Raw genomic sequence first — 56,054 nt, 5'->3', positions numbered from 1 at the left:
TCAAACGCCAGCTGCAACGAATAACCCCCGGTGGCCGGCATGTGGTCATCGGGATCCCTTTCCTCTGGCTGTTCCTGTTCTTCATGCTGCCGTTCTTCATCGTCTTGAAGATCAGCTTTGCCGAAGCCGACGTGGCGATCCCGCCATACACCGAGATCTACACCTTCGTTGAACAGAAACTGCAGTTGGTGCTGAACCTGGCCAACTACGGAATGCTGGGCGATGACGAGTTGTACATCGCGGCGTACCTGGGCTCGCTGAAGATGGCGTTTTTTAGCACCCTCCTCTGCCTGCTGATCGGCTACCCGATGGCCTACGCCATTGCCAGCGCGCGCAAGGAAATCCAGACGGTGCTGGTGCTGCTGATCATGATGCCGACCTGGACTGCGATCCTGATCCGCGTCTACGCGTGGATGGGCATCCTCAGCAACAACGGCTTGCTCAACGGCTTCCTGATGTCCATGGGGTTGATCAACGAACCGCTGCAGATCCTCAACACCAACATCGCGGTGTATATCGGCGTGGTCTATTCGTACCTGCCGTTCATGATCCTGCCGCTGTACGCCAACCTGGTGAAGCACGACCAAAGCCTGCTGGAGGCCGCATCGGACCTGGGTTCGAGCACCTTCAACAGCTTCTGGAAAATCACCGTGCCGCTGTCCAAGAACGGCATCATCGCCGGCTGCATGCTGGTGTTTATCCCGGTGGTGGGCGAGTTCGTGATCCCGGAACTGCTGGGCGGTCCGGAAACCCTGATGATCGGTAAAGTGTTGTGGCAAGAATTCTTCAACAACCGTGACTGGCCGGTGGCGTCTGCCCTGGCGGTGGTGATGCTGGCGATCCTGATCGTGCCGATCATCCTGTTCAACCGCAGCCAAGCCAAAGAGATGGAGGGCAAGATATGAAGCGCGTCAGTTTCTCAAGCTTCATGCTGGTGGCGGGGTTGCTGTTCATTTACCTGCCGATGCTGATCCTGGTGATCTACTCGTTCAACGAATCCAAACTGGTGACGGTGTGGGGCGGTTGGTCGATCAAGTGGTACGTCGGCCTGTTGGACAACACCCAGTTGATGGGCTCGGTCGGTCGCTCCCTGGAAATCGCCTGCTACACCGCGATTGCCGCAGTGGCGCTGGGTACGTTGGCGGCGTTTGTGCTGACGCGTATCAGCCAGTTCAAGGGCCGCACGCTGTTTGGCGGCCTGGTGACGGCACCGCTGGTGATGCCGGAAGTGATCACCGGCCTGTCGCTGTTGCTGCTGTTCGTGGCCATGGCGCAGATGATCGGTTGGCCCCAGGAACGTGGCCTGGTGACCATCTGGATCGCCCACACCACGTTCTGTTCGGCGTATGTGGCGGTGGTGGTGTCGGCGCGTTTGCGTGAGCTGGACCTGTCGATTGAAGAAGCCGCGATGGACCTGGGTGCGCGACCGTGGAAGGTGTTCTTCCTGATCACCATCCCGATGATCGCGCCGTCGCTGGCGGCGGGCGGCATGATGTCGTTTGCGCTGTCCCTGGATGACCTGGTGTTGGCCAGCTTTGTGTCGGGGCCGGGTTCGACCACCTTGCCAATGGAAGTGTTCTCGGCGGTACGTCTGGGGGTTAAACCCGAGATCAATGCCGTGGCCAGCTTGATTCTGCTGGCGGTGTCGATCGTGACCTTCCTGGTGTGGTTCTTCAGCCGCCGCGCTGAAGAGATGCGCAAGAAAGCGATCCAGCAGGCGATTGAAGAAGCGGCTGCGGATGGCTGGGAAAAGCCGGCGGATTCGCGTCGCGCACCGGCACCGGTCTAACTGACGGAACCGGCTCAAAAAATGTGGGAGCTGGCTTGCCTGCGATAGCGGTGTGACAGTCGACTGATGTGTTGACTGATACACCGCTATCGCAGGCAAGCCAGCTCCCACAGTGTTTTGTGGTGTTTATAAGGCTGTGTTTTAGGCCACCCAAGGTGATTTACGAATCACCTCGACAAAGTTCATCGGCTTGAACCCAGGCTCCTGATCCACCAGCACATCGGTCTTCACGTTGCCAAACGTGGTCTGCGGACGATGGCGCAAGCCGTCGGCAAACGCGCAGATGATGCACTCCTTGAACCCTTCACCCCGTGGATGCGCATGCACCACTGCTTCGCGCTGCACGCTGGTAAACGCCGCGTACTCCATCCCCAGCACGTCCATTTCCACGCCAGCGGTCACCAGCGCCACAGTCGGCCGCAAATGCTTGGGCACCCCCGGCGTGGTGTGCAGGGCGATGGACAACCACACCTGTTCGATGTCGTCATCGCTCAGCCCGTAAGGCTTGAGGAAATCCGCTGCCGCGTTGGCGCCGTCCACTTCAAAGCGTTCGTCGTCACTGCGGTGACCTTCCACCAGGCCCAGGTCGTGGAACATCGCGCCGACGTACAGCAACTCCGGGTTATAGGCCAACTGCTGGCGCTCGCCGCTCAACGCACCGAACAGGAACACCCGGCGGGAGTGGTGGTACAGCAGGTCGGATTCGATGTCGCGGATGTATTCGGTGGTGGCCTTGGCCAGGGCGCTGTCCGGGATCTTGATGCCGGCGATGGTGGTGCTCATGGTCGTTATCCTCAAGAAAGCGCCGGGTTGGCGCCGATGAGTCCAGTCTGGTCGCGCGCCCGCGAAGGGGCCATCACGGCGAGGGTGCGATCCCGGCCAATGTGCCGCGATATCGCGCCAAGGCTATGCGCGATCAAATGTAGGAGCTGGCTTGCCTGCGATAGCATCACCTCGGTATACCTGATGGACCGCGTCGCCTGTATCGCAGGCAAGCCAGCTCCCACAGGGGTTTTGCATTTATTCAGTTGGAAAAAGGTATTTCTATCCATGGGCAAAACCGTTGCCATCCTGATCTTCCCCGGCGTCCAGTCACTGGACGTGACCGGGCCCCTGGATGTGTTCTGCGAGGCCAACCGTTTTCTGCCGCCCGAGGCGCATTACCAGTTGGAGGTGATTGGCCTGGGCCACGGCAACATGGCCTGTTCCAACGGCTTGTCGTTGCAGGCGCATCGGCATTTCAGCGAAGCCGTCGAGCCTTACGATTTGCTGTTGATGGCCGGCGGGCCGCAGCTGCCCTTCGAGGATTTCGGCCCGGTGTTCAATCAATGGCTGCGTGACGCCAGCGCGCGAGCCAAACGTTTCGGCTCCATTTGCAACGGCGCCTTCATGCTCGCCCGCGCGGGTCTGCTGGACGGGCGCACCGTCACCACCCACTGGGGCGACGCCGCCGACTTGGCCAGTTTGTGCCCATCCGCCCAGGTCGAAGCCGACCGCCTCTACGTGCAAGACGGCAACCTCTACACCTCGGCCGGGGTGACGGCGGGCATCGACCTGTCGCTGTACCTGCTCGCCCAGGACCACGGGCCGGAAGTCGCCCTCAGCGTGGCCAAGCGCCTGGTGGTGTTCACCCAGCGTTCAGGCGGGCAGTCGCAGTTCAGCCCGTTTCTGACACCCCACGCGGAATCCACCTCGGCGGTGGCGCTGGTGCAGCTCTACGTATTGGCCAACCTGACGGGAGACCTGACCATCGCTGATCTGGCCAAGGCTGCCAACATGAGTGCACGCAACTTCTCGCGGGTATTCGCCCGGGAAGCGCAGATCACCCCGGCGGAGTTCGTCGAGCGGGCGCGGGTGGATGCGGCGCGGGTGATGCTGGAAAGCACCCACGCGCCGCTCAAGACCGTGGCGTACCAGTGCGGCTTTCGCGACGCCCAGCACATGCGAGGCGTGTTCAACCGCCGTCTGGGCGTGACGCCGCAACAATTCCGGCTTAACTTTGCGGCGCCGGTTTGAGCGTGTCATAGGCTTCCAGGGCACGCAGCGAGTAGATATACGCTGCGCCGGCGTTGAGCGAGATCGCGGTGGCCAGGGTCGCGGCCACTTCTTCGCGGGTGGCGCCGGCCTTGATCGCCGCGTCGGCATGCACGCCGATGCAACCGTCGCAGCGCGTAGTGATGGCCACGGCGATGGAAATCAGCTCACGGGTCTTGGCATCGAGGACGTTGTTTTCCTCGGCGGCTTCCCCCAGCGCCATGTAGGCTTTGACCATCTTCGGGTTGCTCTTGCCCAGTGCGCCAAAGGCTTTCTTCACGGTAGGCAGCAAGTCGGACCAGTTATTGAACATTGTGTTAACTCCTGAACGGGTTGGGTGTGAAGCCAGTGTGCGCGGTTCAGGTTTGGCGCTTTTGTTCGATCCACTCACCTTTTTGACCGATGCTCGCAAATGAACTCCATCGACACCCTGATCGCGTTGGCCAACCTGCGGGGCAGCCTGGACCTGCGTTGCCAGTTCCAGGGCGCCTGGGCCATGGACCACGAGCCCGAGCCGCTGGGCGTGGCGCCGTATCACATTGTGCTGGCGGGCACCTGTCGCGCCGAATTGTCCGGTGGGCAGCAGGTGACGCTGGAGGAGGGCGACATCCTGTTGATGCCCGGTGGCGCGACGCACCTGGTGCGCAGCCAGGGTGCGCGAGTAAAACCGCTGGCGCAGACCGTGATCGAAGGCGGCTTGCTGCCGATCCATCGCCTGGGCGGTGAGCAGCCGGACGTGGACATGCTCTGCGGCAGCTTTCGCTACAACCGCCAGTCGTTGCTGTTCGGTGCGTTGCCGGAGTACCTGGTGGTGTCCAGCCGGCAGTGGCAGGCTGATGGGCAGTTGGCCGCATTGATCGCACTGCTGCGCAGCGAGGCGGACGGGCAACGGTTGGGCGCGCGGTTTTTCATTGATGCGCTGTCGTCGGCGTTGTTCACCTTGATCCTGCGGGCGTGGCTGACGCAGCAAGCGCCGGTGGTCGGCACCTTTGCCTTGTTGACCGACAAACGCCTGGGCAAGGCCTGGCAGGCGATGCTGGCGGATCCGGGCCATGAGTGGACCATCGACAGCCTGGCCAGCGCCGCGTCGATGTCCCGGGCGACGTTCATGCGTGGGTTTGTCAAAGTGGCGGGCGTGTCGCCGTGGGTGTTGCTGACGCAGTTGCGCATGGAGTTGGCGTTTAACCTGCTGCATCAGTCGCGGCTGAGCCTGACGGATATTGCCGCCCAGGCGGGGTATCAGTCCCAGGCGGCGTTCAGCAAGAAATTCAAGGAGACCTACGGAGAGGCGCCGGGGCGAATGCGAGCACGGTAGACGCAACAACGCAGATCAAAATGTGGGAGCGGGCTTGCTCGCGAATGCGGAGTGTCAGTCACCAGATGTATTGACTGATCCACCGCATTCGCGAGCAAGCCCGCTCCCACATTGGGTCTTCTGTTTCTTCAGTTATTGCGGTGTCCGGGCCGGCAACAACTTGAGGGTACTGCGGGTATTCGCCGTCACTTCCTCATCATTGAAATGCGCCTGCTCATACCCGCCCTCGATATACGTCTCTGCCTGGTCGGAGTAGTGCTTGTCGAACGGCACGCCACTCTGTCCAACCGGGTTGATGGTCAGTGCATGGGCGGCATCGGCGAAATCAATCAGGCGCCGGGTCGACGGTCCGTAGGTCACTGGCCACGGCGCCGGGCCGATCTGTGCGGATAGGTTGTTGGGCACTTCATGGGTGCCGGGCGCAGCAAAGGGACCGACGTTGACGATCTTGTCCAACGGCTTCTGCGAGCCCAGCGGATGGCCGTGGGTCAGGGTGTGGGCCTTGCCCCATTGCCACTGCGACGGGTCGTCACCGAAGGTCGCCTTGAGGTGTTGCAGGCTGTTGTCCCACGCGAGCTTGACGGTGTCGGCGCGGTGGCCATTCCACCAGGGCGAATCCGCTGAAGCGGTCAGGCGTGGCAAGGCTGCGTCCACTACCCGGGTGGAGAGCAAGGTCTTGAACATTGCATCGCCCAGTTTTGGGTGGAACGCGGCGTCAGTGAGGTTGAACAGGAACTGGTTGAACAGCGTGGCACTGGTGGACTCCAGCGGGTAATCGCCTTTCCAGGTTGCCAATTGTTCCACCAGCTTCAACTGCGCCGGGTCCTTGACCACTTCACGCAGCACCGGCAACAGCGGTGCCAGCAGCCGTGGGCCGTAGGCGGTGGTGGTGCCGAGCTGCAAGGCCTGGCTGTTGTCCACGTCCCATTTCACGCTGTTATCGCTCAGTTGCGCGTTCAACTGCTGGCCACGGTCGGCCAGGTTGTAATAACCGGGAATCGGCATGCCGGTGGGGGACGCGGGCTGGGCATTGGCGGACACCACATAACCGCGGGCCGGGTTTTCTTCCTGGGGGTTGGCGCTGAACGGGTAGAAACCGAGCTTGTCCGCCTGGGCGGTACTGCCGTCGAGGATAAAGCCCGGGTTGACCCCGGCCGGGCGGATCGGCAGTTGCGCCGCCGCCCACCAGCCGATATCGCCCTTGGCATTGGCCCACACGATATTCAAGCCTGGCGCCTGGACCTTGGCCGCCGCTGCGCGGGCCTTGGCCAGCGTGTCGGCACGGTTGAGCTGGTAGAAGCCGTCGAGGATCGGGTTCTCGGTGTTGAGGAACGCCCACCACATGGCAATCGGCGTGTTGCCGGCATTCTCGCCGAGTACGTCATTGATGATCGGGCCGTGGGGCGAGGTGCGCAGGGTCAGGGTTACCGGGTCCTGGCCCTTGACCGCGATCTGTTGCTCGCTGCTGGTCATGTCCACCCACTTGTCGTGGTACCAGACCTGGTTGGGGTTGTCCGGGTTGACCTTCTCGGCGATCAGGTCGAGGTCATCGTTCTGGAACATGGTCAGGCTCCAGCCGAAATCCTTGTTGTGGCCCAGGAACGCCACTGGCACCAGCGCGTTGTGATAACCGTACAGCTCGAAGCCCGGCGCCGACAGCTGCGCCTCGTACCACACCGACGGCACCGAGAAGCGGATATGCGGGTCACCCGCCAGCAACGGTTTGCCGCTCTTGGTGCGGCTGCCGCTGATGGCCCAGGCGTTGCTGCCTTCGAACTGCGGCAGGCCGTTGTCGGCCATGGCCTGTTCGCTCAACTGGGCGATGGCGCCCAAATCCTTCCAGTCACCGGCCGCGAGGTTCAGCGCGCCCTTGGGCTGCCAGTCGAGGTCGAAGACCTTCAGGTAATCGCTGCCCAGTTGATCGCGTACATACGTCAGAAAGGGTTCGGTGCGAAAGGCGGCGGCAAAGCTGTAGGCCAGGTAGCCGGCGACGCTGATGGTGTCTTCGGCGGTGAACCGGCGCTTGGGGATGCCCAGTACGTCGAACTCCATGGGGCTGGCGTGGCTGTCCTGATACTGGTTGACCCCGTCCAGGTAGGCTTGCAGGGCCTTCCAGGACGCAGACTCATGGTCCATGTGTTCGACGTAGCTCAAGGCACGCTCGCGAATACGCAGGCTGCGGAACAGTTTGTCGGTTTCCAGCAACTTGGGCCCCAGCACCTCGGCCAGCTCGCCACGAGACAGGCGCCGCATGATCTCCATCTGGAACAGCCGGTCCTGGGCATGTACATAGCCGAGGGCGCGGTACAGGTCGGTCTCGTTCTCGGCGCGGATATGCGGCACGCCACGGTCGTCGTAGCGCACGGTGACCGAACCTTGCAGATGGGCCAGCTCCACCGTGCCCTGGCGAGTCGGCTGCTTGCTGTACACGTACCAGCCAGCGCCAACCATCAGGGCTACGAGCAGGATCGCCAGCGCGGTCAGGATGCGTTTCATGGGTTGTCCCTTATTAGTCGGTCACCGTGAAGATTCGGGCAGTTTAGTGGGTTTAGCGAGCGGTGAGGAATAGGCTGTCGGGTTCGTGTTCCCTGAACCTCACCTGCATGAAGTCGGGGTTATGAAGTTGGACGCGGGTGGCCGGGTTATTATGTTTACTCTGTTACATGAAACCCGCCGCGCCGTGATCAACCAGGCCATCCGGGCGCGCCTTTGCTATCACTTTCGGAATGCAATTTATGACAGATCCCAGCCGTGCACAGGTGCCTTATGCCTGTTGCATGGAAACGCCATCGCTGATCAGCAATTTTTTGCGATACCCGCCGGTGGGCTTCGACGCCCAGCTGTCAGCACAGGGACTGCCGTACTTTTTCACCCGGTTCGACCTGCAAACCACCGCCGACGACGAGCTGCGCAGCCGCCTGCGCCGTTGGCCGGGGTACCGTCTGTGGCAGTCATGGCTGCATATCGACACCTGCTTTGTCGGCACCACGGTCAGCGAATACTCCCCGTTTCCGCTGAGCGTACCGCCACAGGACATGGCGCAATGGCTGCAACAGGAGTGTGCACCGCAACGCAAACTCACCATCGTCAAAGACGTGCCGCTGGATTCTCCACTGCTCAGTGTCGAGGACAATCGTTACGCACACGCGTTAATCGAGGCTTGCACCCAGCGCGGATTCATCAATGTAGAGGGCCAGGCGCTGGCCTATGTGCCCATCGACTTCACCTCGATTGACGAGTATCTGTCGCGGCTGTCCCATAGCCGGCGCCGCAATATCCGCCGCAAATTGCGCAGCCGCGATGAGCTGCGCATTGAGATACTCGACACCGGCGATGTGCGGTTCAGCGATGAGCAATGGCAGCAGGAACTGTATCGGCTGTACAAGGCGGTGTACGCACAGAGCGAAATCCACTTCGATTTGCTCACGCCCGAATTCTTCATCCAGTTGCTCACCGATGCTGACAGCGGCGGCCATGTGTTCTGCTACTGGGACGAGGACGAGTTGGTCGGCTATAACCTGTGCTACCAGCAAGACGGCAAGTTGCTCGACAAGTACATCGGCCTGAACTACCCGCTGGCGCTGGAGCACAACCTGTACTTCGTCAGCTGGTTTGTGAATCTGGAGTTCGCCCTGGAAAAGGGCCTGCAGTTTTATGTCGCGGGCTGGACCGACCCACAGGTCAAATCCAGCCTCGGCGCCAGGTTCACCTTTACCCGCCACCTGGTGTGGGTGCGCAACCCGCTGTTGCGCAAGGTGTTGAACCGCTTCCGTCACCACTTTGAAAGCGACATGCAATGGCAGCAGGAGCACACCTCATGAGCCAGGCCCGACCCGCGTTGATCCTCGATTTCGATGGCGCCGTGAATAACATTCCCGGCGCCATCACCCTGCCGTTGCAGGCCTGGCAGGAGAAGATCCGGTTCGGTTGCCGCTGGGCACAGTTCAAGGAGCTGGAGAACGCCCTGCAAGCGCAGATGCCCAATGACTACGGCTGTGTGTTTACCGGCAGCGGTGACTATCACCACCTCAGCCAGTTGTTGTTGAACCGTCTTCCCACCCAGCAAAAGATCCAGCTGATCATTTGCGACAACCACCCGGACAACATGCGCTATCCGTTTGGTATCCATTGTGGGTCCTGGGTTTACTGGGCCAGCCGTTTGCCGCAGGTCGAGCATGTGCATGTGCTGGGCATTGGCTCGCCGGACATTTCCCTCAAGCACGCCTGGGAGAATCACTGGTCACCGCTGGTGAAACGCAAGCTGACCTACTGGAACACCAACGTCGATACCCGCTGGTTGAACTGGATCGGCGCAGGCCGCAGCAACCGTGGATTCACCAGCGCGGACGAGTTGATGGGGACGTTCCTGGCGCAGCTCGACCCTTCGCTGCCGGTGTATCTCTCCATCGACAAAGACGTGCTGAGCCCGGAGGTGGTGAATACCAACTGGGACCAGGGCGAGTTTCTGGAGCAGCATTTGAATGCGCTGATCGATGCCTGCCAGGGCAGCATTATCGGCGCGGACATTACCGGCGATGTCTCGGCTTATCACTACCAGAGCAAGTTCAAGCGTTGGCTGAGTGCGTCGGATGGCCAGGAAGAGCTGCCGGAGAATCAGGTGGTGATCTGGCAACAGCAGCAGAATGAGTTGAACGCGCGCTTGTTGACCCGTATCGATCAAGGCTGGGCTAACGTTTAAGAATGCGCCGTAGATGATCCAGCACTTGCTCGAACAGTTCGTCCGTCAGCCAGTGGCTGTTGCTGATCGACAGCGTTTGGGCGGCGAAGCTTTGCGCGCGGGGGATATCGGCGCCTGGCTGTAACAGCGGGGTGAGTGCCGGGTAGCCCGGCAAGACGTGGATAAACAGGCGGGTGACGCCGAGGCCCGCCGTCCACAGTTGCGCCATCGCGGTATCGCGGGTTTGGGCGCTGGGCATCACCACCATCAGGAAGGGCCAGGTGCCTTGCTGGCCTGGGCTGTCGGTCAATACCGAAACACCGGGCAAGCTGCTCAGCTGCGCCACGCGGCGCAAGGCCCGCAGGCGGCCTTGCTGCAAATGCTCGGGCAAGCGTGCCAATGCGGCAGCGCCGACCTTCTGGCGATAGCCGCCCAATCGGTGCAACGGAATATCGTTGACGGAAAAATCATCGCCGACTGCCGCCACTTCATCGCCCCGCGCCAACGCCGCCCGCAGCGGCTTGCCGTACACGTACTTCAGCCCGCGGGGCTGATACGCCGCGGCATAGCCCCACAGCTCGGCGCTGCGTTGCACTTCCCAGCGCAGGCTGAAGGGCAAGTCCTGACGGCATTGCTGGTGCAACGCCTGATGCAGAGCCGGATCCTGGCTGAACAACACACCGCCTTCAGCCGTCGTCAGGCCTTTGCCCAGCGCCATGCTGAAAAAGCCGATGTCGCCTTTGAGCCCGACGCTTTTTCCGTCATCCAGCGCGCCCATGGCTTGGGCGGCGTCTTCGATGACCGCCACGCCGAAAGGCTCGGCAATGCGCGTGGCGGCATCCACATCCGCTACGCGCCCGGCCAGGTGGGTGACGACGATCGCCAGGGTGTTTTCGTTGCACCGCTGCGCCAGCTGTTGCTCGTCCAGGTCGATGCTGCCGGGCTTTAAATCGCACGGCACCACGCGTAATGGCGGGCAATGATGGGCGGCCAGGGCCACCAGCGGACAGGTATAGGCCGGCACGATAAGCTCGGTGCGCCCAGGGCTACGTTGCTGCAACACCCGCAGCGCCATGATCAGGGCGGCCGTGCCGGAACAGGGCAGGGCCGGCAACGGGATGTCGAGCTGTTGGGCCAGGTCGCGGGCCAGGTCGCCCGAGCGGTTGAACAAATCCTGCCAGCGCAGGGGAAGGCCCGCCGTCGGCGGAATCTCCCGCTGGCTGACAACGGGCGTCATGACGCCAGCGTCTGCGAGGGCTCGGCCTCGACGGTCTTGCTCTCTTTGTCTTCACTGCGCGCCAGGCACAGGATGCCGGCAATAATCAGCGCACCACCGACGATTTTTGGCAGGGTCAGGGTGTCGTTGAACAGCCACACGGAGATCAACGTCACGCTGATCAGCTCCAGGTGGGAGGCCGCGAACGCGGGGCCTACCGGCGCGTATTTCAACAACGTCATCCAGGTAAAAAATGCACCGATGTAGCCAACGAAGGCCCCGTAGATCCAGGGCGCACCAAACACGCGTATCAGCCACGCGGCGTCCATTGTCAGCGGTTCGGCATGAATCGAGGCGAACTTAAAGCTGACCTGCGCCAAGGTATCGAAAATGATCAGCGACAGAAAACCCAGGATATAAAACCGTTTCATTACTCAAACCCCACGACGGTCACGCCACAGGCGATCAGCATGATGCCGATCAACCGCCATTTGCTCAGGCTTTCCTTGAACAGGAAACGGCCCGCAATCATGATCACGACAATGTTGATGGAGCCTAGCATCACCCCGACCGACAACGGCACCAGTGTCAGGAAGGCCAGCCACAGCACGAATTCGAAGACATAGCAGATGATGCCCAGCCAGATCCACGGACGCTTGAGCATATGGCGCCAGTGGGCCATGCCGTCATGCTCGGCGCTGGCTGAAGCGGCGGCTTTAAACGCCAACTGGCCGGACGTATCGACGATAACGTTGAGTATCCAGAGGATGATGGTTAATTGGCTCATGTGTTCCCGTGTCGTCTGCTGGTACGGCTAGCTGCTTACGATACAGGAGCATGCCGATACAGTTGTTCGAGTTTGTCGAACGAACAGCGTCTGTTCAGCTTGGCGCGCCCGGCTCAGGGTGCAGGCGCGGCCCCGTTCCACTCGCAGTAACAGCCTACCGCCAGGGTGTGGGTCGCATTGACCTCGCGCCCGCCTTCGAGGGCTTGCAGGATGGGTTCGATAAAGCTGTTGCTGGAGTTACACGTCAGCCCTTCGCTGTAGGGCCCGAAATACGCCAGCTTGCCGCTGCGGTCCCAGATGCCCACGGCAGGGCTGGCAGGCAGGTGCTGGGCGCCTGGCACGGCCTTGAGGGCCTTCATCGCGCCGAGGGTGGCGGGTAATTGGCCGTGGCTGCCGGCTTTCTGCAGGGAATAGAACTCCACGCCCTGGGGGGCGTACTGCTCGATCAGTTCGCTGAGGTGCTGTTGGTTGCCGACATTGCACGGGCAGGCCGGGTCCCAGAAGTGCACCAGGCGGATCGGACCCGGGCCGGCAAGTTCGGCGGGCAGGCTCAGGCTGTCACCGGAAAACACTGCCGTATGCTCACTGAACGCCCGCAGGTAACGGCCCTGGAACCAGTCATACGCCGCCCATAACACCCCGGCGCAAATGATCACGATCAGGCTGGCGAAGAGGGTGGTGCGGTAGGGCTGTCGCATTTGGATCGATCCTCGGAGGTCGCGTAGCTTGCCATGCTTGCCCTGACAGATGAATATCGCGACTCGATATTCATCTGTTCAATGCGTTGAAGCCACAGTCTGGAAGTTCTTATGCCCGTTACGTTTGACCCTGATCATCTACGCGAAAGCTTGCGGCCCCTGGTGGACGCGCAGCCGCTTTCTGCCGAGGCCCGGGTCTACCAGCGCTTCTATGGCCTGGACCTGCCCGCCCGCAAGGTGCCCGCAGCGAGCCGCCTGGGGCGGTTTGCGGTGGATGGGTTCGAGGTGGTCTGCCAGGTGTGGTGGCCGCCCGTTCCGGTGGCGACGATGTTCCTGTTTCATGGCTTCTACGACCATATGGGCCTGTACCGCAATGCCGTGGATTGGGCGCTGGACCAGGGCTTTGTGGTGATTGCCTGCGACTTGCCGGGCCATGGTTTGTCCAGCGGCGAGCGGGCCAGCATCGATGACTTTGCGGTGTACCAGGACGTGGTGCAGGCGCTGTTTGAGCAGGCCAAAACGTTGCAGCTGCCGCAGCCGTGGCACCTGTTCGGGCAAAGTACCGGCGGCGCAATTGTGGTGGACCACCTGCTTAACCATGGCGTCGACAGCCCGGCCCAGGGCAAGACCTTTTTGCTCTCACCGCTGGTGCGTCCCCGCGCCTGGGGCTGGTCGCAGCTCAGTTATTACTTGCTCAGGCCGTTCGTCAAAGGCATCGCCCGGCGTTTCAGCGATAACACCAACGACCCGCAGTTCAAGCCGTTCCTGGAGGCCGACCCGTTGCAGCCACGGCAGTTGCCCACCGCCTGGGTGGGCGCGTTGGCGCGTTGGATCAAGCGCATTGAAGCCGCGCCACGCAGTACGCGGCGGCCGGTGATTGTGCAGGGCGAGGAAGACATGACGGTGGACTGGCAGCACAACCTGAAGGTGCTGCGCAGCAAGTTCGACCAGCCGGAGATCTTGATGCTGCCGCGCGGCAGGCATCATTTGGCGAATGAGATTCCGGAGATTCGGCAGGTGTACTTCAAGTTTCTAAGTGATCACCTGGCCTGAGATCGTTCCCACGCTCCGCGTGGGAACGCCTCCGAGGACGCTCCGCGTCCCGTGACGCAGAGCGTCACCAGCTGCGCTCCCACGCGGAGCGTGGGAGCGATCAATCGGTGTCAGGGTGCCAGGCTTGAAGTGCTTTGGCCGACCGCCAGCCCGGCCCGGATCGCCGCCAGTGCCGCCTTGTAGTACGCCTTGCCCTCCGGCGACTCGGCGAACGTCGCGAACTCTTCCAGCTCCGGGTCAGACAGATCCCGGTAGACGTACAACAACGTGTTGTTCAAATCATTGCCAATCTGCTGCATCAGGCGCTCACGCTGGCCGTTCAGCATGCCTTGCGCCTGGCCGCCGCCCAACAGGCCGGGGATCATCTGGCTCAAGCTGTCGGCGGCCACACCGGCAATCGCCAGGCTGACTTCAGCCCCGGCTTCCCGCGCAGGCAGCGCCTGGGCCAGGTGGCCAATGATCAGGCTGCGGGTGGCGTCGGCCTCCATATGCGGCAAGCCCTGGGCATTCTTCGCCAGTTGATCCCGGCGGGTGGCCAGCAACTCGGCGGCGACAACCTTGCGGCCAAGGGGCGATTGGAAGAAGGCCAGCGCGGGCTTCGGGTCCGCCAGGTTCTTGCGCAGTTGGGCCTCGGCGCGCTGGTCTACCGACTGCGGCGCGAAGCGTTTATTGCTGTTGTCCACCAGCGCTTGATATACCGCCGGCGGCAAGCTGTTGCGGTAGCGTTGCTGGGCGGCACTGAGGGCGTCATTAAAATGCGCGCGCTGGTCTGCCCAGCCGGCGACCTTGTACAACTGGTCATGGCTGTCTGCCCAGGCGGGCAAAACGCAGAGCATCAGCAAGGAAAAAAACAAACGACGCATAGGGACTCCTGTCAGTCGGCCACTATTGTCCGTGTCGGGCGTAGGATTTGTCGAGAAATCCTATCGGTCTCCTGACTAAAGTGTATTCAGACGCTCGGCGGCTCTGTCGGATTCACAGGCGTATGGATACTATGCGCGCCATGCCCATACCCTCCGATCACCCGCTGCTGTTACGCATTGTCGATGACCTGGCCGCACAAGGCTGGTCGCAGCAGAATATCTTCCTGCCCGAGGCTCTGACCCTCGAACTGGCGGCTGAGTGCCATAAACGCGCCGCCGAAGGCGAATTGGCGCCCGCCGCCGTCGGACGCGGGCCGTCCCAGGAGATTCGCGAGGGCATTCGGGGGGACCATATCCAGTGGCTGGAACCGGGTGAAGTAGTCGCCTGCGACACTTACCTCGAGCTGATGGACAGCCTGCGTGTGGCGATGAACCGGGGCCTGTTCCTCGGCCTGGAAGACTTCGAAAGCCACTTCGCGATGTACCCGCCGGGGGCGTTTTACCTCAAGCATGTGGACCGTTTTCGCGATGACGACCGGCGCATGGTGTCGGCGGTGATCTACTTGAACAACGCCTGGCTGCCGGAGCATGGTGGCCAGTTGCGCATGTACCTCAAGGGCGACGTCGAATACGATGTGGTGCCCATCGGCGGTTGCCTGGTGGTGTTCCTGTCGGGGGAGATCCCCCATGAAGTCCTGCCCGCCACCCGCGAACGCCTGTCCCTTACCGGCTGGTTTCGCCGGCGGGGTAACGAGCCGTTCTGATGATGCAAAAGATTCTGGTCAGCCGCTGCCTGCTGGGGCACCGGGTACGCTACGACGGAGGCGCCAGTGGGCCTTTCGATCAATTGGCCGCGTGGCAGGCCGAAGGCCGGGTGGTTGCCGTGTGCCCGGAAGTGGCGGGTGGCTTGCCGACGCCACGGCCGTCTGCCGAAATCCCGGGCGGGCAGGGGGTTGATGTATGGGAAGGCCGTGCCCAGGTGCTGACGGCCCAAGGGGAAGACTTCAGCGAAGCCTTCCTCGATGGCGCCCGCCAAGCGTTGGCGTTGGTGCAGCGTCACAACATCCGGGTCGCCGTGCTCAAGGCCAACAGCCCGTCTTGCGGCAATCTGCTGACCTATGATGGCACCTTCACCGGCGTAAAGGTCACCGGCGAAGGCGTGACGGCGGCATTGCTCAAACGCCATGGGGTGCTGGTGTTCAGTGAGCTGGAGTTGCCCGAAGCGGCAGCGGCCCTGGCAAAACTCTCCAGCCCGACATAGATCAAAATGTGGGAGCGGGCTTGCTCGCGAAAGCGCGGTGTCAGTCACCGGATGCTCAAGCTGACCCACCGCATTCGCGAGCAAGCCCGCTCCCACATTGACCGAGTCGTTTACTCGGCCTTTTTGACCGGCTTGCTCGCATCCATCCCGAACCACTTCTCCGACAACGCCGTCAGCCGGCCATCGGCCTTAATCCGTTGCAGGGCCTTGTCCAGGCTGGCCTTGAACGCCGGGTTACCCTTCTGGAACGGAATCGCCAGGCTCAGCGTAGGGCCGACGTCTGCGCCTTCCTTCACCGGCAACTGACTGTCGCGAATCGCGTAGGGAATCAGCAACCGGTCACTGATGGCGGCATCAATCTGTTGGTCAGCGACGTCCTTGATCGGCTGCCTGGCATCGGCATAGCTGCGCAAATCAACGCCCTCGGCGGTGCGCGCCTGCTCCACAAACTGACTGCCCTGGGCCACGCCCAGCGCCTTGCCCTTGAGCGCCGCGAAGCTGCCCAGCGGGCGTTGTTCCTGCTTGCGCACGATCAGTTGTGCACTGGAGTAGCTGTAGGGCTCGCTGAAGTCGAAACGATCCGCCAGCTCAGGAGTCATAGCGATATGGTTGATGGCCACGTCGTACTTGGCGCTTTCCACGCCGGGCAGCAGATCGGCGGCATCGACGGTGATAAAGGAGGGGCGTACGTCCATTTCCTTGGCCAGCAACTCACCCAGTTCCACTTCAAAGCCGGTGAGTTTGTCGCCTTCCTTGAAGTTGAAGGGCGGGGTGTTGGCTTCCAGGGCGATGCGCAATTCCCCGCGGTCAAACACATCGTCGATCAGTTCGGCATGGGCCAACGGGCTTATAAGGGGAAGTAAAAGTAACAGGCCAGGCAGGAAACGCATGGTCTCTCCTAAAGAATTCGAATGAGCGAGGCGCTGTTCCGGCTCGCTTTGCTATGGTGTTGAGTGCCTTGGACAGCAATTTGTCGCGAAGTTGTCATAACCCTACAGATTTCACCGAAAAACTGGAGAAGTGAATGAAAGCCTTTTTGACCCGTGCAACCCTGGCCAGCTTATTGCTGGGTGCTTCGATGTTGGCGACCGCTGCTGACGGCATCCCGCGCAGCGCTCCACCAAAAGGTGCCAAAGTGTTCATCGTGTCGCCCAAAGATGGCGCCACTGTCGATAAAACCTTCACCGTGAAATTCGGCATGGAAGGCCTGAAACTGGCCCCGGCCACCAGCCAGGACCCGGGCACCGGCCACCACCACCTGCTGATCGACCAGAAAGAGTTGCCGGATGCCAGCGTGCCGATCCCGGCCACCGACACCGTGATCCACTACGGCAAGGCCCAGACCGAAACCGAGCTGACCCTCACCCCAGGCAAGCACACGCTGCAACTGGTCGCCGGCGACAAACTGCACATGCAGTTCAACCCGACTGTAGCCTCGAAAGTCATCACGGTTAACGTCAAGTAAGATTTGTTCAGACAAAAAAAGGGAGACCCGAGGGTCTCCTTTTTTTATGCACGTTTAACGATTAGAACAACACGCGGCTACGGATAGTGCCTTTGATGTGTTGCAGCTTCTCTTGCGCCAGGTCCGAGTATTCGGCGTCTACGTCGATCACCACGTAGCCGACTTTCTCGTTGGTCTGCAGGAACTGACCGGAAATGTTGATGCCGTTTTCCGCGAAGACCTTGTTGATCTCCATCATCACGCCAGGGATGTTCTGGTGGATGTGCAGCAGACGGTGCTTGCCAGGGTGAGCCGGCAGCGCTACTTCCGGGAAGTTGACCGAGGACACCGACGTACCGTTGTCGCTGTACTTGACCAGTTTCTCCGACACTTCCAGGCCAATGTTGGCTTGGGCTTCAGCGGTGGAACCACCGATGTGCGGAGTCAGGATCACGTTGTCCAGGCCACGCAGCGGGCTTTCGAAGATGTCGTCGTTAGAGCGCGGCTCTACCGGGAACACGTCGATGGCGGCGCCGATCAGGTGCTTGTCCTTGATCGCGTCGGCCAGGGCGTCCAGCTCGACAACAGTGCCGCGTGCGGCGTTGATCAGGATCCCGCCCTTCTTGATGGCACGGATTTCCTTCTCGCCGATCATCCACTGGGTCTCAGCGGTTTCCGGTACGTGCAGGGTCACGATGTCGGACATGCCCAGCAGCTCGGTCAGGCTCGACACCTGGGTGGCGTTGCCCAATGGCAGCTTGGTCAGGGTGTCGTAGAAGAACACCTGCATGCCCAGGCCTTCGGCCAGAACCGACAGTTGAGTACCGATCGAGCCGTAACCGACGATACCCAGCTTCTTGCCGCGGATTTCGAAGGAGTTGGCTGCGCTCTTGATCCAGCCGCCACGGTGGCAGGAAGCGTTCTTCTCAGGAATACCGCGCAACAGCAGGATGGCCTCGGCCAATACCAGCTCAGCCACGGAGCGGGTGTTGGAGTACGGTGCGTTGAACACCGCGATGCCGCGCTCGCGCGCTGCGTTGAGGTCGACCTGGTTGGTGCCGATGCAGAAACAACCTACAGCGACAAGCTTCTTGGCGTGATCGAAGATCTCTTCGGTCAGCTGAGTGCGGGAGCGAATGCCGATAAAGTGCGCGTCGGCGATCTTTTCCTTGAGCTGGGCTTCCGGCAGAGAACTGGTGATGTACTCAATGCTGGAGTACCCAGCAGCCTTCAGAACGTCGACGGCCGATGGGTGGACGCCTTCCAGAAGAAGGAACTTGATCTTGCTCTTATCGAGAGAAGTCTTGCTCATCTGCGTAAACCTGTATCCCGGAGAAAAATGGCAGGGAATCGGATCACGTAAGCTGACCCGGACGGCAGGAAAGCCGTCACCGCAGAACGCCCTTGGGCACTATCCTGCGGGGGCGGTATGCTAGCATACGTGCCCCGCTAAACACCCATTCCTGCGACGTGAAGCGTTCTCAGGATGACCATGAATTGTTCGAGAGTTCTGTCGATGACCCATCCTGCCCTGATTGATGAGCTGAAGACCCTGGTTGAGCCTGGCAAGGTCCTGACCGATGCTGACTCCCTTGAGGCTTATGGCAAGGACTGGACCAAGCATTTCGCCCCGGCCCCGGTCGCCATCGTGTTCCCGAAGACCACCGAACAGGTGCAGGCTATCGTCCGTTGGGCCAATGAACACAAGGTGGCGCTGGTGCCGTCCGGTGGTCGTACCGGCCTGTCGGCCGCTGCCGTCGCGGCGAATGGCGAAGTGGTTGTGTCCTTCGACTATATGAACCAGATCCTCGACGTGAACCTCACCGACCGCACCGCCGTGTGCCAGCCGGGCGTGGTCACCAAGCAATTGCAGAACGTCGCCGAAGAAAAAGGCCTGTACTACCCGGTGGATTTCGCCTCGTCCGGTTCCAGCCAGATTGGCGGCAATATCGGCACCAATGCCGGCGGCATCAAGGTGATTCGCTACGGCATGACCCGCAACTGGGTGGCCGGCATGAAAGTCGTCACCGGCAAGGGCGACCTGCTGGAGCTGAACAAGGACCTGATCAAGAACGCCACCGGCTACGACATGCGTCAGCTGTTCATCGGCGCTGAAGGCACCCTGGGCTTTGTGGTCGAAGCGACCATGCGCCTGGACCGTGCGCCGAAAAACCTCACCGCCATGGTGCTCGGCACCACCGATTTCGACTCGATCATGCCGGTGTTGCACGCCTTCCAGAGCAAGCTGGACCTGACCGCGTTCGAGTTCTTCTCCGACAAGGCCCTGGCCAAAGTCCTCGGTCGCGGCGACGTGCCGGCGCCGTTCGAGTCCGACTGCCCGTTCTACGCGCTGCTGGAATTTGAAGCGACCACCGAAGAGGTGGCCAACGACGCCCTGGCCACGTTCGAACACTGCGTGGAGCAGGGCTGGGTGCTCGACGGCGTGATGAGCCAGAGCGAAACCCAACTGCACAACCTGTGGAAGCTGCGGGAGTACATCTCCGAGACCATCTCCCACTGGACGCCGTACAAGAACGACATTTCGGTGACTGTGTCGAAAGTGCCGGCCTTCCTGAAGGAAATCGACGCGATCGTCGGCGAACACTACCCGGACTTCGAAATTGTCTGGTTCGGCCACATTGGCGACGGCAACCTGCACCTGAACATCCTCAAGCCGGAAAACCTGAGCAAGGACGAGTTCTTCGCCAAGTGCGCCACCGTCAACAAGTGGGTGTTCGAGACCGTGCAGAAGTACAACGGCTCGATCTCCGCCGAACACGGCGTGGGCATGACCAAGCGCGACTACCTGACCTACAGCCGTTCGCCGGTTGAAATCGAATACATGAAGGCAGTGAAAGCGGTGTTCGACCCGAACGGGATCATGAACCCGGGCAAGATTTTCGCTGTTTAACAGTCCCTGAAGGAGTCGGTCCATGAGCTACCAGCACAAGTATGTCGACGGCACCAATATTCACTTTCCCCTGGGGAAAGTGGTGTGCATCGGGCGTAACTACGCCGAACACGCCAAGGAACTGGATAACCCGGTACCTACCGAGCCGCTGCTGTTTATCAAGCCCGGCAGCTGCGTGGTGGCGCTGGAAGGTGGTTTCGCCATCCCCACCGAACGCGGTTCGGTGCACTACGAAGCGGAAATCGCCGTGCTGATCGGCAAGCCACTGTCGGCCAAGCCGAGCCGCGAGGAAGTGCTGGACGCCATCTCCGGCTTCGCCCCGGCCCTCGACCTGACCCTGCGGGATAAACAGGCCGAGCTGAAAGCCAAGGGCCTGCCGTGGGAAATCGCCAAGTCGTTTGATGGCGCGGCAGTGATTGCCCCGTTCGTGGTCGGCAGCACCTTCCCGGACGTGACCGACATCGGCATCCGCCTGACCATCAATGGCGAAGTGCGCCAGGACGGCAACAGCGCGATCATGCTCAACCCGATCATCCCGATGATCCAGTACATGGCCGGCTGCTTCTCCCTGCAGGCCGGGGATGTAATCCTCACCGGTACACCGGCCGGCGTAGGCCCGCTGAATGTGGGCGATGAGCTGGTGCTGGAATTGCCGGGTGTGAGCCGTTTCGAAAGCAGCGTTCGCTAAATACCTGGCGAAACGCGGTCAGAAATGTGGGAGCGGGCTTGCTCGCGAATGCGGTGGACCAGTCGACAGATTCAGTGACTGACACTACGCATTCGCGAGCAAGCCCGCTCCCACATTTGATCTGTGTATGGCTGCAAAATCGGTTTTTGCATTTTTTTCACACCCCATCCGGATAATCCTCAGCCTCCTGCGCGCGGACCTTGTGATCCTGTGCTATCCCCTAAGCTGACTTTCTGGAAAGCGTAATGGCCGTGCCTCTCCCCTCCGTAAAACCCACCTTGCGTTCACGCCTTGCCATGCGCTGGTATTCCTGGCTGTTCCTCGCCGGCGCGATCATTTACGGCGTGGCCTGGGCGATGCATTGGGACGACCGTGGCATGTTGTGGGTGGCGGAGGGCTTCGAAACCCCGACCGCGCGCCTGGAAAGCGTCTGGCTCCCGGACTACCGCGCGGTGATCGATGCCAAGTTGCTGCCCGGCATGGAGAAGGACGAAGCCTCGGACCTCACCTACAACCCGCAGACCAAGACCCTGTTCTCGGTCATGGGCAAGAACCCGTTCCTGGTTGAACTGACCCTGCAAGGCGACGTGCTGCGCAAGATGCCGCTCAACGGCTGGAACAACCCGGAAGGCGTGACCCTGATGGAAAACGGCTTGATGGCCGTGGTGGATGAGCGTCAGCACAGCCTGACCATCATCAAGGTCGACCCGCAGACCCAGCAGTTGAACAAAGCCGATTTCCCGTCCTACGACCTTGGCCCGTCGAAGGACCAAAACAAAGCCTTTGAAGCCGTGACCTGGGACAAGCGCAACCAGCAACTGATCCTCGGCGAAGAGCGCCCACCGGCGCTGTTCACCTGGAAAAGCGACGGCAGCCAGACCCTCACCGGCGACAAGCAAAAGCTCGCTAGCACCGAGCTGGACATGCGCAACCTCTCAGCGCTGACCGTCGACCCGCGTACCGGCCACCTGCTGGCGCTGTCGGCGGACTCCCATCTGTTGCTGGAACTGGACGAGAAGGGCGAGCAAGTCAGCTTCATGACCCTGCTCGGCGGCTTCAATGGCTTGAAGAACACCATTCCCCGTGCCGAAGGGGTAACCATGGACGAGAACGGCACGCTGTACATGGTCAGCGAGCCGAACCTGTTCTATCGCTTCGAGAAGCAGAAACAGTAGTTCGATTACGTCAGATTTTTCTCTATCTGCGGCATGCGCCAGACACCCGGGGCGTTTAAGTTTAAATTCAGGCGACCGTGATATTCATTCGCCAGTTTTCACTCTGAGCCCCGCCCGATGCGTCGACTTGCCCGCCCAAAGCCTGCTTTTTTCATCCTGATCCTGATCGCCCTGGTGGCTGTCGGCGTGGTCGCGCAGCAATTGCGCCTGTTCGAGCGCGCCTGGTTCAACTGGCAGTCGTGGCGCCATCCCGCCGGTGAGCATTCCATTGGCCTGGGGGATTACCGGGTGGCCCTGGAGGCGCAGGTGATCGACGGCCTCAACGATGATGTCTCGGCCCTGACCTTTGATCCCGTGCGCAACAGCCTGTTTACCGTGACCAACAAGAATGCCGAGCTGGTGGAGCTGTCCCTGGAGGGCAAAATCCTGCGACGCATTGCGCTGGTGGGTTTTGGCGACGCCGAGGCGGTGGAGTACATCAGCGACAACACCTACGTCATCAGCGACGAGCGCCAGCAGCGGCTGATCAAGGTCCACGTGGATGACGACACCCAGTTCCTCGACGCCGCGGACGCCGAGCAAATGACCCTCGGCGTGCACCTGGGTGGCAACAAAGGCTTCGAAGGCCTGGCCTATGACTCGGTGGGCAAGCGCCTGTTTGTGGCCAAGGAGCGCGACCCGATGCTGATCTACGAGGTCCACGGCTTCCCCCATTTCAAACCGGAAAAAACCTACTCGGTGCACGTGATCAACAACCCCAAGCGCGACGCCGGGTTGTTTGTGCGTGACCTGTCGAGCCTGCAATACGATGAGCGCAGCGGCCATTTGCTGGCGCTGTCGGATGAGTCATTCCTGGTGTTGGAGCTGGATATCGACGGTCGTCCCCTGAGCAGTTTGTCACTGCTCAAGGGGCGCCATGGCCTGAAGCAGCGAGTGCCTCAGGCCGAGGGGATTGCCATGGACAACGACGGCACGTTGTACATGGTCAGTGAGCCCAACTTGTTCTATGTGTTCAAGAAATGAACCCGATCCCAGCCATGGCGAAGATCGAAGGTGGGAGCTGGCTTGCCTGCGATGCAGGCGACGCGGTCTTTCAGTAGTACCGGGGCGATGCCATCGCAGGCAAGCCAGCTCCCACACTGGGTCTGTGGTGCTTTTATGCCTTGAGGGTTTTCACGCCTTCCGGGGTGCCCAGCAGCAGTACGTCAGCCGGACGGGCTGCGAACAGGCCGTTGGTGACGACGCCGACGATGGCATTGATTTGACGCTCCAGTTCCACCGGATTGGTGATCTGCATGTTGAACACGTCGATGATGATGTTGCCGTTGTCGGTCAGCACGCCTTCGCGGTACACCGGGTCGCCGCCCAGCTTCACCAGCTCGCGGGCCACGTGGCTGCGAGCCATCGGGATCACTTCCACCGGCAGCGGGAACGCGCCGAGGACGGGCACCAGTTTGCTGGCGTCGGCGATGCAGATGAAGGTCTTGGCCACGGCCGCGACGATCTTCTCGCGGGTCAGGGCTGCGCCGCCGCCCTTGATCAGGTTCAGGTGCGCGTCGCTTTCATCGGCGCCGTCGACGTAGAACTCCAGGTCGCTGACGGTGTTCAGCTCGTACACCGGAATACCATGGCCCTTGAGCCGCGCAGCGGTGGCTTCGGAACTGGCAACCGCGCCGTCGAACGCGCCCTTGTGCAGGGCCAGCGCATCGATAAAGCAGTTGGCGGTGGAACCGGTGCCGACACCGACGATGCTTTTATCGTCGAGTTTAGGAAGGATTAAATCGACGGCGGCCTGGGCCACTGCCTGTTTGAGTTGATCCTGGGTCATGCGGGCTCCGGAACGGGCGGGGAGTAAAGAGGGGCGCGAGTATAACCCAACAAAACCTCGGTTTTCGTGTGGTCGCCCGGCCAAACGCTGGGTTAGACTCCTTGACCCTGCCCAACCCGCCCAGTGATGCTTTCCGATGCTTGAACAGTACGTCAAAAAGATCCTCACCTCGCGCGTTTACGACGTTGCCGTAGAAACCCCGCTGCAGACCGCCCGCCAGCTCTCCGAGCGGCTGGGCAACAAGGTCTGGCTCAAGCGCGAAGACTTGCAGCCGGTGTTCTCGTTCAAGATTCGCGGCGCCTACAACAAGCTGACGCAACTGAGCGCCGAAGAACGGGCGCGCGGTGTGGTCACTGCTTCGGCGGGCAACCACGCCCAGGGCCTGGCCCTGGCGGCCAAGGTGCTGGGGGTCAAGGCCACCATCGTGATGCCCAAGACCACCCCCGAGATCAAGGTCGAAGGCGTGCGCTCCCGTGGCGGCAAAGTGGTGCTGCACGGTGATTCGTTCCCGGAAGCGTTGGCGTATTCGCTGAAGCTGGTCGACGAAAAAGGCTACGTCTACATTCATCCCTACGATGATCCGCACACCATTGCCGGGCAGGGCACCGTGGCAATGGAGATCCTGCGCCAGCACCCGGGGCCGCTGGACGCGATTTTCGTCCCGGTGGGCGGCGGTGGCCTGATCGCGGGTATCGCGGCCTACGTGAAATACCTGCGGCCTGAAATCAAGATCATCGGCGTCGAGCCCGACGACTCCAACTGCCTGCAAGCCGCCATGGCGGCGGGCGAGCGCGTGGTACTGCCGACCGTGGGCCTCTTCGCCGACGGCGTGGCAGTGGCGCAGATCGGCCAGCACACCTTCGACATCTGCAAGGATTACGTGGATGAAGTGATCACCGTCAGCACCGATGAAATCTGCGCGGCGATCAAGGACATCTACGACGACACCCGCTCCATCACTGAACCCGCCGGCGCCCTGGGCGTGGCCGGGATCAAGAAGTACGTGGAGACCCGTGGCATCACCGGGCAAACCCTGGTGGCCATCGATTCCGGGGCCAACGTCAACTTCGACCGCCTGCGCCATGTGGCCGAGCGCGCCGAGCTGGGTGAAGGCCGCGAAGCCATCATCGCCGTGACCATCCCCGAGAAGCCGGGCAGCTTCAAGGCCTTCTGCGAGGCCGTGGGCAAGCGCCAGATCACCGAATTCAACTACCGCTACCACTCTGGCCGCGAGGCGCACATTTTTGTCGGCGTGCAGACCCACCCGGAAAACGACCCGCGCAGCGCACTGATCGCCAGCCTCACCCGCCAGGGTTTCCCGGTGCTGGACCTGACGGAAAACGAACTGGCCAAGCTGCACATCCGCCATATGGTCGGCGGTCATGCGGCGCACGTCAGCGACGAAATGGTGTTCCGCTTCGAATTCCCGGAACGTCCGGGGGCGCTGTTCAACTTCCTCAACAAATTGGGCGGGCGCTGGAACATCTCGATGTTCCACTATCGCAACCACGGCGCTGCCGATGGGCGCGTGGTGGCGGGCCTGCAAGTGCCGGCGGACGAGCGCCACCTGGTGCCGGCGGCGCTGGAAGCCATTGGCTACCCGTACTGGGATGAAAGTGATAACCCGGCCTACCAGCTGTTCCTCGGTTGAGCGACTACGCTGACTGGGCGGCCTTCAAGGAATCGAGAACATGGAAACGCTGACCACTCTTAAAGTTATCCACATCGCGGCCACGGTGTTGCTGCTGCTCAGCGGCCTCGCCCTGGCGGTGCTGGCCTGGCGCAAGCGCAGTGCGGGGCCGGCCTATACGGTGCAGCGGCCGTGGGTGTTTGTGTGGCTGTTGATGGGGATTTGCGTGGTGAGCATGCCGTTCACTGGCTGGTGGCTGGCGCACTTGATCGGCTGGCCGCTGGGGCAAACCTGGATTCTGGGCTCGAGCGTGATCTACACCGTGGCGGCGCTGAGCGGGTTCTGGCTGGTGGCGCGGCTTAATCGACTGCGGTTGGGCGGGGCGGGGAGCGTGAATTTCACGGTGGCGCTGGCGGTGGTGAGCCTGGTGGGGTTTGTGGCGATTGCCGGGTTGATGGGTGCCAAACCCGTCTAGATGATCGTTCCCACGCTCCGCGTGGTAACGCCGCCCGGGACGCTCCGCGTCCCAAGAGCGGACGCAGAGCGTCCAGTGATGCATTCCCACGCAGAGCGTGGGAATGATCTTTAGCTGCGCAGAGTAATCACCGGCCAGCCACGCTTTTCAGCCTCGGCCCGCAGATTCGGATCCGGATCCACCGCCACCGCATGCGTCACCTGCTCCAGCAGCGGCAGGTCATTCATCGAGTCGCTATAGAAATAACTGTCCTCCAGGTTATGCCCGGTTTCTTCCAGCCAACGATTCAAGCGCGTCACCTTGCCCTCGCGAAAGCACGGGATATCCGTACTGCGCCCGGTGTAACGGCCGTTTTCCATCTCGCATTCGGTGGCGATCAGGGTTTCAACCCCCAGCCGCTCGGCAATCGGCGCGGTCACAAAACGGTTGGTCGCGGTGATGATCACCAGCTTGTCGCCCGCCGCCCGGTGCTTGGCCAGCAACTCAAGCGCCTGGGGCAGCATGATCGGCTCGATGCAGTCGCGCATGTAGTCACGGTGCCACTCATCCAACTGGGCCATCTCGGTGCGGCCGAGGATTTCCAGGCAGAAGTTCAGGTACTCGGCGTTATCCAGCGTGCCGGCCAGGTAATCCTGGTAAAACTCATCGTTGCGGGCCTTGTAGGCCACGGCGTCGAGAATTCCGCGTTCACAGAGGTAATCGCCCCAGGCGTGATCGCTGTCACCCCCCAAAAGCGTGTTGTCCAAGTCGAATAAAGCCAGGCGCATTGCAGTTACTCGCTGAAAAGTCTGTAAAAAGGCGTCCAGAATACGGTCTTTTCACAAGAGTGCACATAAGGTAAGCAGCCTCGTTGCCGCTGTATCAATCTTTGTGGAACAATGCGGTGACATGCGTTTGCGAGGTTGTTGCCGTGATCGACCCCGATGGTTTCCGTCCTAATGTCGGGATTATTCTTACGAATGATGCCGGACAGGTGCTATGGGCTCGCCGTATCAACCAAGATGCCTGGCAGTTTCCTCAAGGCGGAATCAACCCCGACGAAACCCCTGAAGACGCCTTGTACCGTGAGTTGAACGAAGAAGTAGGCCTTGAACGTGAAGATGTGCAAATTCTGGCCTGCACTCGAGGCTGGTTGCGCTATCGTTTGCCGCAACGTCTGGTACGTACCCACAGCCAACCGCTGTGCATCGGCCAGAAACAGAAATGGTTTCTCCTGCGCCTGATCTCCAACGAGCAGCGGGTGCGGATGGATTTGACCGGTAAACCGGAGTTCGATGGCTGGCGCTGGGTCAGTTATTGGTATCCGTTGGGCCAGGTGGTGACATTCAAGCGCGAGGTTTATCGTCGCGCTCTTAAAGAGCTTGCCCCGCGCCTTTTAGCGCGCGACTGACGACGGAGTTCGACCCCGAGCCATGCTCAATACGCTGCGCAAGATCGTCCAGGAAGTTAACTCCGCCAAGGATCTCAAGGCGGCGTTGGGGATTATTGTGTTGCGCGTCAAGGAAGCCATGGGCAGCCAGGTCTGCTCGGTTTACCTGCTGGACCCCGAGACCAACCGTTTTGTCCTGATGGCCACCGAGGGCTTGAACAAGCGCTCCATCGGCAAGGTCAGCATGGCGCCCAATGAGGGTCTGGTGGGCCTGGTGGGGACGCGTGAAGAACCCCTGAACCTCGAAAACGCGGCCGATCACCCGCGTTATCGCTACTTTGCCGAAACCGGCGAAGAGCGCTATGCCTCGTTCCTCGGTGCACCGATCATTCACCACCGCCGCGTTGTCGGCGTGTTGGTCATCCAGCAGAAAGAACGCCGCCAGTTCGACGAAGGTGAAGAAGCCTTCCTCGTGACCATGAGCGCGCAGCTCGCCGGGGTTATCGCCCACGCCGAGGCCACCGGTTCGATTCGCGGCCTGGGACGCCAGGGCAAGGGCATCCAGGAAGCCAAGTTCGTCGGCGTACCGGGTTCGCCGGGCGCTGCCGTCGGTACCGCGGTGGTCATGCTGCCGCCGGCCGACCTGGACGTGGTGCCGGACAAGACCGTCACCGACATCGACGCTGAAATTATCCTGTTCAAGACCGCCCTCGAAGGCGTACGCAATGACATGCGCACCCTGTCGACCAAGCTGGCCACCCAGCTGCGGCCTGAAGAGCGGGCGCTGTTCGACGTGTACCTGATGATGCTCGACGACGCGTCCCTGGGCAGCGAAGTCAAGGACGTGATCAAGACCGGCCAGTGGGCCCAGGGCGCACTGCGCCAGGTGGTCACCGATCACGTCAACCGTTTCGAACTGATGGACGATGCCTACCTGCGCGAGCGCGCCTCGGACGTGAAAGACCTCGGTCGCCGTCTGCTGGCCTACCTCCAGGAAGAGCGCTCGACCACCCTGGTGTACCCCGACAACACCATCCTGATCAGTGAAGAACTGACCGCCACCATGCTCGGCGAAGTGCCGGAAGGCAAACTGGTGGGCCTGGTCTCGGTATTGGGTTCGGGTAACTCCCACGTCGCGATCCTGGCCCGGGCCATGGGCATCCCGACGGTGATGGGCCTGGTGGACCTGCCGTATTCCAAGGTCGACGGCATCGAAATGATCGTCGACGGCTACCACGGCGAGGTCTACACCAACCCCAGCGAAGTGCTGCGCAAGCAATACGCCGAGGTGGTGGAAGAAGAACGCCAACTGTCCCAGGGCCTCGACGCCCTGCGGGAACTGCCGTGCGTGACCCTCGACGGCCACCGTGTACCGCTGCTGGTCAACACTGGCCTGCTGGCGGACGTGGCACGCGCACAACAGCGCGGCGCTGAAGGTGTTGGGCTGTACCGCACCGAAGTGCCGTTCATGATCAACCAACGTTTTCCGAGTGAGAAGGAGCAGCTGGCGATTTATCGCGAGCAACTGTCCGCCTTCCATCCGTTACCTGTGACCATGCGCAGCCTGGACATTGGCGGCGACAAGTCACTGTCATATTTCCCCATCAAGGAAGACAACCCCTTCCTTGGCTGGCGCGGTATTCGCGTTACCCTCGACCATCCTGAAATCTTTCTCGTCCAGACCCGCGCCATGCTCAAGGCCAGCGAAGGCCTGAACAACCTGCGCATCCTGCTCCCGATGATTTCCGGCACCCACGAGCTGGAAGAGGCGCTGCACTTGATCCACCGGGCCTGGGGCGAAGTGCGCGACGAAGGCGCCGACGTGCCGATGCCGCCGATTGGCGTGATGATCGAGATTCCGGCGGCGGTGTACCAGGCCAAGGAGCTGGCGCGGCAGGTGGACTTCCTGTCGGTGGGCTCCAACGACCTGACCCAGTACCTGCTGGCCGTGGACCGCAACAACCCACGGGTGGCCGACCTCTACGACTACCTGCACCCGGCGGTGCTGCAAGCCCTGCAGAACGTGGTGCGCGACGCCCATGCCGAAGGCAAGCAAGTGAGTATCTGCGGTGAGATGGCCGGTGACCCGGCAGCGGCCGTGCTGTTGATGGCGATGGGCTTTGACAGCCTGTCGATGAACGCCACCAACTTGCCGAAGGTGAAATGGATGCTGCGCCAGATCAACCTGAGCCGGGCCAAGGAACTGCTGGCGGAGTTGATGACCATCGACAACCCGCAAGTTATCCACAGCTCGCTGCAACTGGCGCTGAAGAACCTTGGGTTGGCGCGGATGATCAATCCGGCGTCTGCAAAAAGCCTCTAAACCGAGGCGCCTTCATCGCAGGCAAGCCAGCTCCCACATTTGGAATGCATTTCCCTGTGGAAGCCGGGCTTGCCCGCGAGGAGGTCAGTCCAGTCACTGCTAAATTTTCAGTTCCACCTCGCCCAGCCTGCCGCCATGGGGCCCGAAACTGCGCTCCACGATATGCCGTGTCCCGTCGGCATTCACAATCAGCGCCGTGCTCGCCCGCGTCCCGTAACTGGGGCTGGCAATAAACACGCTCGACAACAGACTCTCCGTCGCCAGTCCCACGCCGGTGTCCGGCAAGTCGGCAAACGGCGCGGTCTGCGGGTCGCTCAAGATCCCCAGCAGAGCCTCCGGCTGCGGATCCGTCAGCACTTGCGCCAGTGCTGCCTTCGCCTTAAGCAACTTCGGCCACGGCGTATCCAGTCCCGCATTGGATAACCCGTAAACCCCTGTTTCCAGGCGCGTTGGCGCAGACTCCTTGGCGTTGTAATGCCAAAGCTCGTCCCGTGTGCCGACCAACAGGTTAAACCCGGCATATTCAATGGATCTGCCATTAACGTCGGCCAAATAGTCGTCAATCGACAGCGAACTGCTGAGAAAACGCGCTACTAGCTCGCCCCGCGACTTGCGGGCCGGCGGCTGGTGCGGGTCACGAATATTGGTCAGCGCCGCAAAGCGCCCCTCTGCGCCAACTCCCAGCCAGGTCCCGCCGGCTTCCTGGTCGCGCCCGGCGTAAACATGGGGCGCATCCAGCCACTGGGCCAACGGCAGGCTGGGCCGGGCATAAAATTCATCACGGTTGGCCGCGACGATCAGCGGCTGGGCGTGGCCCGGCCGCCAGGCAAAAACAATCAGGCACATAAGGCAATCCCTTTGTGTTTTGCCCACTCTACCCATAGAACCCTGTGCTTTGCATCCGTTAACATGCCGGTCTGTTTTCGGGGGCTCCCATGGAATTTCTGCTGTATTTGCTGCTGGGTTCCTGTGCGGGCATGCTCGCCGGGCTGTTCGGCGTGGGCGGCGGCATCATTATTGTGCCGGTGCTGGTGTTCAGTTTCACCTTGCAGGGCTTCGATCCCTCGGTGTTGACCCACCTCGCTGTCGGCACGTCCCTGGCGTCTATTATCTTCACGTCGGTGAATGCGGTGCGTGAGCATCACCGCCGGGGCGCCGTGCGCTGGCCGATCTTTGTGTGGATGGCCGTGGGCATCCTGCTGGGCGCAGGCGTTGGCGCGCTGACTGCTGAAGCGATTTCCGGGCCGCACTTGCAGAAGATCATCGGTGTGTTCGCCCTGGTGATTGCCCTGCAGATGACCCTGGAGCTCAAGCCCAAGGCCAGCCGTCAGGTGCCGGGCAAGCTCGGCCTGACCCTGGCGGGCGGCGTGATCGGCTGGTCGTCGGCGATTTTCGGCACCGGTGGCGGTTCGTTGACCGTGCCGTTCCTGACCTGGCGCAGCGTGCCGATGCAGCAGGCAGTGGCCACCTCGTCGGCTTGCGGCTTGCCGATCGCCCTGGCCAGTGCGTTAAGTTTCATGATTCTGGGCTGGCATGATCCGCTGCTGCCCGAGCATAGTCTCGGCTTTGTGTACTTGCCGGCGTTGCTGGGCATTGCCCTGACCAGCATGGTGGCGGCCCGCTTTGGCGCGCGCCTGGCGCATCGGTTGTCGCCGCGCTTGCTCAAGCGGTTGTTCGCCGGGCTGCTGTTTTGCGTAGGGCTGAATTTTTTGCTGTAACGCAGGCTTAATCGCGCACCGGCATGGTCCGATGCGCCATGACTATTGATTTAACGAGGAGTCGCAATGCTGCCTTACCCGCAGATCAACCCGGTGGCCGTGGCCATCGGTCCGCTGCAAATCCACTGGTACGGGTTGATGTACCTGATCGGCATCGGCGGTGCCTGGCTGCTGGCTTCCCGGCGCCTGAACCGTTTCGACCCGACCTGGACCAAGGAGAAGCTCTCCGACATGGTGTTCTGGATGTCGATGGGGGTCATCGTCGGCGGACGCCTGGGGTATGTGCTGTTCTACGACCTGCCCGCCTACATCGCCAACCCGACGCTGATCTTCGAGGTGTGGAAGGGCGGCATGGCGTTCCACGGCGGGTTTGTAGGCGTGATGATCGCGGCTTGGTGGTTTGGCCGGCGTAACGGCAAGTCGTTCTTCCAACTGATGGACTTCGTCGCGCCGTTTGTGCCGATTGGCCTGGGCGCCGGGCGTATCGGTAACTTCATCAATGCCGAATTGTGGGGCAAGCCGACTGACGTGCCGTGGGCCATGGTGTTCCCGCCGTTCAGCGACCCGGCGCAATTGCCGCGTCACCCGTCGCAGCTGTACCAGTTCGCCCTGGAAGGTGTGGCGCTGTTCCTGATCCTCTATATCTTCTCGCGCAAGCCACGCCCGACCATGGCTGTGTCGGGGATGTTCGCGCTGTTCTACGGGATCTTCCGCTTTATCGTCGAGTTCGTGCGCGTGCCGGATGCGCAGCTGGGCTACCTGGCGTGGGGCTGGTTGACCATGGGTCAGATTCTCAGCCTGCCGATGATCATCGCCGGCCTGGGCCTGCTGTGGTGGGCTTACAATCGCCCCCAAGGCATCAAGAACGCCGCGCTTTAAATTCGAACGCCGGGGCCCGAGGGTCCCGGCTTCAACGATACAGGTATACACATGAAGCAATATCTCGAACTACTGAACGATGTCGTGACCAATGGCCTGACCAAGGGCGACCGCACCGGCACCGGCACCAAGGCCGTGTTTGCCCGTCAGTTTCGGCATAGCTTGGCCGACGGCTTCCCGCTGCTGACCACCAAGAAGCTTCACTTCAAAAGCATCGCCAACGAATTGATCTGGATGTTGAGTGGCAACACCAACATCAAGTGGCTGAACGAGAATGGCGTAAAAATCTGGGACGAATGGGCCACCGAAGACGGCGACCTGGGCCCGGTGTACGGCGAGCAGTGGACCGCCTGGCCAACCAAGGACGGCGGCAAGATCAACCAGATCGACTACATGGTCGAGACCCTGAAGACCAACCCCAACAGCCGCCGCATCCTGTTCCACGGCTGGAACGTCGAGTACCTGCCGGACGAGACCAAGAGCCCGCAGCAAAACGCCCGGGACGGCAAGCAGGCACTGCCGCCTTGCCACTTGTTGTACCAGGCCTTTGTGCATGACGGTCATCTGTCGATGCAGTTGTACATCCGCAGCTCCGATGTATTCCTCGGCCTGCCGTACAACACTGCGGCCCTGGCGCTGCTGACCCATATGCTGGCCCAACAGTGCGACCTGATCCCTCACGAGATCATCGTTACCACGGGCGATACCCACGCCTACAGCAACCATATGGAACAGATCCAGACCCAGCTGGCGCGCACGCCGAAGAAACTGCCGGAACTGGTGATCAAGCGCAAACCCGCGTCGATCTACGATTACAAATTCGAAGACTTTGAAATCGTAGGCTATGACGCTGATCCGAGCATCAAGGCCGACGTGGCTATCTAAAAGCGATCTCGGTCCAAATGTGGGAGCGGGCTTGCTCGCGAATACGGTGTATCAGAAACACATTCAGTGGCTGACACTCCGCTTTCGCGAGCAAGCCCGCTCCCACATTTGTTTTGTGTACACATTCAATGCCCGTGGCTTCTGCCCACATGTGAGGGCTCTGCCTCGCTGGCCGCGACACTCCCGCTGACTTCCAGCCGCTGCAAAATCCCGCACTGATCCAGATCCGGCCCGCCGCCGCAGCGTTGGCGCAGGTCGAGCAACTGTTCCTGCAACGCCAGCAGCCCGTCGATCCGCGCCTTGACGTGGTGGATGTGCTCGTCGATCAACGCATTCACGCTTTCACACTGGTCCTGAGGACTGTCCCGCAGGCCCAGTAGGCTGCGAATTTCCTCAAGGGTCATGTCCAGACTGCGGCAGTTGCGGATAAACACCAACCGTTCGGTGTGCGCCTGGGTGTACAGGCGGTAGTTTCCGTCGCTGCGCGCGGGCGGCGGTAGCAGGCCTTCCTTCTCGTAATAACGGATGGTTTCCACCTGGCAATCCGTCAATTTTGCCAATTCGCCGATCTTCATCGCAGCAATCTCCAAAAGGGTGCTTGACCCTATAGTGGCTACAGGGTCTTTACTTGGCAACAGGCACCTTTACGGACGCGACAGAATGAGCGACTCCCTCCACACCCCGCACAAGCACGACCATGATCATGACCACGCGCATGATCACGGCCCGAAGCTCAAACCTGTGCAGAAGCACGACCATGGCAGCCATGGCGATTCCTGCTGTTCCAGCAAGGCCGCGCCGGCGCTGGTGAAGCTGACGGACGCCCCCACGGCGGGCTCGCGGCTGAGCACTTTCCGCATCGAAGCCATGGACTGCCCCACCGAGCAGACGCTGATCCAGAACAAACTGGGCAAGCTCGCGGGTGTGCAGCAACTGGAATTCAACCTGATCAACCGCATCCTCGGCGTGACTCACGACTTGCCGACGACCGCGCCGATCATCGACGCCATCAAGTCCCTGGGCATGCAGGCGGATCCCATCGAGGAAGGCGTTGCCCCGGCGGAACCGCCGGCGAAGAAGCACTGGTGGCCGCTGGCCGTGTCCGGTGTGGGCGCGTTGGGTGCCGAAGTGCTGCACTTCACCAACGCAGCCCCGACGTGGGTGATCGCCCTGGTCGCGCTGATCTCGATCTTCAGCGGCGGCCTCACCACCTACAAAAAGGGCTGGATTGCCCTGAAGAACCTCAACCTGAACATCAACGCCCTGATGAGCATCGCCGTCACCGGCGCGATCCTGATCGGCCAGTGGCCGGAAGCCGCGATGGTGATGTTCCTGTTCACCGTGGCCGAGTTGATCGAAGCCAAGTCTCTGGACCGTGCACGTAACGCCATCAGCGGCCTGATGCAGATGACGCCGGAACAGGCCACGGTCCGTCAAGCGGACGGCAGTTGGGTTGAACAGGACGTTAAAGTTATCGAATTGGGCTCTATCGTGCGGGTTCGTCCCGGCGAGCGCATTGGCCTGGACGGTGAAGTCACCTCCGGCCAGTCCACTATCGATCAGGCGCCGATCACGGGTGAAAGCCTGCCGATTGAAAAGACCGTGGGCGACAAAGTCTTCGCCGGCACTATCAACCAGGCCGGCTCCCTGGAATACACAGTCACCGCCGCCGCCAACAACTCCACCCTGGCGCGGATCATCCACGCCGTGGAACAGGCCCAGGGCGCCCGCGCGCCCACCCAGCGTTTTGTGGACACCTTCGCCAAGGTCTACACCCCGGCGGTGTTCATCTTTGCCCTGGGTGTGGCGTTGATCCCGCCGCTGTTCATGGGCGGTGTGTGGTTTGAATGGGTTTACCGCGCGCTGGTGCTGCTGGTGGTCGCGTGCCCATGCGCACTGGTGATTTCCACCCCGGTGACCATCGTCAGCGGCCTGGCCGCCGCAGCGCGCAAAGGCATCCTGATCAAGGGCGGCGTGTACCTGGAGGGCGGTTACAAGCTCGACTACCTGGCCCTCGACAAGACCGGCACCATCACCCACGGCAAACCGGTGCAAACCGATTACCTGGCGCTGTTCCCGAACATGGAAGACAGCGCGCCGGCCCTGGCCGCGAGCCTGGCCGGGCGTTCCGATCACCCGGTGTCCCTGGCCATCGCCAACGCGGCTGTGGATAAGCATCTCACCGTTCACACGGTGGATAACTTCGAGGCCCTGACCGGGCGCGGTGTGAAGGGCGAGATAAACGGAGAGGTCTACTACCTGGGCAACCACCGCCTGGTGGAAGAGCTGAACCTTTGCTCGCCGGCCTTGGAGAAGAAGCTCTTCGCCCTGGAAAAACAAGGCAAGTCGGTGGTCCTGTTGCTGGACAAGTCCGGCCCGCTGGCGCTGTTCGCCGTGGCCGACACCGTGAAAGACACCAGCCGCGAAGCCATCCAGCAGCTGCATGACCTGGGCATCAAGACCCTGATGCTCACCGGCGACAACTCCCACACCGCCAAGGCGATTGCTGATCAGGTCGGCATCGACCAGGCCCAGGGCGATCTGTTGCCTACCGACAAGCTGCAAGCCATCGAAGCGCTCTACGCCAAGGGCCACCGGGTGGGCATGGTCGGCGACGGTATCAACGACGCCCCGGCCCTGGCCCGATCCGAGATCGGGTTTGCCATGGCGGCGGCCGGTACCGACACCGCCATCGAGACCGCCGACGTGGCCCTGATGGATGATGACCTGCGCAAGATTCCGGCATTCATTCGGCTGTCGCGGCAAACGTCGAGTATCCTCAAGCAGAACATCGCCCTGGCGCTGGTGATCAAGGCGATCTTTCTCGCGGTGACCTTCCTTGGAATGGCCACCATGTGGATGGCGGTGTTCGCCGACATGGGCGTGAGCCTGCTGGTGGTATTCAATGGTCTGCGCCTGTTGCGCAAATAGTCGATGAGAGGGTGGTGTGCTGAGTGCCGAGCTGAAGGCGTTTTACATGGTCGCCCGCCTGGGCAGTATTACCCAGGCGGCGAAAAAGCTCGGGCTGAGCCAGCCCACGGTGACCACCCAGATTCGTCACCTGGAAAGCCAGTATTCGGTGGAGTTGTTCTACCGAGGCGGGCGCCGCCTGACCGTCAGCGACGAAGGCGCGCGGCTGTTGCCGATGGTCAAGGCGCTGTTGCAGCAGGAAGCGGACATCGAGTTTTTTCTGCGCAACAGTGGCCAGGTACAAGGGGCGTTGAGGATTGCCGCGACGGCACCTTATTACATCCTCGACCTGGTCAAAACCTTCCGCGAGCGGCTGCCACAGGTCGAGGTCTCGGTGGAAATCGGCAACTCCCAACAGGTGCTGGAAGCGCTGGATGACTACCGTGTCGACGTCGCCGCCTCGTCCCAACTGCTTGAAGACCCGCGCCTGATTCGCCGGGTGCTGGGTATGGACCCGCTGGTGCTGGCGGTGCATCGCAATCATCCGCTGGCAGTGCTTGATCATGTACCGCTGACTGCGCTGGCCGGGCATACCTTGCTGATGCGCGAACCGGGCTCCACCACCCGACGGCTGACCGAAGAGATGTTGCAGGGCGCCGGCGTGAGTTACGGACCGCTGCTGGAGATCGGCAGCCGGGAATCGATCCGTGAGGCGGTGTTGCGCAATATCGGCATCAGCATCATTGCCCGCCAGGAAGTGCCCCACGACCCGCAACTGCGTGTGCTGACCATCGAGAATGCGCCGCAGATTCCCGAGTATTTGTACTGCCTGAAAGAACGAAAGGGCGCGCGGTTGCCGGCGGCTTTCCTGGGGTTGGCGCAGGAAATGTCTCCTCTCTGATCGTTCCCACGCTCTGCGTGGGAATGCCGGCCTGGACGCTCCGCGTCCGCTCTTAAGGTCGTGACGCGGAGCGTCACAGGATGTATTCCCACGCAGAGCGTAGGAACAATCAGTTGGCCAACCCAAATCCACCAATACCACTATCGCCACGTTTTGCCTTTCTGCCACAAGAGGGACGCATTGCCTGCCTAGGATGACCTTCATCAGTTTGATGAGGTGCCTCCATGAACACAGCCATGACCAATCCCGGCGCGCCAATGAAGGTGCGTGGTGTACAGAAACGCTTCGGCGCCTTCACCGCGCTGGATAACGTGTCCCTGGACGTCGCCGCCGGCGAACTGGTGTGCCTGCTGGGCCCGTCGGGCTGCGGCAAGACCACCTTGCTGCGCTGCATCGCCGGGCTGGAACGCCAGGACAGTGGCGAGTTGTACCTCGGCGACCGTGACGTTTCCCTGCTGGCACCCCAGGCCCGGGACTACGGCATTCTGTTCCAGTCCTACGCGCTGTTTCCCAATCTCACCGTCGAAGCGAACATCGGCTACGGCCTCACCGGCAGTGGCCGCGATGAAGTGCGCAAGCGTGTCGGGCAGATGCTGGAACTTGTAGGCCTGGTGGGCAGCGAAAAGAAATTCCCCGGTCAACTCTCCGGCGGTCAACAGCAGCGTGTGGCCCTGGCCCGCGCCCTGGCGCCGGCGCCGTCCTTGTTGCTGCTGGACGAACCCATGTCCGCCCTCGACGCCCGAGTACGCGAGCATCTGTGCACCGAGCTGCGCCAACTGCAGCGCCGCCTGGGCATCACCACCCTGATGGTCACCCACAATCAGGACGAGGCCATGCTGATGGCCGACCGCATCGCTGTGATGAACAACGGCAAGGTCGAGCAGTACGCCACGCCCCAGGAAATCTACGACCGCCCGGCCACGCCGTTCGTGGCCGAGTTCGTCGGCCAGGGCAACTGGCTGCCGTTCAGCCGCAACAGCGCCAGCCACGCCCAGGTTGGCGGTATGAATATGCGCCTGGCGGACAACGCAGGCGTTGCGAAATCGGGCCGTCTGTTCTGCCGCCCGGAAGCCATCAACGTCAACCCGCCGGTGCATGAAGAAAACCTGTTCCCGGCCAAGGTCCGCGAGATCACCTTCCTCGGCAACCGCTGCCGCATGAGCTTTGAGCTGGACCAACTGCCCGGCCATCCGCTGCTCGCCGAACTGGCCCCGGAAGCCATGCCGCGCCTCGGCGCCCAGGACATCTGGGTCGCGCTGCCCCCGCGCAGCCTGCAGGTGTTTGCCTGAGATGGCCCGCGATATGACTCTGCCGATACCCGATAACGTGGCTCGTCAGGTTTCCCGTGCCGAAGTCGGCGACCGTATTTTTGTTATCGGCGGCAAGCTGCTCTGGCTATGCTTACTGGGCGTCGCGGTACTGCTGCCGCTGCTGGCAATCTTCTGGCGCGGCTTCAGCAGTGAGGCCGGGCAGGGTGGTGGCCTGGTGGCGGCGCGAGAACTGGTCACCAGCGATAACTTCCACTGGTTGCTGGGTAACAGCCTGAAGGTTTCCGGCAGCGTGGCGGCCATCGTCGTACCGTTGGCCTACCTGTTTGCCTACGCCCTGCAGCGCACGTTGATTCCGGGCAAGGCGATCTGGCGTGGCATGTCGCTGCTGCCGTTGATGGCGCCGTCGATGCTGCCCGGGATTGCGCTGGTCTACCTGTTCGGTAACCAGGGCATGCTGCGCGGGCTGCTGTCGGACAACATCTATGGCTTCTGGGGCATCGTCCTCGGCGAAGTGATCTACACCTTTCCCCATGCCTTGATGATCCTGCTGTCAGCGCTTTCCCTTGCGGACGCACGCTTGTTCGATGCCGCATCGAGCATGGGCGCGAGTCCCGCCCGGGCGTTTCGCAGCATCACCTGGCCGGCGACCCGCCAGGCTGTGTTTGCCGCGTTTTGCCTGGTGTTCACCCTGACCATCACTGACTTCGGCGTGCCCGTGGTAGTCGGTGGCGACTACCAAGTGCTGGCGCTGGAAGCCTACAAAGCCGTGGTCGGCCAGCAGCAATTTGGCCGCGGTGCGTTGATCGGCATGGTCCTGCTGCTGCCGGCGCTGTTCAGCTTCGGCGTCGACGCCTGGCTGCGCCGCCGTCATGGCGACTCCATGAGCGGCCGCGCCCAAGTGTTCCAGCCGGCGCCGTCGAAACGGCGGGATGGCTGCTACCTGGCCATCGTCCTGCTGATCTGCGCGATCCTGTTGCTGGTGTTCGGCATGGCGGTCTACTCGTCGCTGGTGAAGTTCTGGCCCTACAACCTGTCGCTGTCCCTGGCCCACTACCAGTTCGAAGACACGGCTGGCGGCGGTTGGCTGGCCTACCGCAACAGCATCACCATGGCCCTGTGCACCGCATTGATCGGCAGCGTGCTGATCTTCACCGGCGCCTACCTGATGGAAAAGACCAAGGGCCAGAAGGGTCTGAACCTGGCGTTGCGGATGCTCAGCTTCGTGCCGATGGCGGTGCCAGGGTTGGTGTTGGGCCTGGGCTACGTGTTCTTTTTCAACCTCAACGGCAACCCGCTGCATGTGCTCTACGGCACCATGACGCTGCTGGTGGTGTGCACCATTGCTCACTATTTGACCACCGCACAAATGACCGCCACCACGGCCCTGCGCCAGTTGGACGCCGAGTTCGAAGCCGCCGCGTTGTCCCTCAAGGCGCCGCTGTACCGGCATTACCTGCGGGTCACCGTGCCGATCTGCCTGCCGGCGCTGCTGGACATCGTGCGCTACCTGTTCGTCTCGGCGATGACCACCGTTTCCGCCGCGATCTTCCTCTACAGCCCCGACACCATCCTTGCCGCCGTCGCCGTGTTGAACATGGACGACGCCGGCAACGTCGGCGGCGCGGCGGCCATGTCGACCCTGATTCTGTTCACCTCGGCGGGCGTGTCCTTGCTGCTGGCGTGGGCCTCACGCGGCTTGTTGCGCCGCTCCCAGGCCTGGCGCCAAACCGCGCCCGGCCAATAAATCATCCATAAAGGAACTGCACCATGTTCAAGCCCCTGGCATTAGCCGCTGCTGTGCTCACTGCGTTCAGCCTGAATGCCTTTGCCGCCAAGACCGAGTTGACCGTGTACACGGCCCTCGAAGCCGAGCAATTGAAGACCTACAAACAGGCCTTCGAAAAGGCTAACCCGGACATCGATATCAAATGGGTGCGAGACTCCACCGGCATCATCACCGCCAAGCTGCTGGCCGAAAAAGCCCGCCCGCAGGCTGACGTGGTCTGGGGCCTGGCCGCTTCCAGCCTGGCGATCCTCGACCAGCAGGGCATGCTGCAAAACTACGCACCCAAGGACCTGGGCAAGATCGGCGCGAACTACCGCGACGCCGCCAACCCACCGGCCTGGGTCGGCATGGACGTGTGGGCTGCGACCATCTGCTTCAACACCGTCGAAGCCGAAAAGCAGGGCCTGAGCAAGCCGGTGAGCTGGCAAGACCTGACCAAGCCTGAGTACAAAGGCAAGATCGTCATGCCCAACCCGGCCTCGTCCGGCACCGGTTTCCTGGATGTGAGCGCCTGGCTGCAGACCTTCGGCGAGAAGCAGGGTTGGCAGTACATGGACGACCTGCACCAGAACATCGGCCAGTACGTTCACTCCGGTTCCAAGCCGTGCAAGCTGGCGGCGTCGGGTGAATTCCCGATCGGTATCTCGTTTGAATACCCGGCTGTTCAACTGAAGCGCCAGGGCGCACCGCTGGACATCATTCTGCCGAAAGAAGGCCTGGGCTGGGACATCGAAGCCACCGCCGTGATCAAGGGCACCGCCCACGCGGACGCGGCACAGAAGCTCGCCGACTTCTCCGCCAGCCCGGCGGCAATGGAGCTGTACAAGGAAAACTTCGCGGTACTGGCCCAGCCGGGTATTGCCAAGCCGCAGACCGAATTGCCGGCTGACTACGAGCAGCGGCTGATCAAGAACGACTTCGCCTGGGCCTCGAAAAACCGCGACAGCATCCTGACCGAGTGGCGCAAGCGCTATGACGGCAAGTCGGAAAAACAATAACCACCGATCGTTCCCACGCTTTGCGTGGGAACGCGGCTCTGGACGCTCTGCGTCCGCTTTTGTAGTCGTGACGCGGAGCGTCACAGGATGCATTCCCACGCAGAGCGTGGGAACGAGAGGTCTTCATGACACAACTGCTGATCATCGGCGCCGGCATCCTCGGCCTGTCCCATGCCTACGCGGCCGCCAAACGCGGCCTCAAGGTCAAGGTCTTCGAGCGCAGCGCCACGCCACTGGGCGCTTCCGTGCGCAACTTCGGCCAGGCCCTGGTCACCGGCCAACCGCCCGGGAAGATGCTCGACCTGGCACGGGAAAGCCGCGAGATCTGGGGCCAGTGGGCACAGCTCGCCGGTATCCAGCTCAAACGCAACGGCTCCTATCTGTTCGCCCGTACTGAAGCCGAAGAGCACTTGCTTGAAGCCTTCTGCGCCGGGCGCGCCCAGGAGCACGGTTATCGCGTCGAGTTGCTGCAAGGCGCCGCCCTGCACGAGCTGTACGGCGGCCAGTTCGCCCATCACCGCGCCGCGCTTCACGGGCTTGACGATCAACAACTGTATTCCCGCGAGGCTATCCCGGCGCTGATCGACTACCTGAGCCGCGAACTGAACGTGGAGTTTCATTTCTCCACCCTGGTGCGCGACATCGAGCCCGGCCAGGTGCACACCACCGCCGGCTCCTTTCGCGGCGAGCAGATCATTGTCTGCTCCGGTCACGACTACCAGACGCTGCTGGCCGAGCAGATCGCCGAACTCCACCCGCAAATCTGCCGCCTGCAAATGCTGCGCGCCCGGCCAGCGGTGGCGTTGAACCTGCAACACGCGCTGCTGACCGGCCTCAGTTGCGTCCACTACGGTGCCTTCGCCGATTTGCCGGAAGCCGCGCCGGTGCAGGCCGACATCCTGCGGGATGTACCGCATCTGCACGAAAACGGCATCCATCTGCTGATCAGCCCAACGCCTTACGGTGAACTGATCATCGGTGATTCCCACCATTACGGCAGCGATCCATCACCGTTCAACGCCGAACAGGTGGACACCTGGATGATCGAACTGGCCGAACATACCCTGGGCTGCAAGATCCAGGTCGTGGAGCGCTGGCAGGGCGTCTATGGTTCCCGTGGGCCGGGGCCGTTCTCGTTCCTGCGGGCGGCGCCGGGAGTGAGTGCGGCGTTGATGCACACCGGCGTGGGCATGAGCATCGGGCCGGCGATGGCCGAGCGCAATATCACAGAGCTATGGGGGAACCCGTGATGAAAGCAGAGCAGGTGATCGCCGAAGTCTTCGGCCTTTACGAACAGCACGGCACCGCTGACTACATTGGTGAGCCGGTCTCGCAGATCGAGCACATGTCCCAGGCTGCGCAGTTGGCGATGGCTGAGGGCTTTGATGATGAAGTGGTATTGGCGGCGTTCTTCCATGATATCGGGCACATCTGCGGTCAAGGTGGCGAGAACATGGGGGGTTATGGCGTGGTCAGCCATGAACGGCTGGGGGCTGATTATCTGCGCCAGGCGGGCTTCAGCGAGCGCATGGCAAAACTGGTGGAATACCACGTGCAAGCCAAGCGTTACCTGACCTTCAGCCAGCCGGACTACTACGCACGCCTGAGCGAAGCCAGCCGTCGTACCTTGGGTTACCAGGGCGGCGTGATGACTGCCGAGGAAGCCTGGGCGTTCGAGCAGGATCCGCTGTGCGCCGTGAGCCTGCGCATGCGTCACTGGGATGAACAGGCCAAGGAAATGCATGTGCCGGTGTTGGACCTGCAGATACTCAAGGCAAAAGCGCTGCTGCTACTGACTACGTAGATAGGCCTTACGTGAAACGCAGACTCGCCGCCTAGAGTCGTTGCTTCTCCCGTCAGTAAAGTGCCTGCTTCTTTGATCTAAAGGAGCAACACTCATGCGCTACTTGAAAGCCGTCGCCCAGGATATGAGCGGCAATGGACATGCCGACACGGTCATTCTTCATTTTTACCAGCAGCATCCGGGTTGCCCCGATGAACTGATCCACGAGATTTTTGCGGTGGATATGAGCGCTGACGGGCGGGTCGATCTTCAGTGGTCAGAAGACCTGAGTCCGGGCGGCCGGCCGCGAATGCTGGATAAACATCAGGTCGATGCTTTCGCCGACAGCTTTCTGAAGCTGAACTGGTTCAACAAGCGCAGTCATTGGCAGCGCTCGCTGACACTCTACGTTGATCACTTCGCAAAAACCGGAACGCCCAATGCGATCAAGCTGGACTTTCACGAGCGCATCGCTGGCGCCTGTAAAGGTTCGCTGATTTACAAGGCGGCAGCTTTTGACGGAGATGGCGACGGGGTATTGGAGTCATTTACCAACAGTGATATCGACCACGATGGCGTTGCCAATAATGCCGACAAAGAATTGATTCGGTCGCTATGCAAGAGCTTCCTGGCGTTTGAGTGGTTCGAGCAGTAACGGCTTCAGGTTTCATCGAGGTTGGCCGCGAGGGCTTCGATCTGTTCCTGGCGTTCGGCCTGGCTCAACTTGGGGTGCGGGTTGAGGGACGACCACTGCGGATGGGCGCGGGCCTTGTTCAGGGCTTCCGGCAGCTTGCCTTCGCGCCAGGTCTTGTCCTGGGGCGTGTCGACCTTGATGCTGTGGATCGCCGCGTGGCCCCGCAGGTTCAGGGCCTTGAGCAGTTGCCGCTGACGCAGGGCCAACAGGCGCAGCACGCTGTCGTCGACGGTGAGTTCGCGCTGGCCCTTGATCTTGCCCAGCAGGCGGCTGCCGTAACTGCGCGCAGTTTGCAGGGCGCCACCGGCGATGGCGCCGGCGAGGGCCGCAGCGCCGAGGGTCAGGCCGCCCACCAGTAAATCCACACCCGCACCGGCGGCGGCGCCGGCCGCGATGCCGCCACCGACCCGCACACCCAGTTGCTTGAGGGTTTCGGGGTTGAACAGGTCATCACCCCAACGTCCGTCCAGCAGCGGTAAATCGCTGGCGGCGGCGTCTTGCGGGCGGAAGCCGAACAGCTTGAGCAAGGCTTCCACGCAGCGCTGTTCGCGCTGGCGCACGGCTTTGCGCAGTTCACTGATGGCTTGCTGTTCCACTTCGGCTTCGCTGACCACACTGCGGCGGCAGGCGGCGCAGTCGACCAGCAGTTCGGCGATCAGCCGTGCAGCACTTTGCTGGCGAGCCTGGCGCTGGGCTTCCTGATCGAGGATCAGCCGCTCCAGTTGCCCACGGGAATTTTCCAGCAGCAGGGCGAGGCTTTCATAGAGGCGGCGCTCGCCGTCTTCCGGCGGCGCCACGCTGTCGAAACGCACCAGCGCGTGCAGGCCGAGGCGGGCGAGGGCTTCGCGCCAGTCCGGCTCGCGGTGGTCGGCGCTGCTGACAAAATTGAGCACTGGCAGCAACGGTTTGCCACAGCTGGCCAGCACTTGCAGCTCATCGCGGTACTTGGCCAGCACCGGCTCCCGGGCATCTATCACATACAGCCCGGCATCCGAGGCCAGCAGTTGGCGCAGCACCTTGGCTTCCTGTTCGAAGCGTTGCCGGGCTTCGCTGCCCTCCAGAAAACGCGTGAGTCGTGCCGGGCCGTCGAGGCGTTCGCCGGGGCGGTCCAGGCGTTCGAGGTAATCGAGCAGGGCGATGGCATCTTCCAGGCCGGGCGTGTCGTACAGCTCCAGCAAGGCTTCGCCGTCTACCGACAGCCGAGCACCTTCGACATGCCGGGTGGTGCTGGGCCGATGGGACACTTCACCAAAGCCGACGTCTCGCGTGAGGGTGCGCAGCAACGAGGTCTTGCCGACGTTGGTGTGACCCACCACCGCGAGTTTCAGGGGCTTAGTCATGACCGGTCTCCAGCCAAGTGAGCGGCGCGCAATCGGCGAACGGGATCTCCAACTGTTGCAACGCTGTATGCCAGTCACCCAGACGTTCCGCGTCCAGGGCCTGGCCCGCAGGTGCTTGCAGCAGCCAGACGCGGGTGGCGGTGGCGCTGCGGGCCAGTTCGGCGATCAGTGCGAGGCTGCCGCGATCTGGCGAGCGGCGTGGGTCGCAGGCAATCGCCAGGCGTGCGGGCGGGAAGCGCGTCAGTTGCTCCAGCAGTTTGTTGCGGGATTCGCGGCTGTCGAGGATGCCGGCGTCCTTGACGCTGGCCGGGAGCTTCGGCGGCCACGGGCGTTGGTCGTCCAATTCGATGGCTACCAGCAGGGCGCCGTCGCTTTCCAGTTCGCTGACGCCACCGGTCACGTTGTGCAACTGCTCGGGCGCCGCATCGTTGACCCCAAGCCGTTCGCTGCTGGGCATCAGCCGTTCACGCAGTTGGCTGTAGCCGGGCAGGTTAAGGTCGAGGCTCAAGGCGGCACGCCCGCGTTTCCAGCGCCACAGGCACAGCAGCGCGAGGATCAGGCGCGGCAGGATGCCGTACACCAGCAGCACGCCTACCAGCCAGGCGGCCCAGGCCTGGCGGGCGCTTTCGATATTCAGGGCGGCATCGCCGCTGGCGCGGATCATCTCGACGGTGGGCACATTGAAGCCGAGCAAGGCGGGCAGGGCGCCGAGGGTTTGGGTCACGGCGACAAAGGTGTCGGCCCGCAGGATGGTGGTTTCCCACACAAAGCCGTAGCGCCGGGTGGCCAACAGCGTCAGCAGGATCACCATGGCGCTGAGCAGGGCCAGCAGCCACAGGCTGTTGACCAGCACACCGACGGCCCAGCGATTGAGTTTGCGCCGTTGCAGCAACAGCAGCAGGGCGGGCGCCAGTTGCGCGGCCTTGGCGTCGCGGGCGAGTTTTTCGCTGAGCCATAACCACAGGCGGCCGAGGCTGGCGCCGTGTTCACCGGCAAACAACAGGCCCAGGGCCCAGCTCAACAACAGGATCAGGTTCAAACCCAGCAGACTGCCCAAGGCCCAGAACACATTGACCGGCACCAGCCCGTTGCCCAGTGCGGCAAAGGCCAAGCCGGCGCCGCTGATAATGGCAACCACCGCCAGCAGGATCAGCGCCAGGCGTGCGCCTTGCAGCCAGCGGGTCAGGGCGGCGGTCAGGCCATCGCGTTCGGCCAACCACAGCGCGCGGTTTTGAATGCGCGTGGGCAAGTCGCCGCCGGTGCTGCGGGCCAGGCGATTGGCTTCCTGGTCTTCCAGGGCGCCCGCGTGTTCCTCCCGCAGGCGCACGGTTTCGGTCAGCCAGAGTGTTTGCAGGGGGTTCAGAGCTGTCACGCGCCGTCCTGTTGAGCCAGTGAGGTTGGAGCATAACCGCTGGAACGCCGGTTGGGGTATGCCGCGCGCGCCTCTGGTATTCTCGTCGCCATGAAAAAAACTCTCCCTTTAAGCCTGATCGCAGCCCTCGGTGAAAACCGTGTGATCGGCGTCGACAACAGCATGCCCTGGCATTTGCCGGGGGATTTCAAATATTTCAAGGCCACCACCTTGGGCAAGCCGATCATCATGGGGCGCAAGACCTGGGACTCCCTGGGCCGACCGTTGCCGGGCCGGTTGAACATTGTGGTCAGCCGTCAGACCGATCTGGTGCTGGAAGGTGCGGAAGTTTTTCCGTCACTGGACGCGGCCGTGGAGCGGGCTGAGGAATGGGCCAAGGCGCAGGGCGTGGATGAGCTGATGCTGATCGGCGGCGCGCAGTTGTATGCCCAGGGGCTTGCGCAGGCGGACCGCCTGTATTTGACGCGGGTGGCATTGAGCCCGGACGGTGATGCGTGGTTTCCCGAGTTTGATTTGAACCAGTGGAAGCTGGTGTCGAATGTCGAGAATGCGGCAGAGGGTGACAAGCCGGCGTATAACTTCGAAGTCTGGGAAAAAGCCTAAAAACTCATGTGGCGAGGGAGCTTGCTGTGGCGAGGGAGCTTGCTCCCGCTGGGCTGCGAAGCGGCCCTAAAAGCTGATCCCTCAATCTCTCAGAAAACTCGGTCGCCTGCTTTGGGGCTGCTGCGCAGCCCAGCGGGAGCAAGCTCCCTCGCCACAAAGTTCAGCCGTTAAGCCTGCGCCAGTTCCCCATGCTCATCCGCATCCAACAACGCTTTATCCGTCTGCCCCATGATCTGGCTGGTAATCGCCCCGGCCGTCATCGAACCGTTCACGTTCAGCGCGGTACGGCCCATGTCGATCAGCGGCTCGACCGAAATCAGCAGCGCCACCAGTGACACTGGCAAGCCCATCGCCGGCAGCACGATCAGCGCGGCAAACGTCGCACCGCCGCCCACGCCCGCCACGCCGGCCGAACTCAAGGTCACAATCGCCACCAGTGTTGCGATCCACAGCGGATCCAGCGGGTTGATACCCACGGTCGGCGCAACCATCACCGCCAGCATCGCCGGATAAAGGCCCGCACAACCGTTCTGGCCAATTGTCGCGCCAAACGATGCCGCAAAGCCGGCGATGGACTGCGGAATCCCCAGGCGACGGGTCTGCGCTTCAATGCTCAGCGGGATGCTGGCGGCGCTGGAGCGGCTGGTGAAGGCGAACGTCAGCACCGGCCAGACCTTGCGGAAGAACCGCAGCGGGTTGATCCCGGCCAGGGACAGCAGCAGGCCATGCACCACAAACATCAGGCCCAGGGCCAGGTACGACACCACCACAAAACTGCCGAGCTTGATGATGTCTTGCAGGTTGGAGCTGGCGACCACTTTGGTCATCAGCGCCAATACGCCGTACGGGGTCAGCTTCATCACCAGGCGCACCAGGCGCATCACCCAGGCTTGCAGGGTGTCGATGGCGTTGAGGACTTTCTGGCCTTTTTCCACGTCATCCTTGAGCAGTTGCAGCGCGGCAACCCCGAGGAATGCGGCAAAGATCACCACACTGATGATCGACGTCGGCTTGGCCCGGGCCAGGTCGGCGAACGGGTTCTGCGGGATGAACGACAGCAGCAGTTGCGGGATATTCAGGTCGGCAACCTTGCCCGCGTAATCACTCTGGATCACTTGCAGGCGTGCCATTTCCTGGGTGCCGGCCACCAGGCCTTCGGCGGTGAGGCCGAACAGGTTGGTCAGGCCGATACCGATCAGCGCCGCAATCGCCGTGGTGAACAGCAGCGTGCCGATGGTCAGGAAGCTGATCTTGCCCAGGGACGAGGCGTTATGCAGGCGGGCCACGGCGCTGAGGATCGAGGCGAACACCAGCGGGATCACGATCATTTGCAGCAACTGCACGTAACCGTTGCCGACCAGGTCGAACCAGCCGATCGAGGCCTTGAGCACCGGGTTGCCGGCACCGTAGATCGCGTGCAGCACCACACCGAAGATCACGCCGAGGACCAACGCAAACAACACCTTCTTGGCGAGGCTCCAGTTGGTTCGGCGGGTTTGTGCCAGGCCCAGCAACAGGGCCACGAACACCAGTAAGTTGAGAATCAGGGGCAGATTCATTGAAGCTCCGTTGAGAAGGCAGCCAATCGCAGGAGCCTGCGATTGCGAACCGGCAAGCCTAACAGCTTGAAATATATTGATTTAATAACGTTATCGCATGGTGACTGTCGTTTTTGGAATAAGCGGTTGACGCGCAGGCGTATGGCATTGGCGCGATCACGACGAAAGCGGTCGCGCTCGGGCGATAACTGTCACACAGATTTGTTAGCGTCGATGTCTTTCACTCAGGGAGAAAACGCACATGAAGCTAGCGCCGAAACTGTTTGCCGCCGCGCTGTGCCTGGGCCTTGCGAGCCAGGCCTTTGCCGCCACCGAGTTGAAACACTGGCCGGCGGCTGCCGCCAAGCAACTGGACACGATGATTGCCGCCAATGCCAACAAGGGCAACTTCGCGGTATTCGACATGGACAACACCAGTTACCGCTACGACCTTGAAGAGTCATTGCTGCCGTACTTGGAAAACAAGGGCCTGATCACCCGCGACACCATGGACCCTTCCCTGAAGCTGATCCCGTTCAAAGACACCGCCGACCACAAGGAAAGCCTGTTCAGTTACTACTATCGCCTCTGCGAAGTCGACGACATGGTCTGCTACCCGTGGGTCGCGCAGATTTTCTCCGGCTTCACCCTCAAGGAACTCAAGGGCTACGTCGACGAGATGATGGCGTCGGGCAAGCCGGTGCCGGTCACCTACTACGAAGGTGACGTGGTCAAGAATATGGAAGTGCAGCCGCCGAAAGTCTTCACCGGCCAGGCTGAGCTGTACAACAAGCTGATGGAAAACGGCATTGAGGTCTACGTGATGACCGCCGCGTCCGAGGAACTGGTGCGCATGGTCGCGGCCGATCCGAAGTACGGCTACAACGTCAAACCCGAGAACGTCATCGGCGTGAGCACGCTGCTCAAGGACCGCAAGACCGGCGAGCTGACCACCGCGCGCAAACAGATCGCCGCCGGCAAGTATGACGAGAAGGCCAACCTCGGCCTGGAACTGACCCCGTACCTGTGGACCCCGGCGACCTGGATGGCCGGCAAGCACGCGGCGATCCTGACCTACATCGACGAGTGGAAAAAACCGGTGATCGTCGGTGGCGACACGCCGACCAGTGACGGCTACATGCTGTTCCATGACGTGGACGTGGCCAAGGGCGGCATCCACCTGTGGGTCAACCGCAAGGATAAGTACATGACGCAGCTCAACGGCATGATGGCCAAGCACGCAGCGGCCCAGGCCAAGGAAGGGTTGCCGGTGACCGCGGATAAAAACTGGGTGATCGTCAAGCCGGACGAGATTCAGTAACACCGCGATCAGTGTGGGAGCTGGCTTGCCTGCGATGGCGGTGTGTCTGTCGGCAGATGTATCAACTGACAGATTGCTATCGCAGGCAAGCCAGCTCCCACATTTTTTGATCTCCTGTGTTCTGGGGATTTTCTCCAGGCAAAAAAATGCCCCGCACCTGGCGGGGCATTTTTATGGGCGAGTCTTACAGACCGTCCAGCATCGCCTTGTTACGCACCGCACCCTTGTCGGCACTGGTGGCCAGCAGGGCGTAAGCCTTCAACGCGGTAGTGACTTTACGCGGACGCTTCTCTACCGGCTTCCAGCCTTTCTTGTCCTGCTCGACCCGGCGTGCCGCCAGCTCTTCATCGCTGATCAACAGGTTGATCGAGCGGTTCGGAATGTCGATCAGCACCTTGTCGCCATCCTGCACCAGGCCGATAGCGCCGCCAGCAGCGGCTTCCGGCGAAGCGTGGCCGATGGACAGGCCCGAGGTACCGCCGGAGAAACGGCCGTCGGTGAGCAAGGCGCAGGCTTTGCCCAGGCCTTTGGATTTCAGGTACGACGTCGGGTAGAGCATCTCTTGCATGCCCGGGCCGCCTTTCGGGCCTTCGTAACGGATGATGACGATGTCGCCTTCCTTCACTTCGTCAGCGAGGATGCCGCGTACCGAGCTGTCCTGGCTTTCGTAGATCTTGGCGCGGCCTTCGAACACGTGGATCGATTCGTCGACACCGGCGGTTTTCACTACACAGCCATCGAGGGCGATGTTGCCGTACAGCACGGCCAGGCCGCCTTCTTTCGAATAGGCATGCTCGACACTGCGGATGCAGCCGTTTTCACGGTCGTCGTCGAGGGTTTCCCAACGGGTCGACTGGCTGAACGCGGTTTGCGTCGGGATGCCGGCCGGGCCTGCCTTGAAGAAGTGATGCACGGCTTCGTCGGTGGTCTGGGTGATGTCCCACTTGGCGATGCCTTCGGCCAGGGATTTGCTGTGCACGGTCGGCAGGTCGGTGTGCAGCAAGCCGCCACGGGCCAGGGAACCGAGGATCGAGAAGATCCCGCCGGCGCGGTGCACGTCTTCCATGTGGTACTTCTGGATGTTCGGCGCGACTTTGCACAGTTGCGGCACGTGGCGCGACAGGCGGTCGATGTCCCGCAGGTCGAAGTCGATCTCGGCTTCTTGCGCGGCGGCCAGCAAGTGCAGGATGGTGTTGGTGGAACCGCCCATGGCGATGTCCAGGGTCATGGCGTTTTCGAACGCCTTGAAGTTGGCGATGTTGCGCGGCAACACCGACTCATCGTTCTCGGTGTAGTAGCGCTTGCACAGCTCGACGATGGTGCGGCCTGCCTGCAGGAACAGTTGCTCGCGGTCGCTGTGGGTGGCCAGTGTCGAGCCGTTGCCCGGCAAGGCCAGGCCCAGGGCTTCCACCAGGCAGTTCATCGAGTTGGCGGTGAACATGCCGGAGCACGAACCGCAGGTAGGGCAGGCGCTGCGCTCGTATTCCGCAACCTTCTCGTCAGAAGCGCTGGAATCGGCGGCGATGACCATGGCGTCGACCAGGTCGAGGCCGTGGGAGGCGAGCTTGGTCTTGCCGGCTTCCATCGGGCCGCCGGAGACGAAGATCACCGGGATGTTCAGGCGCAGGGCGGCCATCAGCATGCCGGGGGTGATCTTGTCGCAGTTGGAGATGCACACAATGGCGTCGGCGCAGTGGGCGTTGACCATGTATTCCACGGAGTCGGCGATGATCTCGCGGCTCGGCAGGGAATACAGCATGCCGTCATGGCCCATGGCGATGCCGTCGTCCACGGCGATGGTGTTGAATTCTTTCGCTACACCGCCGGCGCGTTCGATCTCGCGGGCGACCAGTTGGCCCAGGTCCTTGAGGTGGACGTGGCCGGGTACGAACTGGGTGAACGAGTTGGCAATCGCGATGATCGGCTTTTTGAAGTCGTCATCTTTCATCCCCGTGGCGCGCCACAGTGCGCGGGCGCCGGCCATGTTGCGGCCGTGGGTGGATGTTTTCGAGCGGTAATCAGGCATTGGAGCACTCCGGGCGGCTAATCAAGTACTAAAGGGGAGTGAGCTTCTAATTGACGACTGGAACACCCGAAAAATGGCCGTGTGTCCGGAAGTTGCCACTCGCGTCGCGGGATCGCCGCTTGCTTGGGCCTCGAGCTCATAAACCCGCCGGGGGATGACTGGCGATGAATAGGTCCGATTCTACACCGCTGGCGGCCGGAGGGAATGGCCGCCAGCGTGTAGATAGCGCTTACGAGACGTGTGGGTGTGCAAGTTTCATGGTCAGCGACCGACCCGGGCGTTCGTCATCACGCCCCAAACGCTGAAGACGATGAAGCTGATGGCGATGGTCATCAGCAGGTTGGCCCCCGCTTGGGCGAGGGCGGCGCTGCTGACGGCGGCGGTGATGAACATGATGCTGTTGCCGGCCGACGCGGCGGTGCCGGCGCTGCTGGAGAACAGCAACATGGCCGCGGAAATCGCGGCAGGGCGTACCAGGGTCACGGCCAGGGCGCTGATCAGCATCGGGATCAGCAGGGTGATGGTGGTGATAGCTCCAAGACCGACGATCAGCATCAGAAGCACGCCTGCGATGAGCAGCAATCCAAGGCCGATGTTGATTTGCCGGGACAGCGAAATGCGTTTTTGAAGATACGACGCCGCCAAGCCACCGAGCAGATAGGCCACGCCATACACCATGAGTACCAGTGCGTACTGGTATTCGGAGAGTTTCAACGAGTCCATGAAAATCAACGGTGTCACGCTGATCAAAGCGAAGTAGCAGGCGAACACCAACGCGGCGATCCACCAGTAACGCAGGAAGTCGCGATTGGTCGCGACATCTTTCAGCGTGCCGATGATCGACACCGGCGTGCGGTGCGGGCTGGCGGACTTGGAGGGCAGTAGGCAGAACGCATGGATCAACATGCCCAACGCCATCAGTGCGAACCCATAGAAACTACCTTGCCAGTCGAAGGTGGTTTGCAACCAGGAACCGATCAGCGGTGACAAGGCGACGAACGAGCCGCTCAGGGTCATGTAGTAGAGGCGCACACGGGCTCGGTCCTGTTCTTCGAACAGGTCCTCCACTAACGCGTGGCCCAGTACGAAGAAGCCGCAACCCATGGCCTGGACCGAGCGAAACAGCAGGAAGCTCAGGTAGTCCGTCGATAATGCGCAACCTATCGCACCCAGGATCGACAGCGTGATGCAACCGAGCAGGACTTCCTTGCGGCCCCATTTATCCGACAGCGGGCCGGCGACCAGTTGGGAAATCGAAAAAACCAGCGTGAACAGGCTGATGGACAGCGCGACATCTGCGCTGGGCATGTCGAATCGGGCGGCAAGGGCCGGGAATGAGGGCAGCAGGATATTGATCGGGAAAAAGCTGATCAGCGAAATGCAGGTGATGAGGATGAAGCGCGAGAGGTGTTGGCGTTTTACGTGGCCGTGGGGCGGCGAATAAGAGGACGCAGACATTGTTGTTATTTTCCGGAGTAAAACCAGAAACCGATACTAGTCTGCGAAAGGGGGAATTCAATCAAAACCGTTGCGGGAAGCTATATGGACTTGTGTGGGAGCCGGGCTTGCCCGCGATGCAAGCACCTCGGTATGTCAGATACCCTGCGATGATGCTATCGCAGGCAAGCCAGCTCCCACATTTGGTCCGCGATGTTACTTAGCTATTCGGCAACAACCGGCAAGTAATGCTCTTGATATACCGGGTCTCGGCAATCGCCGGGTGCACCGGGTGATCCGGGCCCTGGCCGCCGCGTTCCAGCATCTGGATATTGCGGTCCAGGTGACGGGCGCTGGTCAGCAGGATGTTTTGCAGGTCGTCTTCCGGCAAGTGCATCGAGCACGACGCGCTGACCAGGATGCCGTCCTTGCTGAGCAGGCGCATGGCTTGCTCGTTCAGGCGGCGGTAGGCGCCTTCGCCGTTCTTCATGTCTTTCTTGCGCTTGATGAAGGCAGGCGGGTCGGCCACGATCACGTCGAAACGCTCTTCGCTGGCTTTCAGCTCTTTGAGGGCTTCGAACACGTCGCCTTCGATGCAGGTCATCTTCTCGGCAACACCGTTCAGTGCCGCGTTGCGCTCCACGCCGTCGAGGGCGAAGGCGGAAGCGTCGACGCAGAACACTTCACTGGCGCCGAAGGCGGCCGCTTGCACGCCCCAGCCGCCGATGTAGCTGTACAGGTCAAGTACGCGCTTGCCTTTGGCATACGGGGCCAGGCGGGCGCGGTTCATGCGGTGGTCGTAGAACCAGCCGGTTTTCTGGCCCTGGATCACTGGCGCTTCGAACTTCACGCCGTTTTCTTCCAGGGCAACCCACTCCGGCACCAGGCCGAACACGGTTTCGACGTAGCGGTTGAGGCCTTCGGCATCACGCGCGGCAGAGTCGTTCTTGAACAGGATGCCGCTTGGCTTGAGCACTTGGGTCAGTGCGGCGATCACGTCTTCCTTGTGGGCTTCCATGGTCGCCGAAGCGATCTGCACCACCAGGATGTCGCCGAAACGGTCGACCACCAGGCCTGGCAGCAGGTCGGAATCGCCGTACACCAGGCGGTAGAACGGTTTGTCGAACAGACGGTCACGCAGGGACAGGGCCACGTTGATGCGGTGTACCAGCAGCGACTTGTCCAGTGGCAGCTTGATGTCGCGGGACAGCAAGCGCGCGCAGATCAGGTTGTTCGGGCTCATGGCCACGATGCCGAGGGTCTTGCCGCCGGCTGCTTCCAGGATCGCCTGGTCGCCTGCCTGGAAGCCGTGAAGAGGTGTGGCGGCCACATCGATTTCGTTGCTGTAGACCCACAGGTGGCCGTTGCGCAAACGACGATCGGCGTTGGCTTTGAGACGCAGGCTTGGCAGGGACATGACGTCGCTCCGGAAAAAAGAGCGGGAGTATACCGTGTTGTGCGGTCCTTGGCGGCGCCGCCGGACATGTGGGTTGTGATGTCCCTGTGGGCTGGCTTGCCTGGGATAGCATCACCTCGGTTACCTGAAAGACCGAGCCGTCTGCATCGCAGGCAAGCCCGCTCCCACATTCGGTCCGGTTTCAGTTCGGGTTTTTGAGGTGTCAGCCCGGTTGCCATAAAGGTTAGAATCGCCGCCTAGTCCAGAGTGTGCCCCCTATGTCCCAAGAGCTATCCGCCGAACAGATCCAACAGAGCCTCCAAGGCATCAGCGTGCCGCCTCAACCGCAAATCATGGTGGATTTGCAGATGGAGCAGTACATGCCTGATCCGGACCTGGAAGTGATCGCCCGGCTGATCGCCCAGGACCCGGGCCTTTCCGGCTCGCTGCTGAAAATCGTCAACTCGCCGTATTACGGGCTGAGCAACAAGATTGTCTCGATCCAGCGCGCGGTGAACCTGCTGGGCAGCCGCTCCATCGTCAACCTGATCAACGCGCAGTCGATCAAGGGCGAGATGAGCGACGACACCATCGTCACCCTCAACCGTTTCTGGGACACCGCCCAGGACGTGGCCATGACCTGCCTGGCCCTGGCCAAGCGCACCGGCAGCCAGGCGGTCGATGAAGCCTACGCGTTGGGGCTGTTCCACGATTGCGGCGTGCCGCTGATGCTCAAACGTTTCCCGAACTACATGAGCGTGCTGGAAGAGGCCTATGCCAACGCCGGCCCGGAATGCCGTGTGGTCGACACCGAGAACCAGGCGTTCAACACCAACCATGCCGTGGTGGGTTACTACACCGCCAAATCCTGGCGCCTGCCGGAACATGTGACCGATGCCATCGCCAATCACCACAATGCCCTGGCGATCTTCAGCGACGAGTCCAACCACAAGCCGCAGCTGAAAAACCTGCTGGCGATCCTGAAAATGGCCGAGCACATTTGTGCGTCCTACCGCGTGCTGGGCAACCAGGTGGATGACCATGAGTGGAACGCCATCGGCCCGCTGGTGCTGGACCATATCGGCCTGTCGGACTACGACTTCGAGAGTTTGAAGTTGTCGATCCGCGAGCTGGGCGCGCACTAACCCTTTCTCCAAGAGGTACACATGCCCGAGTTACCGGAAGTCGAAACCACCCGGCGCGGAATTGCGCCGCATCTGGAAGGCCAGCGGGTCAGCCGTGTGGTGGTGCGTGAGCGGCGCCTGCGCTGGCCGATCCCGGAAGACCTGGATGTGCGGCTTTCCGGGCAACGGATCGTGCTGGTGGAACGGCGGGCCAAGTACCTGTTGATCAATGCCGAAGTCGGCACCTTGATCAGCCATTTGGGCATGTCGGGCAACTTGCGCCTGGTGGAGGCCGGCAGCCCGGCGGCCAAGCATGAACATGTGGATATAGAACTGGAGTCGGGCCTGGCCCTGCGCTACACCGACCCGCGACGCTTTGGCGCGATGCTCTGGAGCCTCGACCCGCTGAACCATGAGCTGCTGATCCGCCTGGGGCCGGAGCCGTTGACCGACCTGTTTGACGGCGAGCGGCTGTTCCAGCTGTCCCGTGGACGCTCGATGGCGGTGAAGCCGTTCATCATGGACAACGCGGTGG

53 protein-coding genes (2 of these 53 cut by a window edge) are annotated in these 56,054 nt (G+C 61.7%); 33 read left to right on the top strand and 20 right to left on the bottom strand.

Annotated features, from left to right (window positions below; genetic code table 11):
• A protein-coding gene (locus LIY45_RS04500) for an ABC transporter permease subunit (protein WP_017476584.1) crosses the window boundary here: on the top strand, positions 1 to 905 show its 3' portion. 16 nt of this gene lie to the left of the window's left edge; 905 of the gene's 921 nt are visible here — the last part of the coding sequence; its start codon lies beyond the left edge, outside the window; its stop codon occupies positions 903 to 905.
• Positions 902 to 1,789: an ABC transporter permease subunit gene (locus LIY45_RS04495; protein WP_017476583.1), complete on the top strand. Its 888-nt coding sequence runs from the start codon at positions 902 to 904 to the stop codon at positions 1,787 to 1,789. The genes LIY45_RS04500 and LIY45_RS04495 overlap by 4 nt, the downstream gene beginning before the upstream one ends.
• Positions 1,790 to 1,930: 141 nt before the next feature.
• Here LIY45_RS04495 and LIY45_RS04490 read toward each other — a convergent pair whose 3' ends face one another.
• Entirely contained in the window at positions 1,931 to 2,572 is a 642-nt protein-coding gene (locus LIY45_RS04490; RefSeq protein WP_226475497.1) for an HD domain-containing protein, read from the bottom strand.
• Between the two features lie 267 nt (positions 2,573 to 2,839).
• Here LIY45_RS04490 and LIY45_RS04485 point away from each other — a divergent pair, with 267 nt between their 5' ends.
• Positions 2,840 to 3,805, top strand: a complete 966-nt coding sequence (locus LIY45_RS04485; protein WP_226475496.1) for a GlxA family transcriptional regulator — start codon at positions 2,840 to 2,842, stop codon at positions 3,803 to 3,805.
• Here LIY45_RS04485 and LIY45_RS04480 read toward each other — a convergent pair.
• Positions 3,783 to 4,136: a carboxymuconolactone decarboxylase family protein gene (locus LIY45_RS04480; RefSeq protein ID WP_016973032.1), complete on the bottom strand. Its 354-nt coding sequence runs from the start codon at positions 4,134 to 4,136 to the stop codon at positions 3,783 to 3,785. The two genes, LIY45_RS04485 and LIY45_RS04480, sit on opposite strands and share 23 nt — an antisense overlap.
• A gap of 99 nt (positions 4,137 to 4,235) precedes the next feature.
• Here LIY45_RS04480 and LIY45_RS04475 point away from each other — a divergent pair, with 99 nt between their 5' ends.
• Positions 4,236 to 5,138 (top strand): AraC family transcriptional regulator, encoded by a 903-nt coding sequence (locus LIY45_RS04475; protein ID WP_226475495.1) that lies wholly within the window; start codon positions 4,236 to 4,238, stop codon positions 5,136 to 5,138.
• A gap of 132 nt (positions 5,139 to 5,270) precedes the next feature.
• Here LIY45_RS04475 and LIY45_RS04470 read toward each other — a convergent pair whose 3' ends face one another.
• Complete coding sequence (locus LIY45_RS04470) at positions 5,271 to 7,634, bottom strand: penicillin acylase family protein (RefSeq protein ID WP_226475494.1); 2,364 nt, start codon at positions 7,632 to 7,634, stop codon at positions 5,271 to 5,273.
• A 239-nt stretch (positions 7,635 to 7,873) separates the two neighbouring features.
• On the opposite strand from LIY45_RS04470, the gene LIY45_RS04465 reads away from it, so the two are divergent.
• Both LIY45_RS04465 and LIY45_RS04460 read left to right on the top strand, forming a co-directional pair.
• Positions 7,874 to 8,959 (top strand): GNAT family N-acetyltransferase, encoded by a 1,086-nt coding sequence (locus tag LIY45_RS04465; protein ID WP_226475493.1) that lies wholly within the window; start codon positions 7,874 to 7,876, stop codon positions 8,957 to 8,959.
• A complete protein-coding gene (locus tag LIY45_RS04460) occupies positions 8,956 to 9,837 on the top strand; it encodes a hypothetical protein (RefSeq protein ID WP_226475492.1) in 882 nt (293 codons plus the stop codon). Before LIY45_RS04465 ends, LIY45_RS04460 begins: the two co-directional genes overlap by 4 nt.
• Here the strand turns inward: LIY45_RS04460 and LIY45_RS04455 are convergent.
• The 4 genes from LIY45_RS04455 to LIY45_RS04440 all read right to left on the bottom strand — a co-directional run bounded on the left by LIY45_RS04455 (position 9,827) and on the right by LIY45_RS04440 (position 12,517).
• Positions 9,827 to 11,053, bottom strand: a complete 1,227-nt coding sequence (locus tag LIY45_RS04455) for a DegT/DnrJ/EryC1/StrS family aminotransferase (protein ID WP_226475491.1) — start codon at positions 11,051 to 11,053, stop codon at positions 9,827 to 9,829. The genes LIY45_RS04460 and LIY45_RS04455 overlap by 11 nt on opposite strands.
• On the bottom strand, positions 11,050 to 11,463 hold the full coding sequence (locus LIY45_RS04450; RefSeq protein ID WP_008438917.1) for an EamA family transporter: 414 nt from the start codon (positions 11,461 to 11,463) through the stop codon (positions 11,050 to 11,052). The genes LIY45_RS04455 and LIY45_RS04450 overlap by 4 nt, the downstream gene beginning before the upstream one ends.
• Complete coding sequence (locus LIY45_RS04445; protein WP_003213864.1) at positions 11,463 to 11,819, bottom strand: EamA family transporter; 357 nt, start codon at positions 11,817 to 11,819, stop codon at positions 11,463 to 11,465. Before LIY45_RS04445 ends, LIY45_RS04450 begins: the two co-directional genes overlap by 1 nt.
• Before the next feature lie 113 nt (positions 11,820 to 11,932).
• Positions 11,933 to 12,517: a DUF6436 domain-containing protein gene (locus tag LIY45_RS04440; protein ID WP_017476573.1), complete on the bottom strand. Its 585-nt coding sequence runs from the start codon at positions 12,515 to 12,517 to the stop codon at positions 11,933 to 11,935.
• Between the two features lie 111 nt (positions 12,518 to 12,628).
• On the opposite strand from LIY45_RS04440, the gene LIY45_RS04435 reads away from it, so the two are divergent.
• A complete protein-coding gene (locus LIY45_RS04435; RefSeq protein WP_226475490.1) occupies positions 12,629 to 13,570 on the top strand; it encodes an alpha/beta hydrolase in 942 nt (313 codons plus the stop codon).
• A gap of 110 nt (positions 13,571 to 13,680) precedes the next feature.
• Here the strand turns inward: LIY45_RS04435 and LIY45_RS04430 are convergent, their stop codons facing one another.
• Positions 13,681 to 14,433, bottom strand: coding sequence for a DUF2059 domain-containing protein (locus tag LIY45_RS04430; RefSeq protein ID WP_226475489.1), 753 nt, complete (start codon positions 14,431 to 14,433; stop codon positions 13,681 to 13,683).
• A 131-nt stretch (positions 14,434 to 14,564) separates the two neighbouring features.
• Between LIY45_RS04430 and LIY45_RS04425 the strand changes: the two genes are divergently transcribed.
• The gene (locus LIY45_RS04425; protein WP_017476570.1) at positions 14,565 to 15,197 is read left to right on the top strand and encodes a 2OG-Fe(II) oxygenase; all 633 of its coding nucleotides are present in this window, start codon (positions 14,565 to 14,567) and stop codon (positions 15,195 to 15,197) included.
• 2 nt (positions 15,198 to 15,199) lie between these two features.
• Positions 15,200 to 15,694 (top strand): DUF523 domain-containing protein, encoded by a 495-nt coding sequence (locus LIY45_RS04420; RefSeq protein ID WP_226475549.1) that lies wholly within the window; start codon positions 15,200 to 15,202, stop codon positions 15,692 to 15,694.
• Positions 15,695 to 15,804: 110 nt separating this feature from the next.
• Here LIY45_RS04420 and LIY45_RS04415 read toward each other — a convergent pair whose 3' ends face one another.
• Complete coding sequence (locus tag LIY45_RS04415; protein WP_226475488.1) at positions 15,805 to 16,584, bottom strand: transporter substrate-binding domain-containing protein; 780 nt, start codon at positions 16,582 to 16,584, stop codon at positions 15,805 to 15,807.
• A 134-nt stretch (positions 16,585 to 16,718) separates the two neighbouring features.
• Here LIY45_RS04415 and LIY45_RS04410 point away from each other — a divergent pair, with 134 nt between their 5' ends.
• The gene (locus LIY45_RS04410; RefSeq protein WP_226475487.1) at positions 16,719 to 17,159 is read left to right on the top strand and encodes a DUF4399 domain-containing protein; all 441 of its coding nucleotides are present in this window, start codon (positions 16,719 to 16,721) and stop codon (positions 17,157 to 17,159) included.
• 61 nt (positions 17,160 to 17,220) lie between these two features.
• Here the strand turns inward: LIY45_RS04410 and serA are convergent, their stop codons facing one another.
• Positions 17,221 to 18,450 (bottom strand): phosphoglycerate dehydrogenase, encoded by a 1,230-nt coding sequence (gene serA, locus LIY45_RS04405; RefSeq protein WP_017476567.1) that lies wholly within the window; start codon positions 18,448 to 18,450, stop codon positions 17,221 to 17,223.
• Positions 18,451 to 18,654: 204 nt separating this feature from the next.
• Between serA and LIY45_RS04400 the strand changes: the two genes are divergently transcribed.
• The 4 genes from LIY45_RS04400 (at position 18,655) to LIY45_RS04385 (ending at position 22,935) form a co-directional block, all read left to right on the top strand.
• Positions 18,655 to 20,049 (top strand): FAD-binding oxidoreductase, encoded by a 1,395-nt coding sequence (locus tag LIY45_RS04400; RefSeq protein WP_003213844.1) that lies wholly within the window; start codon positions 18,655 to 18,657, stop codon positions 20,047 to 20,049.
• A 22-nt stretch (positions 20,050 to 20,071) separates the two neighbouring features.
• Positions 20,072 to 20,737, top strand: a complete 666-nt coding sequence (locus LIY45_RS04395; protein WP_003213842.1) for a fumarylacetoacetate hydrolase family protein — start codon at positions 20,072 to 20,074, stop codon at positions 20,735 to 20,737.
• 245 nt (positions 20,738 to 20,982) lie between these two features.
• Positions 20,983 to 21,912: an SdiA-regulated domain-containing protein gene (locus tag LIY45_RS04390; protein ID WP_226475486.1), complete on the top strand. Its 930-nt coding sequence runs from the start codon at positions 20,983 to 20,985 to the stop codon at positions 21,910 to 21,912.
• A gap of 117 nt (positions 21,913 to 22,029) precedes the next feature.
• Positions 22,030 to 22,935, top strand: a complete 906-nt coding sequence (locus LIY45_RS04385; protein ID WP_226475485.1) for an SdiA-regulated domain-containing protein — start codon at positions 22,030 to 22,032, stop codon at positions 22,933 to 22,935.
• Positions 22,936 to 23,068: 133 nt separating this feature from the next.
• Here LIY45_RS04385 and rpiA read toward each other — a convergent pair whose 3' ends face one another.
• Positions 23,069 to 23,740 carry a ribose-5-phosphate isomerase RpiA gene (rpiA, locus tag LIY45_RS04380; RefSeq protein ID WP_008438935.1) on the bottom strand — a complete coding sequence of 224 codons (672 nt, stop codon included), beginning with the start codon at positions 23,738 to 23,740 and terminating at the stop codon, positions 23,069 to 23,071.
• Between the two features lie 136 nt (positions 23,741 to 23,876).
• Here rpiA and ilvA point away from each other — a divergent pair, with 136 nt between their 5' ends.
• Both ilvA and LIY45_RS04370 read left to right on the top strand, forming a co-directional pair.
• Complete coding sequence (ilvA, locus tag LIY45_RS04375) at positions 23,877 to 25,391, top strand: threonine ammonia-lyase, biosynthetic (protein ID WP_226475484.1); 1,515 nt, start codon at positions 23,877 to 23,879, stop codon at positions 25,389 to 25,391.
• Between the two features lie 40 nt (positions 25,392 to 25,431).
• A complete protein-coding gene (locus LIY45_RS04370; RefSeq protein ID WP_226475483.1) occupies positions 25,432 to 25,845 on the top strand; it encodes a DUF2269 family protein in 414 nt (137 codons plus the stop codon).
• Positions 25,846 to 25,955: 110 nt separating this feature from the next.
• Here LIY45_RS04370 and LIY45_RS04365 read toward each other — a convergent pair whose 3' ends face one another.
• Positions 25,956 to 26,612, bottom strand: a complete 657-nt coding sequence (locus tag LIY45_RS04365) for an HAD family hydrolase (RefSeq protein ID WP_226475482.1) — start codon at positions 26,610 to 26,612, stop codon at positions 25,956 to 25,958.
• Between the two features lie 143 nt (positions 26,613 to 26,755).
• Here LIY45_RS04365 and LIY45_RS04360 point away from each other — a divergent pair, with 143 nt between their 5' ends.
• Together LIY45_RS04360 and ptsP are read left to right on the top strand one after the other, a co-directional pair.
• Entirely contained in the window at positions 26,756 to 27,235 is a 480-nt protein-coding gene (locus LIY45_RS04360) for an RNA pyrophosphohydrolase (RefSeq protein ID WP_003176750.1), read from the top strand.
• A gap of 22 nt (positions 27,236 to 27,257) precedes the next feature.
• The gene (gene ptsP, locus LIY45_RS04355) at positions 27,258 to 29,537 is read left to right on the top strand and encodes a phosphoenolpyruvate--protein phosphotransferase (protein WP_003213828.1); all 2,280 of its coding nucleotides are present in this window, start codon (positions 27,258 to 27,260) and stop codon (positions 29,535 to 29,537) included.
• 99 nt (positions 29,538 to 29,636) lie between these two features.
• On the opposite strand, the gene LIY45_RS04350 is transcribed toward ptsP, so the two are convergent.
• Positions 29,637 to 30,383: an NRDE family protein gene (locus tag LIY45_RS04350; RefSeq protein WP_226475481.1), complete on the bottom strand. Its 747-nt coding sequence runs from the start codon at positions 30,381 to 30,383 to the stop codon at positions 29,637 to 29,639.
• Between the two features lie 89 nt (positions 30,384 to 30,472).
• Between LIY45_RS04350 and LIY45_RS04345 the strand changes: the two genes are divergently transcribed.
• The 3 genes from LIY45_RS04345 (at position 30,473) to LIY45_RS04335 (ending at position 33,019) form a co-directional block, all read left to right on the top strand.
• Positions 30,473 to 31,255 carry a sulfite exporter TauE/SafE family protein gene (locus LIY45_RS04345; protein ID WP_017476560.1) on the top strand — a complete coding sequence of 261 codons (783 nt, stop codon included), beginning with the start codon at positions 30,473 to 30,475 and terminating at the stop codon, positions 31,253 to 31,255.
• A gap of 66 nt (positions 31,256 to 31,321) precedes the next feature.
• Complete coding sequence (lgt, locus tag LIY45_RS04340) at positions 31,322 to 32,134, top strand: prolipoprotein diacylglyceryl transferase (protein ID WP_226475480.1); 813 nt, start codon at positions 31,322 to 31,324, stop codon at positions 32,132 to 32,134.
• Positions 32,135 to 32,185: 51 nt separating this feature from the next.
• Positions 32,186 to 33,019 (top strand): thymidylate synthase, encoded by an 834-nt coding sequence (locus LIY45_RS04335; protein ID WP_008438950.1) that lies wholly within the window; start codon positions 32,186 to 32,188, stop codon positions 33,017 to 33,019.
• Positions 33,020 to 33,144: 125 nt separating this feature from the next.
• Here the strand turns inward: LIY45_RS04335 and cadR are convergent, their stop codons facing one another.
• A complete protein-coding gene (gene cadR / locus LIY45_RS04330; protein ID WP_017476559.1) occupies positions 33,145 to 33,594 on the bottom strand; it encodes a Cd(II)/Pb(II)-responsive transcriptional regulator in 450 nt (149 codons plus the stop codon).
• Between the two features lie 85 nt (positions 33,595 to 33,679).
• Here cadR and LIY45_RS04325 point away from each other — a divergent pair, with 85 nt between their 5' ends.
• The 8 genes from LIY45_RS04325 (at position 33,680) to LIY45_RS04290 (ending at position 43,323) form a co-directional block, all read left to right on the top strand.
• A complete protein-coding gene (locus tag LIY45_RS04325; protein WP_226475479.1) occupies positions 33,680 to 35,950 on the top strand; it encodes a heavy metal translocating P-type ATPase in 2,271 nt (756 codons plus the stop codon).
• Positions 35,951 to 35,966: 16 nt separating this feature from the next.
• On the top strand, positions 35,967 to 36,830 hold the full coding sequence (locus LIY45_RS04320) for a LysR family transcriptional regulator (protein ID WP_017476557.1): 864 nt from the start codon (positions 35,967 to 35,969) through the stop codon (positions 36,828 to 36,830).
• A 224-nt stretch (positions 36,831 to 37,054) separates the two neighbouring features.
• Positions 37,055 to 38,119: a putative 2-aminoethylphosphonate ABC transporter ATP-binding protein gene (locus tag LIY45_RS04315; RefSeq protein ID WP_026077848.1), complete on the top strand. Its 1,065-nt coding sequence runs from the start codon at positions 37,055 to 37,057 to the stop codon at positions 38,117 to 38,119.
• A 1-nt stretch (position 38,120) separates the two neighbouring features.
• Positions 38,121 to 39,845 carry a putative 2-aminoethylphosphonate ABC transporter permease subunit gene (locus tag LIY45_RS04310; RefSeq protein WP_226475478.1) on the top strand — a complete coding sequence of 575 codons (1,725 nt, stop codon included), beginning with the start codon at positions 38,121 to 38,123 and terminating at the stop codon, positions 39,843 to 39,845.
• A gap of 23 nt (positions 39,846 to 39,868) precedes the next feature.
• On the top strand, positions 39,869 to 40,885 hold the full coding sequence (locus LIY45_RS04305; RefSeq protein ID WP_017476554.1) for a putative 2-aminoethylphosphonate ABC transporter substrate-binding protein: 1,017 nt from the start codon (positions 39,869 to 39,871) through the stop codon (positions 40,883 to 40,885).
• A 125-nt stretch (positions 40,886 to 41,010) separates the two neighbouring features.
• Entirely contained in the window at positions 41,011 to 42,135 is a 1,125-nt protein-coding gene (locus LIY45_RS04300) for a TIGR03364 family FAD-dependent oxidoreductase (protein WP_226475477.1), read from the top strand.
• Entirely contained in the window at positions 42,135 to 42,689 is a 555-nt protein-coding gene (locus tag LIY45_RS04295) for a phosphonate degradation HD-domain oxygenase (RefSeq protein WP_226475476.1), read from the top strand. The genes LIY45_RS04300 and LIY45_RS04295 overlap by 1 nt, the downstream gene beginning before the upstream one ends.
• 94 nt (positions 42,690 to 42,783) lie before the next feature.
• Positions 42,784 to 43,323, top strand: a complete 540-nt coding sequence (locus LIY45_RS04290) for a hypothetical protein (RefSeq protein ID WP_226475475.1) — start codon at positions 42,784 to 42,786, stop codon at positions 43,321 to 43,323.
• Positions 43,324 to 43,328: 5 nt separating this feature from the next.
• On the opposite strand, the gene LIY45_RS04285 is transcribed toward LIY45_RS04290, so the two are convergent.
• Together LIY45_RS04285 and LIY45_RS04280 are read right to left on the bottom strand one after the other, a co-directional pair.
• Positions 43,329 to 44,702 carry a DUF3482 domain-containing protein gene (locus tag LIY45_RS04285; protein ID WP_226475474.1) on the bottom strand — a complete coding sequence of 458 codons (1,374 nt, stop codon included), beginning with the start codon at positions 44,700 to 44,702 and terminating at the stop codon, positions 43,329 to 43,331.
• Positions 44,695 to 46,074: a DUF2868 domain-containing protein gene (locus LIY45_RS04280; RefSeq protein WP_226475473.1), complete on the bottom strand. Its 1,380-nt coding sequence runs from the start codon at positions 46,072 to 46,074 to the stop codon at positions 44,695 to 44,697. Before LIY45_RS04280 ends, LIY45_RS04285 begins: the two co-directional genes overlap by 8 nt.
• A gap of 90 nt (positions 46,075 to 46,164) precedes the next feature.
• Here LIY45_RS04280 and LIY45_RS04275 point away from each other — a divergent pair, with 90 nt between their 5' ends.
• Entirely contained in the window at positions 46,165 to 46,677 is a 513-nt protein-coding gene (locus tag LIY45_RS04275) for a dihydrofolate reductase (protein WP_226475472.1), read from the top strand.
• Positions 46,678 to 46,844: 167 nt separating this feature from the next.
• Here the strand turns inward: LIY45_RS04275 and LIY45_RS04270 are convergent, their stop codons facing one another.
• On the bottom strand, positions 46,845 to 48,236 hold the full coding sequence (locus LIY45_RS04270; RefSeq protein ID WP_226475471.1) for an L-cystine transporter: 1,392 nt from the start codon (positions 48,234 to 48,236) through the stop codon (positions 46,845 to 46,847).
• A gap of 241 nt (positions 48,237 to 48,477) precedes the next feature.
• Between LIY45_RS04270 and LIY45_RS04265 the strand changes: the two genes are divergently transcribed.
• Complete coding sequence (locus LIY45_RS04265) at positions 48,478 to 49,536, top strand: hypothetical protein (protein ID WP_017476547.1); 1,059 nt, start codon at positions 48,478 to 48,480, stop codon at positions 49,534 to 49,536.
• A gap of 184 nt (positions 49,537 to 49,720) precedes the next feature.
• On the opposite strand, the gene ilvD is transcribed toward LIY45_RS04265, so the two are convergent.
• From ilvD to LIY45_RS04250, 3 genes are all read right to left on the bottom strand, one after another.
• Positions 49,721 to 51,562 carry a dihydroxy-acid dehydratase gene (gene ilvD, locus LIY45_RS04260; protein WP_017476546.1) on the bottom strand — a complete coding sequence of 614 codons (1,842 nt, stop codon included), beginning with the start codon at positions 51,560 to 51,562 and terminating at the stop codon, positions 49,721 to 49,723.
• A gap of 261 nt (positions 51,563 to 51,823) precedes the next feature.
• A complete protein-coding gene (locus tag LIY45_RS04255; RefSeq protein ID WP_226475470.1) occupies positions 51,824 to 53,020 on the bottom strand; it encodes an MFS transporter in 1,197 nt (398 codons plus the stop codon).
• Positions 53,021 to 53,219: 199 nt separating this feature from the next.
• On the bottom strand, positions 53,220 to 54,416 hold the full coding sequence (locus LIY45_RS04250; protein ID WP_003213799.1) for a class I SAM-dependent rRNA methyltransferase: 1,197 nt from the start codon (positions 54,414 to 54,416) through the stop codon (positions 53,220 to 53,222).
• Positions 54,417 to 54,727: 311 nt separating this feature from the next.
• Here LIY45_RS04250 and LIY45_RS04245 point away from each other — a divergent pair, with 311 nt between their 5' ends.
• Together LIY45_RS04245 and mutM are read left to right on the top strand one after the other, a co-directional pair.
• Positions 54,728 to 55,540 carry an HDOD domain-containing protein gene (locus tag LIY45_RS04245; RefSeq protein WP_173882995.1) on the top strand — a complete coding sequence of 271 codons (813 nt, stop codon included), beginning with the start codon at positions 54,728 to 54,730 and terminating at the stop codon, positions 55,538 to 55,540.
• 21 nt (positions 55,541 to 55,561) lie between these two features.
• A protein-coding gene (mutM, locus tag LIY45_RS04240; protein ID WP_226475469.1) for a bifunctional DNA-formamidopyrimidine glycosylase/DNA-(apurinic or apyrimidinic site) lyase crosses the window boundary here: on the top strand, positions 55,562 to 56,054 show its 5' portion. It continues 320 nt past the right edge of the window; 493 of the gene's 813 nt are visible here — the first part of the coding sequence; the start codon lies at positions 55,562 to 55,564; its stop codon lies beyond the right edge, outside the window.

The organism is Pseudomonas sp. MWU16-30323 (genome assembly GCF_020515595.1).
Classification (GTDB): domain Bacteria; phylum Pseudomonadota; class Gammaproteobacteria; order Pseudomonadales; family Pseudomonadaceae; genus Aquipseudomonas; species Aquipseudomonas yamanorum.
This window is presented reverse-complemented; position numbering and strand designations above follow the sequence as displayed.

Coding starts and splice junctions, on each gene's coding strand:
- LIY45_RS04495 (WP_017476583.1), top strand. CDS start 902: ATGAAGCGCGTCAGTTTCTCAAGCTTCATGCTGGTGGCGGGGTTGCTG.
- LIY45_RS04490 (WP_226475497.1), bottom strand. CDS start 2,572: ATGAGCACCACCATCGCCGGCATCAAGATCCCGGACAGCGCCCTGGCC.
- LIY45_RS04485 (WP_226475496.1), top strand. CDS start 2,840: ATGGGCAAAACCGTTGCCATCCTGATCTTCCCCGGCGTCCAGTCACTG.
- LIY45_RS04480 (WP_016973032.1), bottom strand. CDS start 4,136: ATGTTCAATAACTGGTCCGACTTGCTGCCTACCGTGAAGAAAGCCTTT.
- LIY45_RS04475 (WP_226475495.1), top strand. CDS start 4,236: ATGAACTCCATCGACACCCTGATCGCGTTGGCCAACCTGCGGGGCAGC.
- LIY45_RS04470 (WP_226475494.1), bottom strand. CDS start 7,634: ATGAAACGCATCCTGACCGCGCTGGCGATCCTGCTCGTAGCCCTGATG.
- LIY45_RS04465 (WP_226475493.1), top strand. CDS start 7,874: ATGACAGATCCCAGCCGTGCACAGGTGCCTTATGCCTGTTGCATGGAA.
- LIY45_RS04460 (WP_226475492.1), top strand. CDS start 8,956: ATGAGCCAGGCCCGACCCGCGTTGATCCTCGATTTCGATGGCGCCGTG.
- LIY45_RS04455 (WP_226475491.1), bottom strand. CDS start 11,053: ATGACGCCCGTTGTCAGCCAGCGGGAGATTCCGCCGACGGCGGGCCTT.
- LIY45_RS04450 (WP_008438917.1), bottom strand. CDS start 11,463: ATGAAACGGTTTTATATCCTGGGTTTTCTGTCGCTGATCATTTTCGAT.
- LIY45_RS04445 (WP_003213864.1), bottom strand. CDS start 11,819: ATGAGCCAATTAACCATCATCCTCTGGATACTCAACGTTATCGTCGAT.
- LIY45_RS04440 (WP_017476573.1), bottom strand. CDS start 12,517: ATGCGACAGCCCTACCGCACCACCCTCTTCGCCAGCCTGATCGTGATC.
- LIY45_RS04435 (WP_226475490.1), top strand. CDS start 12,629: ATGCCCGTTACGTTTGACCCTGATCATCTACGCGAAAGCTTGCGGCCC.
- LIY45_RS04430 (WP_226475489.1), bottom strand. CDS start 14,433: ATGCGTCGTTTGTTTTTTTCCTTGCTGATGCTCTGCGTTTTGCCCGCC.
- LIY45_RS04425 (WP_017476570.1), top strand. CDS start 14,565: ATGCGCGCCATGCCCATACCCTCCGATCACCCGCTGCTGTTACGCATT.
- LIY45_RS04420 (WP_226475549.1), top strand. CDS start 15,200: ATGCAAAAGATTCTGGTCAGCCGCTGCCTGCTGGGGCACCGGGTACGC.
- LIY45_RS04415 (WP_226475488.1), bottom strand. CDS start 16,584: ATGCGTTTCCTGCCTGGCCTGTTACTTTTACTTCCCCTTATAAGCCCG.
- LIY45_RS04410 (WP_226475487.1), top strand. CDS start 16,719: ATGAAAGCCTTTTTGACCCGTGCAACCCTGGCCAGCTTATTGCTGGGT.
- serA (WP_017476567.1), bottom strand. CDS start 18,450: ATGAGCAAGACTTCTCTCGATAAGAGCAAGATCAAGTTCCTTCTTCTG.
- LIY45_RS04400 (WP_003213844.1), top strand. CDS start 18,655: ATGACCCATCCTGCCCTGATTGATGAGCTGAAGACCCTGGTTGAGCCT.
- LIY45_RS04395 (WP_003213842.1), top strand. CDS start 20,072: ATGAGCTACCAGCACAAGTATGTCGACGGCACCAATATTCACTTTCCC.
- LIY45_RS04390 (WP_226475486.1), top strand. CDS start 20,983: ATGGCCGTGCCTCTCCCCTCCGTAAAACCCACCTTGCGTTCACGCCTT.
- LIY45_RS04385 (WP_226475485.1), top strand. CDS start 22,030: ATGCGTCGACTTGCCCGCCCAAAGCCTGCTTTTTTCATCCTGATCCTG.
- rpiA (WP_008438935.1), bottom strand. CDS start 23,740: ATGACCCAGGATCAACTCAAACAGGCAGTGGCCCAGGCCGCCGTCGAT.
- ilvA (WP_226475484.1), top strand. CDS start 23,877: ATGCTTGAACAGTACGTCAAAAAGATCCTCACCTCGCGCGTTTACGAC.
- LIY45_RS04370 (WP_226475483.1), top strand. CDS start 25,432: ATGGAAACGCTGACCACTCTTAAAGTTATCCACATCGCGGCCACGGTG.
- LIY45_RS04365 (WP_226475482.1), bottom strand. CDS start 26,612: ATGCGCCTGGCTTTATTCGACTTGGACAACACGCTTTTGGGGGGTGAC.
- ptsP (WP_003213828.1), top strand. CDS start 27,258: ATGCTCAATACGCTGCGCAAGATCGTCCAGGAAGTTAACTCCGCCAAG.
- LIY45_RS04350 (WP_226475481.1), bottom strand. CDS start 30,383: ATGTGCCTGATTGTTTTTGCCTGGCGGCCGGGCCACGCCCAGCCGCTG.
- LIY45_RS04345 (WP_017476560.1), top strand. CDS start 30,473: ATGGAATTTCTGCTGTATTTGCTGCTGGGTTCCTGTGCGGGCATGCTC.
- lgt (WP_226475480.1), top strand. CDS start 31,322: ATGCTGCCTTACCCGCAGATCAACCCGGTGGCCGTGGCCATCGGTCCG.
- LIY45_RS04335 (WP_008438950.1), top strand. CDS start 32,186: ATGAAGCAATATCTCGAACTACTGAACGATGTCGTGACCAATGGCCTG.
- cadR (WP_017476559.1), bottom strand. CDS start 33,594: ATGAAGATCGGCGAATTGGCAAAATTGACGGATTGCCAGGTGGAAACC.
- LIY45_RS04325 (WP_226475479.1), top strand. CDS start 33,680: ATGAGCGACTCCCTCCACACCCCGCACAAGCACGACCATGATCATGAC.
- LIY45_RS04315 (WP_026077848.1), top strand. CDS start 37,055: ATGAACACAGCCATGACCAATCCCGGCGCGCCAATGAAGGTGCGTGGT.
- LIY45_RS04310 (WP_226475478.1), top strand. CDS start 38,121: ATGGCCCGCGATATGACTCTGCCGATACCCGATAACGTGGCTCGTCAG.
- LIY45_RS04305 (WP_017476554.1), top strand. CDS start 39,869: ATGTTCAAGCCCCTGGCATTAGCCGCTGCTGTGCTCACTGCGTTCAGC.
- LIY45_RS04300 (WP_226475477.1), top strand. CDS start 41,011: ATGACACAACTGCTGATCATCGGCGCCGGCATCCTCGGCCTGTCCCAT.
- LIY45_RS04295 (WP_226475476.1), top strand. CDS start 42,135: ATGAAAGCAGAGCAGGTGATCGCCGAAGTCTTCGGCCTTTACGAACAG.
- LIY45_RS04290 (WP_226475475.1), top strand. CDS start 42,784: ATGCGCTACTTGAAAGCCGTCGCCCAGGATATGAGCGGCAATGGACAT.
- LIY45_RS04285 (WP_226475474.1), bottom strand. CDS start 44,702: ATGACTAAGCCCCTGAAACTCGCGGTGGTGGGTCACACCAACGTCGGC.
- LIY45_RS04275 (WP_226475472.1), top strand. CDS start 46,165: ATGAAAAAAACTCTCCCTTTAAGCCTGATCGCAGCCCTCGGTGAAAAC.
- LIY45_RS04270 (WP_226475471.1), bottom strand. CDS start 48,236: ATGAATCTGCCCCTGATTCTCAACTTACTGGTGTTCGTGGCCCTGTTG.
- LIY45_RS04265 (WP_017476547.1), top strand. CDS start 48,478: ATGAAGCTAGCGCCGAAACTGTTTGCCGCCGCGCTGTGCCTGGGCCTT.
- ilvD (WP_017476546.1), bottom strand. CDS start 51,562: ATGCCTGATTACCGCTCGAAAACATCCACCCACGGCCGCAACATGGCC.
- LIY45_RS04255 (WP_226475470.1), bottom strand. CDS start 53,020: ATGTCTGCGTCCTCTTATTCGCCGCCCCACGGCCACGTAAAACGCCAA.
- LIY45_RS04250 (WP_003213799.1), bottom strand. CDS start 54,416: ATGTCCCTGCCAAGCCTGCGTCTCAAAGCCAACGCCGATCGTCGTTTG.